This window comes from Haemophilus paraphrohaemolyticus, from assembly GCF_002015045.1.
GTDB lineage: Bacteria > Pseudomonadota > Gammaproteobacteria > Enterobacterales > Pasteurellaceae > Haemophilus_A > Haemophilus_A paraphrohaemolyticus.
The window spans coordinates 1-57,671 of sequence record NZ_MUXX01000008.1 but is presented as its reverse complement, the minus strand read 5'-3'; the positions used below and the strand labels follow the sequence as shown (position 1 = coordinate 57,671).

Sequence of the window (57,671 nt, the reverse complement as noted above, 5' to 3'; positions counted from 1 at the left end):
TAGCCGTTAAATAACGCAATCCAAACCACGGCTAAAGCAAAAATTACGCTTTTTACAAAACCATTGACTAGGTCGCTTACGTGAACAGAGTTTTGCATTACCGCCCAGAAGCTGCCTGAATCGACACCTTTCCAATCGACACCGACAAGAGAACCGCCCCAAATACCAATTGCGGTAAAAATCACGGCAAGGATTGGCATTGAAATGACCCCTGCCCAAAAACGCGGTGCGATAATTCGACGCAGTGGATCAACTGCCATCATCTCAAGGCTAGAAAGCTGCTCGGTCGCTTTCATTAAGCCAATTTCTGCGGTTAATGCCGAACCTGCTCGCCCTGCGAAAAGTAAGGCGGTGACGACTGGCCCAAGTTCACGTAATAGTGAAAGCGAAACCAATGTGCCTAAACTACTTTCTGCCGCGAAATCGACTAATACCACATAGCCTTGTAAGCCTAACACCATCCCGATAAATAAGCCCGAAAGCATAATAATCAGCAAGGATTGTACACCGACTACGTGCAGTTGCTTGATTAAAAGTGGGGTATGTTTGCGAAATTGTGGCTTACCAATCAATGCACCCCATAGCATAAAAGCAGCACGTCCGAATGCACGGATAAATTGGATAGTTGAAGCCCCAATTTGAGTAATAAAGCTAATCATTAAATAAATCCTCTACATAATCTTTGGCTGGATAATGAAAATGCACAGGACCATCGGCTTTCCCTGCTAAGAATTGCACCACTTGCGGATCTTGGCTTTGCATTAATTGTGTGGGCGTGCCGTGTGCAATCACAGTTTTGTTCGCCACAATATAGGCGTAATCGGCAATGCTTAGCACTTCGGTCACATCGTGCGAAACCACAATTGAGGTTAAATTTAGTGCTTGGTTGAGTTTTTTAATTAGCTCAACAATCACGCCCATACTGATTGGATCCTGCCCAGTGAAAGGCTCATCATACATAATTAAATCAGGATCTAATGCAATAGCACGCGCGAGTGCTGCACGGCGAGCCATACCGCCAGAGAGTTCTGATGGCATTAACTGCGCTGCACCGCGCAAGCCGACCGATTCCAATTTCATTAACACCAATTTTCGAATAAGCTCTTCGGGTAAATTGGTATGTTCACGAATAGGATACGCTACATTGTCGAAAGTGGATAAATCCGTAAATAACGCCCCCGATTGGAAAAGCATTCCCATTCGTTGGCGGATTTGATAAAGCGTTTTATTTGATGCGGTGCAAACATTTTGCCCATCAAATAAAATATTGCCCGATTCTGGCACTAGCTGCCCACCAATTAAGCGTAATAAGGTGGTTTTACCAATACCAGAAGGACCCATAATTGCTGTCACCTTACCTTTCTGCACTTGCAGATTGAGATTGTCGTAAATCACTCTCTCCCCTCGTTTAAAGGTGAGGTTGTTTACTTCAACCAGGTTTTCAGTGTGTTGCATTGAATTTAATACCTTTCTTAAATACAAAAATAAAAGTGGATTATACTCCACCCAACGAAATAAAGCCAAAATGCTTTTTATTTTTCAGATAGCGGTCAAATTTTTAGAAAATTTTGCAATGTTTAGAACTCTCTAAAAATTTTTCTGTCCTATCAGACACGAGCAAGGTGTGAGAGTTCATTTCGCCTTGTTTGTGGAATTCACTCTCGTAGTACGATATTTTCGTCCACCCTATGAATAAATTAGGAAATAACACAAATATGAAAACATTAAAAAAATCAATTATTGCAACATCAATTTTAGCTTTAGGTATGGCAACAATGCCAGCAAAAGCAGAAATCAATATTCCATTTATCTCAGCAGTGGCTGGTCAAACTACTAATCAATCTACCCCATCATTAGCAGATATGTTAGATAAAGTTCGCCCAGCAGTGGTAAGCATTTCTGTTGAAGGTAAAGCAAAAGACGAACAATCTCAAGGTCGCAACCGTATGCGTGATTTACCTGAAGAATTTCAATTTTTCTTTGGCGATATGTTTGGCGACCGTTTTGGCGGCGATGTAGCTCCTCGCCAATTCCGTGGCTTAGGTTCAGGTGTGATTATTAATGCAGAAAAAGGTTATGTCATTACGAACAATCACGTAATTAAAGATGCTGATAAAATCACCATCCAATTAGATGATGGTCGTGAGTTTAAAGCAAAATTGGTAGGCGCTGATCCGCAGTCTGATGTCGCTTTAGTGCAAATCGAAAATCCCAAAAATTTAACCGCATTAAAATTTGCTGACTCTGATAAATTACGTGTGGGTGATTTTAGCGTGGCAATCGGTAACCCATTCGGTTTAGGTCAAACCGTAACTTCAGGGATTATTTCTGCATTAGGTCGCTCAACAGGTAATGCAGATGAAGGCTACCAAAACTATATCCAAACCGACGCAGCAGTAAACCAAGGTAACTCTGGCGGTCCGTTAATCAACTTAAAAGGTGAATTGATTGGTATCAACACTGCAATTATCTCACCAAGTGGTGGTAACGCAGGTATTGCTTTTGCGATCCCATCTAATATGGCAAACAGCCTTGTGCAACAAATTATTGAATTTGGTGAAGTAAAACGTGGTATGCTTGGTATTAAAGGGGGGGAATTAAATGCAGACTTAGCCAAAGAATTTGGCATCGACGCACAACAAGGTGCGTTTATCAGCGAAGTCTTCCCGAAATCAGCAGCAGATAAAGCAGGATTAAAAGCAGGCGATGTAATTACCGAACTTAATGGTCAAAAATTACATAGCTTCAGCGAATTGCGTGCGAAAATCGCAACCGCAGGTGTAGGCAAAGATATTGAGCTAACCTATTTACGCGATGGCAAAATTGCAAAAACAAAAGTGACGCTTCAATCTGAAATTGGCAGCACAGGTTCTGTAACTGATTTATTGCCAGAATTGAAAGGGGCGGAATATAGTAATCAAGATGAAAAAGGCGTGAAAGGCGTTGCAATTACTAAAGTTGAAAAAGGATCATTAGCCGAAACACGCGGGCTGAAAAAAGGTGATTTAATCGTAGGGGTAAACCGTCATCGTGTTGAAAATATGAGTGAATTACGAAAAGTATTAGGCGAAAAACCATCGGTGGTTTACTTAAACATTGTGCGTGATGGCGCGAATTTCTTCTTGATGGTTCAGTAGTTTTTATCGGGGAAGGGAATATCTCTTCCCTAATTGCGAGAGCATTCTATCTAACAAGCGGTAAATTTTCCTTAAGAATTTACCGCTTTTTTTATTTTCCTAAAACTTCCCAATCACCAATGCCAAAATCCCTGCGGCAATTAACGGCCCAACAGGAATCCCACCGAAAAATGAAACGCCAATGACCGTGCCAATCATTAATCCCGTAACCAGAACCGGTTGGGTTGCCATTAAATCAACGCCTTTGCCGGCAATCCAAGCGACGAGTACGCCGACAGCAATCGAGGCAAACATTTTCCAATGCACAAAATAAGAGAGTTCGGGCAGTTGAATTTTGCCAGAAACAAGCGGGCTTAATACGCCAAGAGTGAGAATAATAATCCCGATTTTTAAACCATATTGGTCAATCCAAGGAATATATTTTGAAAGGAGTGTTTGTTGCATAATCAATAACACTGCCGCAGAAATGGTAATAGCATTATTGTGACTTACCACGCCTAAAATCAGCAATACAATGAGCAAGAGAGCAATCATATTAAATTGTAATGACATAATCATTCCAGATGTGAAAATAAGAGGATAAATTATAGCAATTTATCCAATTAGTGTGTTTTTTATTTCCGACGAAAACGATAAAATGAAGAGAAATTGATTGATTATTTTTGAGGAATGTTATGTCGAGTGTTGCCAGTCCAGATCTGATTAAAACGGTGATTTTGCTTGCCTCAAGTGTCACCATCGTACCACTTTTTAAACGCCTTGGGCTGGGTAGCGTGTTGGGCTATTTGGTGGCAGGTTGTTTGATTGGTCCATCTGTCTTTGGCATTATCCAAGATCCTGCGGCTGTCGTGCATTTAGCTGAATTAGGCGTGGTGATGTTCCTCTTTATTATTGGGCTAGAAATGCACCCCGAACGCCTTTGGGCGATGAGAAAAGCTATTTTTGGACGTGGTCTCTTGCAAGTGGGGCTTTGTGGCTGTTTGCTGACCTTTGCTGGCATTTATCTGCTTAATCTCTCCAAAGAAGTTGCCTTTATTGCGGGAATGGGCTTTACCCTCTCTTCTACTGCTATTGTTATGCAAACACTTGAAGACCGCGGTATTACTAGCACGCCGAAAGGGCAGCGTGTGATTTCTACCCTCATTTTTGAAGATTTAGCTATTGTGCCACTTTTAGCATCCGTTGCCTTTTTAGTGCCGAATTCAGCCAATGCGGAACACGCAACTGATTGGACTTCAATTGGCATTGCCCTTGCGGCAGTTGTAGGCTTAATTGTTTCGGGCAAATGGTTGATGAATCCGCTGTTCCGCTTAATTTCTAAAGCCCACGTGCGAGAAATGATGACCGCAGGGGCGTTGCTCGTTGTGCTTGGTGCTGCACTAGCAATGGAGCTTGGTGGGCTTTCAATGGCAATGGGGGCATTCGTTGCAGGTGTAATGTTGTCAGAATCATCATTCCGTCGCCAATTAGAAGCAGATATTGAGCCATTCCGTGGCTTATTGCTCGGGCTTTTCTTTATGGGGGTGGGTATGTCGCTTGATTTAAGCCTTGTATTCAACCACCTCTTTTTATTACTCGGTATCGTCTGCCTCTACATTTTAGGCAAAGGCTTAGCGGTTTATTTCGTTGCACGTTTAACGCGCTTAAAACATCGCGAAGCCTTTGGGCGTATGGCATTGCTTGCACACGGAGGCGAGTTTGCGTTCGTGCTCTTTTCTGCGGCAACTTCTGCTAGCGTAATGTCAGCTCACGAAAATGCGACTTTTACGGCAGCGGTGATTCTCTCTATGCTCTTCTCACCCTTGATCACTCAGTTTGCTCGCAAGGTAGCCCAACGAGCAGAAAATAGACAGAATATTGCACAAGATACCAGCGATCTTGACCCGATTGTGGATTTAGAAGACACCGTGTTGGTGCTTGGATTTGGTCGTTTTAGCCAAATTGTCTGCCAAACTTTATTACTTCGTGGTATCAATGTTGCTGTGATTGACCGCAATATTGAAAATATCCGAGCTGCCGCAAAATTCGGTTTTAAAGTGTACTACGGTGATGGTATTCGATTAGATGTGCTCCACGCCGCAGGCATTGAAAAAGCCAAATGCGTGGTCATCGGGATCAACGATACCGACCGCATTGAAGCAATTGTAAGCCAATTAAAAGAGGCTTACCCAAAATTACCCATTTTAACCCGAACTTACGACCGCCAAACGACGGTAAGCCTTATTAAGCAAGATGTGGATTTTATCGTACGTGAAACGTTTGAATCTGCCTTGACTCTAAGCCGTGCGACCTTGATGAAACTCGGCATTAACCAAGTAGAAGCGGATGAAGTGATTGCTGAAGTTCGTTCACTTGACCAAGATCGTTTAAATGAAGAGGTTCTGCACGGCTTTTCCTCCGAAATTGTGAAAAAATATTGGACACCAAAACCCTTCATCAAACCGCATTGTGATGCTAAAGCCTTGAATGAAGAGGCGGCAGAGATTTTGGAAGAAGAGAAAAAGGAAATTCGCAAAGAAGAGGAAAAATAATACCGCTTGTAACCACAGGCATTTTCTCAAATAGATAAAGAGGCTGATATTTGTAGTAAATATCAGCCTCTTTATTAATGATGTTTAGATTTTTTTTACATTTACTGCAGATAAACCACGATCTGATTTTTGTACTTCGTATTGCACTTTTGCACCTTCTTCTAACGTGCGGTAACCGCCGTTGTTTTCGATTGCTGAGAAGTGTACAAAAATATCTTCACCGCCTTGTTCTGGTGCGATAAAGCCGAAACCTTTGGTTGCATTGAACCATTTTACTGTGCCGATTAATGCTGACATAGTGTTTTCCTTCTAAAAATAAATCAAAATTGCTAAAGAGAGATGATGGACAACTAAAACACTCTCATTTTTGAGAAGAAAAGCGATCACATTAAGTCGCAAAAGCCTGTTGATTAGACCATTTATTCACTAAGAAAGCAAATGTTATTTTTGAGATAGGAAAGAGCGTGGAAAATAATCTGAACTTTTCCGTTAAAATGATTGACCTATTTACACGAAAAATTAGGTAAATCTATGGACGAAGCGGGTTAAATAAAATATAGTTACTACCTTAAGTCTTATGCTATCTAACCCCTTATTTTCAGTTAAAAACGGAAGAAATTATGTCTGAACAAGAAGTACAAGCAGCAGTTGAAACCAGTGAAAAAGCCGCAAATACGAATAAAGTAAATCCACCTGTTAAAGAAGTTATTGCCTATTTAGCAGAAAAATTCCCGCTTTGTTTTAGTGTGGAAGGTGAAGCCAAACCAATTAAAATTGGTTTATTTGAAGATTTGGCTGCAGCATTAGCTGACGATGAAACCGTAAGCAAAACACAGCTTCGTCAAGCATTACGCGGTTATACAATGAGTTGGCGCTATCTTGCAGCGTGTAAACCAAATGCAGTGCGTGTAGGTTTACAAGGCGAAGAAGCGGGTATCGTTGATGAACAACAAGCAGAACACGCAGCACAAACTTTAGCACAATCTCGTGAAGCGGTGGCAGCTCGTAAAGCAGAACAGCGTAAAGCACAACGTAAAGAGTTCTTCAAAAAACAGCGAGATGAGCAAAATAAAACGGCTCGTAAATTTACGCCAAAAGCGAAGAAACCAGCCTCTAATGCACCTGCAGCATCAGCAGAAAGTTTAGCTGCATTAGCAACAAAATTTGGTCGATAATTTTCTTATTTCCCTCTCCCCTTGTGGGAGAGAATTATTATTTAAATAGCATCTTTATAGCATATCAGGACAAGCATGAAACTCAATAAAGTAAGCCGTTTGATGGCGTTATTCACAATGGGACTTTTTGTGAATAGTAGCTTTGCGGTTGAACCTCAAATTAAAGAAAATGCGTTAGTGATTCCAAAAGCTAACGATCAGCATAGCATTTCTACCAAACGTGTTACCGCTCGTTTAACCCAATCTCATTACGAAAAATTCAAATTAGACGATGAATTTGCTAGCAAGATTTTTAATCGTTATATCGACTTTTTAGATCCTGCACACAATACTTTCTTGCAATCAGATGTTGAAGAGATGCGTGCAAAATATGGAACGAAGTTAGATGATCAGCTTTATGCAGGCGAATTGAGTGCTGCTTTTGATATGTATGATTTAATGACTAAACGTCGTTATGAACGCTATAAATATGCTCTCTCTTTATTGGATAAAGAACCTGATTTAAAAGCTAACGATCAAATTGAAGTTGAGCGTGATAAAGCGCCCTTCCCGAAAACAACGGCAGAGGCAGATAAACTTTGGGAAGAACGTGTCAAAAATGACATTATCAATCTCTATCTCAAAGAGAAAAAATGGCCTGAAATCAAAAAAACTTTGGTGAAACGCTATGATTTAGCGATCAAACGTCTCACGCAAATTAAGGCTGATGATATTTTACAAACTTATTTGAATGCATTTGCGCGTGAAATCGATCCTCATACGAGCTATTTATCACCTCGTGCGGCTAAAGCGTTCCAAGAGAGTATGAACCTCTCACTTGAGGGCATTGGGGCAACGCTTTCAATGGAAGATGATATTACTTCTATCCGTTCACTTGTACCCGGTGCACCTGCTGCTCGCAGTAAAAAAATCTCAGTGGGTGATAAAATCGTGGGTGTGGGTCAAGGCGAAAAAGGAGAGATTGAAGATGTTATTGGCTGGCGATTAGATGATGTGGTTGATAAGATCAAAGGTAAAAAAGGCTCGGTGGTTCGTTTAGAAATTGAACCAGAGAAAGGGGGTAAAACCAAAATTATCTCTTTAACTCGCGATAAAGTGCGTATTGAAGACAGCGCAGCGAAACTAAGTGTGGATAAAGTTGATGGTAAAAATATTGCTGTGATTAAAATTCCTTCTTTCTATATTGGCTTAACCAGCGATGTGCGTAAATTATTGGCACAAATGAAAGAGAAAAAAGCGGACGCTCTCATCATTGATTTACGCGAAAATGGCGGTGGTTCTTTAACGGAAGTAATTGAATTATCTGGTTTATTTATTAAAGAAGGACCTGTTGTGCAGGTGCGTGATGCTTTCAATCGCATTAAGGTGCACGAAGATCCTGAGGCGGATAAATCGATCTATGATGGCAAGTTGATGGTGATGATCAACCGCCATAGTGCTTCAGCTTCAGAAATTTTTGCAGCAGCGATGCAAGATTACAACCGTGCAATCATTGTAGGGCAACAAACTTTCGGCAAAGGGACGGTGCAACAGAGCCGCTCATTGAATTTTGTATATGATTTGGATAAAGATCCGTTAGGTTATATTCAATATACCATCCAAAAATTCTATCGCATTAACGGTGGCAGTACGCAATTAAAAGGGGTAGATGCGGATATTAAATTCCCTGAAATCATCAATGCAGCGAAAACGGGTGAAAGCTTTGAAGATAACGCCTTGCCTTGGGATAAAATTCCTGCCGCAAGTTATCAAGAAGCAGGGCACGCTCGGGATGCGGTTGAGACTTTAACCCAAAAACACGAGGAACGTGTAGCGAAAAATCCAGAATTTATCGTGGTGAATGAAGATATTGCGATTCGTAAAGAGCGTGATGAGCGTAAATTTATGTCGCTTAATTTAGCTGAACGCCAAAAAGAGAATAAAGAGGACGAAGATCGCCGTTTGAAAAACTTAAACGAACGCTTTAAACGTGAAGGTAAAAAAACGCTCAAAGATATTGATGCATTACCAAAAGATTACGAAGCGCCTGATTTCTATTTAAAAGAAACCGAGCAAATGATGGTCGATTGGTTAGAAATTGATAAAAAAGCGTAACTTCTTTATAATACGTAGATCTTACTAAGCCGCTTCGGTAAAGCCAATAAGCGGCTTAATTTTTAGGTTAGAGATTTCATAATGAAAAAATTTAAATTATTTCCATTAGCAATAAGCCTTTCAGCAATTGCAATGGCAGAAATGCCAACGGTAGAGCAGGCAACTTTACCGATTCAACAAACGGCTCAGCAACATAGTTTACAGATGCGACAAGATAAAATCTTACCTCTGCTAAGTTTTGAAGCTCAGCAAGCGCGAGCAACAGCGTTGGCAAAAGATGCAAATTATGCAGTAGAACAGGAGCAAATTCGCCAAGAACAAGTACGTAAACTTGCTGAAGCGGAAACACGTGTGAAGCAAGAAGTGGGCAATAATGCCTTATTATTAAGCTCAACAACGGCTAAAGTTTATTTAGATAACGATTTCGCACCAATGTGGTCGGATGCAACAGCAACGCGTACTTTTTTAAAAGAGTATGCTCTTTTTGCTGCAAGTGGTGTATCAAATAAAGCAGCGGGTACATTACAACAAATTTTAAATCAGCCAGAAGAGTTTTTAGCTCGTGATATTTTACTTACCGATGCTTTTTTAGATTATCTCTACTACAACAAAAATGTCGCACGTAATGCAAATAACTGGCTCTACAACTTAGGTTCATACCGCACTTCAACACCAAGTGTGGAAAATATTTCAAGTTGGGTGAACGCCGTGAAAAATGGCAATGCAATGCAATTTATGAATAATCTACTGCCTCGTAACCATTTATATCAAGAAACGACAGCCCGCTTATTGGCAATGTCGCCAAATGGTGCTGTTGCAAGCGGCGAGGAAAAAGTGACAAAAGGGAAATCTGCAAAAGGCGGAGAAAAATCGACCGCTTCAAACGCAACGACTTTCTATAAATTAGCATTGAATGCTCAGCGTCTGCGTATTATCCCAAGTTTTAATAATGGCATTTTCGTGAATATTCCAAGCTATCAGCTTTACTATTTCCTCGATGGCAAACTTGTGCTGCAATCGAAAGTAATTGTCGGTCGAGAAGATCGCCGTACGCCTGTGATGTATAGCAAATTAAGCAATGTGGTGGTAAATCCACCTTGGAATGTACCGCCAACGATTTTAAGCAAAGACATTATTCCTGCGTTGGCGAAAAATCCAGGCATTGCCGATGCACGCAACTACGAAATCTTAGATGGCAGTGGTAACAAAGTGAATCCATATAGCGTGAACTGGTCAAAATATCTCAACACGAAAAGCATTCCATATCGTATCCGCCAAAAAGCGGGCGATGATAGTGCGTTAGGTCGTTATAAATTCAATATGCCAAGTTCAGATGCGATTTACTTACATGATACGCCAAACCGTGGTTTATTCGGAAAAACAGATCGTGCGTTAAGTTCGGGCTGTGTGCGTGTGGCAAAAGCCGATGAATTAGCGACCGTATTATTGCGTGAAGCGGGTTGGTCTGCCGATAAACAGCAAAAAGTGCTAGACAGCCAAAAAACAACATCTGCAAGAATTAACTCTGAAAACCCTGTATATCTCTACTACGTTACTACGTGGGTAGAAGGTGGGAAAGTGTTTACCTTGCCAGATATTTACAAGCTCGATCAAAATCAGCCAAAGCCAAATCTTAACTGGCAAGCGGTTAAAAATGTGATCTAATTCGCAAAAATGAAAAATTCCGAGAAGAATTAACCGCTTCTCGGAACTTTTGTTTTTATAATGATCTCAAATTTAATAATTTATGTTTAATAAAATTAAGTTATCTCTTTGATTTCAGACAATTTAATTTTATTCAACTCAATGAATGAGGTGATTCATGAATCCAATTAATCTTCAACGCCGCAAATGGCTTTCGCTAGGCGGTATTGTATTAGGGGCTAGTTTACTCCCCCAACAGGTGTTGGCAAGCCTGTCTACGGTGAAGCCGCTTGCACTACGTTTTCGCAATATTAACACGGGCGACACCTACGCCGTCAAATTCAACGGCAATAATTTAGTTGCAAATGATCTAAAACAGCTCAACTATCTAATGCGTGATCGTCGTACGGGAGAAGTAAGACGCATTGATCCTAATCTTTTTGTGAAACTCAACCAACTCCAGCAACGCCTTGGCTTACGTAATGCAGAAGTGGTAGTGATTAGTGGTTATCGTTCAGCTAAAACTAATGCAAAATTAAAACGCGAGCATCACGGCGTGGCAAGCAACAGCTTCCATATTCGCGGGCAGGCAGTTGATATTCAATTCTCCGGTGTACCATTAGTTAAAGTGAAGCAAGCGGCGGAAAGTTTAAGTAATGGCGGTGTAGGTTATTATCCTCGCAGTAATTTTGTGCATGTTGATACAGGTCCTGTACGTACGTGGCTTGGGGTTTAGATTTAGATATAACAATATAATCATCTTAATTTGCCAATATATTTTATGCCAAACACAATTTTTATTTACGCAAAACAACTCACTCAAATCCAGATTAACGAATTTAGCCAACAGATTTCAGCAGAATGTGTTGGACAAGCGGCCTATTTAGACTACCAAGTTGCATTTTTTAAAACAGAATCGACCGCTTGTAAATACACAGAAATCGCTCGCCAATTGAATATCGATCTTGCCGATTTAACAGAGATACCTAATTTCAATCAACAAGGTTTATTGCTTATGGATATGGATTCGACCGCAATCAAAACTGAGTGTATTGATGAGATTGCAAAATTGGCAGGCACAGGCGAAGTGGTTTCTGCGATTACTGCTAGTGCGATGCGTGGTGAGTTAGATTTTGAGCAGAGTTTACGTAAACGCGTGGGCACGCTTGAAAATGCCCCAGAAAGTATTTTGCAAAAAGTGCGAGAAAATCTACCGCTTATGGATGGCTTTGAGCTGTTGGTGCAAATGCTCAAACAACAAGGTTGGAAGATTGCCATTGCTTCTGGCGGTTTTGATTATTTTGCGGATTACCTCAAAGAGACTTACAGCTTGGATTATGCCGTCTCAAACCAGTTGGAAATTATTGATGGCAAACTCACAGGCAAAGTGCTTGGTGAAGTAGTAGATGCACAATATAAAAAAGAGACACTTGAAATGTTGGGCAAAAAATACCAAATTCCAGCCAGCCAATGGGTTGCAGTGGGAGATGGAGCGAACGATTTACTGATGCTCAAAACTGCGACTTTAGGCGTCGCGCTACACGCTAAACCAAAAGTGCAAGAACAAGCGAAATTTATGGTAAACTCTGCAGATTTAACAGCGATTTTGCTGTTGTTAAACGCAAAAACTATTTTTGATAAATTAAGAGGAAAGTAAAATGCCATCTTTTGACATTGTTTCAGAAATTACTCTACACGAAGTGCGTAATGCGGTAGAAAATGCAAATCGCGTATTAAGCACACGCTACGATTTCCGCGGTGTAGAGGCGGTTATCGAATTAAATGAGAAAAACGAAACCATCAAAATTACTACTGAATCGGATTTCCAATTAGATCAACTGATTGAGATCTTAATTGGCTCTTGCGTAAAACGTGGTATCGAACACAACTCACTTGATATTCCATCAGAAAGCGAGCATCACGGCAAACTTTACAGCAAAGAGATTAAGCTAAAACAAGGGATTGAAAGCGAAATGGCGAAAAAAATCACGAAACTAATCAAAGATGCAAAAATTAAAGTGCAGGCACAGATTCAAGGCGATCAGGTGCGTGTTACGGGTAAATCTCGTGATGACCTTCAATCTGTCATTCAACTGGTGAAAGGTGCTGAATTAGGACAACCGTTCCAATTCAATAACTTCCGAGATTAATAAACAAGCGGTGAAATTTTCTCTCAAATTTGCAAAATAGCAGAGAAATCTTACCGCTTTTTTCAAACTGGAGGAAAATAAAATGATTGATGAGAAAAAAAGCTGGTTTAAAAAAACATTAGAAAAATATGACCAATTTTGCGAAGAACTTGGCGTTAATCGTGGTGCTTGTCGAGGTTGTGTGCCTGTTGCGAAATTTGATCCTGAGCCAGAAAATCGAATGAAAAAGGAGAAAAAAGAGAGTAATAATTCATAAAAAATAAATATTTGATTGATTATTACTTTATGAAAGAAAAGTTGAAAGGCTACGGAAATAGGTATTTTCGTAGCCTTTATTTTTAGTAATAAGAATGCTCACCGCGTTGGTGTTCGGTCACATCTTTCACTCCTACCAGCTCTTCTGGGAACATTGCAAGCAGTTGTTTTTCGATGCCTTCTTTTAAGGTCACATCTACCATTGAGCAACCATTACAGCCACCACCGAATTGAAGGATAGCGATTTTATCATCAGTCACTTCAATCAGAGTAATTTTACCACCATGGCTTGCAAGCTGAGGGTTGATTTGGGTTTGAATCACATAGTCTAAACGCTCAATAAACGGTGCATCGTCTGCGACTTTACGCATTTTGGCATTCGGTGCTTTTAGGGTCAGTTGTGAGCCCATTGGGTCAGTGATGTAGTCGATTTCTGCTTCATCTAAGAAAGGTAAGCTGATTTCATCCACAAAGGCGGAAAAGCCGTTGTAGTCAAATTGGCTATCGGTTTCTTCTACTGCATTGGGTGGGCAGTAAGATACGCCACATTCTGCACCCGGTGTACCTGGGTTTACCACGAAAATACGGATATTTGTGCCTTCTTCTTGTTGTTCTAATAAACGGCGGAAGTGGGCTTGGGCATCTTCAGAAATAGTGATGTGAGTAAGCTGTTCTTGTTCCATTTTTTCTCTCTATTTGGCTAAATATTTGACTAAATTTGTTGGGTATTTTACGCCTAATTCTGTTTTTAGGCTAGATAAGCGGTCGATTTCTTCGATAGTTTTACATTTTTCTTGTTGTGCTTTCTATCTTATTAAGACAGTATAACTCTTTGTGGGTATTTGTTAAAATGTTCTTGCCTAAATGTTGATAAAGTTCAAACTTTTCAAGAGTAAAATGTAAAAAAGTCGGGATTTTATGGAAAGTTTTTGCCATTTTAGGTAGAATAGGGTGTTTTATTTTACATCTTTGCAAGCAATTTTTGCGAGATGTGAAAACGATTTGAGAACTTTTTGTAGCTTTTGGTCATAAGTGGGGGATCGTTTATGACTAAATTCGTTACAACTCAATAAGCGATTGTGAATCTTCGCAATCATTTTTTTAAACCCAAGAAGAAGTAGTGCAAATAATATGATTACAATCAAAAAAGGCTTGGATTTACCTATTGCAGGTGCTCCAGCACAAGTAATCCATAACGGCAATACCGTGACGGAAGTTGCGATCCTTGGCGAAGAATATGTAGGTATGCGTCCTTCAATGAAAGTGCGTGAAGGCGATGTAGTGAAGAAAGGTCAGGTACTTTTTGAAGATAAAAAGAACGCTGGCGTGGTGTTCACTGCCCCTGCAAGTGGTACTGTGGTTGCAATCAATCGTGGTGAAAAGCGTGTTCTTCAGTCAGTAGTGATCAAAGTTGAGGGTGATGAGCAAGTTACCTTTACTCGCTATGAAGTGGCTCAATTAGCTTCTTTAACCGCTGAGCAAGTAAAACAAAATTTAGTGGAATCTGGCTTATGGACTGCGTTACGCACTCGTCCATTTAGCAAGGTGCCTGCATTAGATGCTGTGCCATCTTCTATTTTCGTGAATGCGATGGACACAAGCCCATTAGCGGCAGATCCAACCGTGATTATTAACGAATATAAAGCAGATTTTGAGCACGGTTTAACTATTTTAACTAAATTAGGCAAAATCAATTTAGTGAAAAAAGCGGGCTCAAATGTGCCTTCTGTAAACGGTGTAAATATTCACGAGTTTGCTGGTGTTCACCCTGCAGGTCTTGTGGGTACGCATATCCACTTTATTGATCCAGTTGGCATCAATAAACAAGTGTGGCACTTAAACTATGAAGATGTGATTGCTATCGGTAAATTATTCACAACAGGCGAATTATTTACAGATTGCGTAATTGCTCTTGCAGGTCCGCAGGTGAAAAAACCTCGTTTAATCCGTACTTGTATTGGTGCGAACCTTTCACAATTAACTGCAAATGAATTAAATGCAGGTAACAATCGTGTGATTTCAGGTTCTGTACTTTATGGTGCGAAAGCAGCGGGTGCTCATGATTATTTAGGTCGTTATGCGTTACAAGTGTCTGTAATTGCAGAAGATACAACAAAAGAATTTATGGGCTGGATTTCTCCACAAGCAAACAAATTCTCAATTACGCGTACGGTGTTAGGTCACTTCGGTCGTAAGTTATTTAACTTCACCACGGCTGAAAATGGTGGTCACCGTGCAATGGTACCAATTGGTAACTATGAGCGTGTAATGCCGTTAGATATTCTTCCATCACACTTGCTTCGTGATTTAGAAGTGGGTGATACAGACTCAGCACAATTATTAGGTGCATTAGAGTTAGATGAAGAAGATTTGGCGTTATGTACTTTCGTCTGTCCAGGTAAAACCGATTACGGTTTCTTCTTGCGTCAAGCATTAGACAAGATTGAGAAGGAAGGTTAGAAATGGGTTTGAAAAATCTTTTTGAAAAAATGGAACCTGCGTTTCTTCCTGGTGGTAAATATGCAAAATTATACCCTTTATTTGAATCGGTATTTACTTTGTTCTATACACCAGGTACAGCAACGCAAAAAACGACTCACGTACGTGATGCTTTAGATTCAAAACGTATGATGATTATCGTTTGGTTAGCATTGTTCCCAGCGTTATTCTACGGTATGTATAACGTGGGACATCAATCAATTCAAGCGATTACCAGTTTAGGCAACTTGCAACAAGTAATTGCAAACGACTGGCATTATGCTTTAGCACAAGCGGTCGGTATTGACTTAACTTCTGCAGCAGGTTGGGGAAGTAAAATGGCACTAGGTGCGATTTTCTTCTTACCTATCTATATTGTAGCATTCGCAGTGGGTATGTTCTGGGAATTATTATTTGCTATCGTGCGTGGTCACGAAGTAAATGAAGGTTTCTTCGTAACAACCATTTTATTCGCGTTAATCGTTCCACCAACATTACCATTATGGCAAGCTGCTCTTGGTATCACTTTCGGTTTAGTAGTCGCAAAAGAAGTCTTCGGCGGTGTAGGTAAAAACTTTATGAACCCAGCGTTAGCAGGTCGTGCGTTTTTATTCTTCGCGTATCCAGCACAAATTTCGGGTGACTTAGTTTGGACAGCTGCGGATGGTTTCTCAGGTGCAACTGCACTTTCACAATGGGCACAAGGCGGTGAAGCAGCACTTAAACACGTTGCAACAGGTGAGCCAATTACTTGGATGGATGCGTTCTTAGGCAACTTACCTGGTTCAATGGGTGAGGTTTCAACTCTTGCGTTAATTGTTGGTGCTGCAATTATCGTGTTCGCACGCATTGCTTCATGGCGTATCATTGCTGGTGTAATGATCGGTATGGCTGCGACTGCAACGATGTTTAACATCATCGGTTCAGACACTAACCCAATGTTCTCAATGCCATGGCATTGGCACTTCGTGTTAGGTGGCTTTGCAATCGGTATGTTCTTTATGGCAACCGACCCAGTATCTGCATCATTTACCAATAAAGGTAAGTGGTGGTATGGTATTTTAATCGGTTTCATGGCAGTGCTTGTTCGCGTGGTAAACCCTGCGTATCCAGAAGGTATGATGTTAGCAATCTTATTCGCTAACTTATTCGCACCAATCTTCGACTACTTAGTGGTTCAAGGTAACATTAAACGCAGAAAAGCGAGAACTGCCGTAAAAACGGGGGAAACTGCATAATGGCTAAATTTAATAAAGATAGCGTTGGCGGTACTTTAACCGTCGTTGTATTGTTGAGCTTAGTGTGTTCTCTTATCGTAGCGGGTGCAGCGGTGTTGTTAAAACCAACCCAAGAGATCCAAAAACAGCTTGATAAACAGAAAAACATCTTACAAGCGGCTGGTTTAATGCAAGAAAATACCAATGTGCAAGACACTTACGCAAAATTCATTGAGCCAAAAATTGTGGATTTAGCAACAGGTGACTATGTTGATGGTATCACTAACTTTGATGCAAAAGCAGCAGCAAAAGATCCTGCTCAAAGTATTCAAATTGCACAAGCAGATGACAGAGCAAATATTAAAGTGCGTGCAAAATATGCTGAAGTTTATCTTGTAAAAGATGAAAACGGCAAAGTTGTCCAAGCGGTATTGCCAATGTATGGTAACGGCTTATGGTCAATTATGTACGGCTTAGTGGCGGTGCAATCTGATGCCAATACCATTAACGGTATTACCTACTATGAACAAGGTGAAACCGCTGGTCTTGGTGGTGAGATTGCAAACCCTGTTTGGCAAAAACACTTTGTAGGCAAAAAATTATTTGACGAACAAGGCAATGTCGCTTTAACCGTTGGTAAAGGGGCATCAGCAAATAAAGAGCACGGTATTGATGGTCTTTCGGGTGCAACCTTAACTTCAAAGGGTGTTGATGGTTCATTTAAATACTGGTTCGGTCAAAATGGTTTTGGTCCATTCTTAGCGAAATTTAAAGCAACAGCAGGAGCTAACTAATGGCAGGCAGCAACCTTAAAAATCTATTGTTATCTCCAATCGTAGATAACAACCCAATTGCATTACAAATTTTAGGTATCTGTTCTGCATTGGCGGTAACTACACAGTTAAAAACTGCGGTGGTAATGGCGATTGCGGTAAGTTTAGTAACCGCTTTCTCGAGTATGTTCATATCAATGATCCGTAACTACATTCCAAATAGTATCCGTATCATTGTACAAATGGCGATTATTGCATCATTAGTAATCTTGGTTGACCAAATTTTACGTGCTTATGCTTATGAACTTTCAAAACAGTTATCAGTATTCGTTGGTTTGATCATTACTAACTGTATCGTAATGGGACGTGCGGAAGCATTCGCAATGAAATCTGGTCCAGTTGAAAGTTTCGTTGACGGTATCGGTAATGGTTTAGGTTATGGTGCGATGTTAGTTATCGTTGCATTCTTACGTGAGCTAATTGGTTCAGGTAAACTTTTCGGTGTGACTATCTTTCAAACTATTCAAGATGGTGGTTGGTATCAAGCAAACGGTTTATTCTTACTAGCACCAAGTGCATTCTTTATCATTGGTTTCGTGATCTGGGCAATCAGAACATGGAAACCAGAACAAGTGGAGAAATAAGATGCAAGAATTACTTAGTATTTTTGTAAAATCTGTATTCATTGAGAATATGGCACTTTCTTTCTTCCTTGGTATGTGTACATTCCTTGCGGTGTCTAAGAAAGTTTCGACCGCTTTTGGTTTAGGTATTGCGGTAATCGTTGTATTAGGTATTTCTGTACCTGCAAACCAATTAGTTTACGAACACGTTTTAAAAGATGGTGCATTAGTAGAAGGCGTAGATTTAACATTCTTAAACTTCATCACTTTCATCGGTGTAATTGCAGGTATCGTGCAAATCCTTGAGATGGTATTAGATAAATACTTCCCTGCACTTTATAGTGCCTTAGGTATTTTCTTACCGTTGATTACTGTAAACTGTGCGATCTTCGGTGGTGTATCATTCATGGTTCAACGTGAATATAACTTTGGCGAATCTATCGTGTATGGTATTGGTGCAGGTACAGGTTGGATGTTAGCGATCGTTGCGCTTGCCGGTTTAACTGAGAAAATGAAATACTCAGATGTGCCAGCAGGTTTACGCGGTTTAGGTATTACCTTTATCACTGCAGGTTTAATGGCATTAGGCTTTATGTCATTCTCAGGCATTCAATTATAAGGAGTATATCGTGGATAGTAATTTTATTTTCGGTATCGTGGTATTTACTGCCCTTGTATTAGTGCTTGCAGTATTTATCCTTTTAGCAAAATCGAAGTTAGTGGATTCTGGTGACATCACTATTACTATTAACGACGATCCTGAAAAATCAATCACGCTTCCAGCGGGCGGAAAATTACTCGGTGCTTTAGCGAGTAAAGGGATATTCGTATCATCGGCTTGTGGTGGTGGTGGCTCATGTGGTCAATGTATCGTGAAAGTAAAATCAGGCGGTGGCGAAATCCTTCCAACTGAACTTTCTCACATCACCAAACGTGAAGCGAAAGAAGGCTACCGTTTATCTTGTCAAGTTAACGTAAAAGGCAATATGGACGTGGAACTTCCAGAAGAAATCTTCGGCGTGAAAAAATGGCAATGTACGGTTATCTCTAACGATAACAAAGCAACCTTCATCAAAGAGCTTAAATTGGCGATTCCTGAAGGCGAAGAAGTGCCGTTCCGTGCAGGTGGTTATATTCAAATTGAAGCAGATCCGCATACAGTTAATTATAAAGACTTCGATATTCCAAAAGAGTATCACGAGGACTGGGACAAATATAACCTCTGGCGTTATGTCTCTAAAGTGGATGAGCATATTATTCGTGCTTACTCAATGGCTTCATACCCAGAAGAGAAAGGCATTATTATGCTTAACGTGCGTATCGCAACACCACCACCGAGCAACCCAGATGCGCCTCCAGGTCAAATGTCTTCATACATTTGGTCATTAAAAGAGGGCGATAAAGTGACTATTTCTGGTCCATTCGGTGAATTCTTCGCGAAAGAAACCGATGCAGAAATGGTATTTATCGGTGGTGGTGCAGGTATGGCACCAATGCGTTCACACATCTTCGACCAGTTAAAACGTTTACACTCAAAACGTAAAATGTCATTCTGGTATGGTGCACGTTCTAAACGTGAAATCTTCTATCAAGAAGACTTCGACCAACTCCAAGCTGAAAACGATAATTTCGTATGGCATGTGGCGTTGTCAGATGCATTACCTGAAGATAACTGGACAGGTTACACAGGCTTTATCCATAACGTGCTTTATGAAAACTACTTAAAAGATCACGAAGCACCAGAAGATTGTGAATACTATATGTGTGGACCACCAATTATGAATGCATCGGTAATTAAGATGCTGAAAGATTTAGGTGTAGAAGACGAAAACATCTTATTAGATGACTTCGGTGGTTAATCTCACTTAATCAATAAAAGCGGTTCGATTTGTAAAATATTTTGCAAATCGCACCGCTTGTTACATATAAGCAATGACAGAGATATTAGATACAACTGCACTTGAAAAGGCTTTTACTTCCTTAGAAGAAACTTTAAGAAGTCTTGAAAATCAAGAATGGTTTAACGCTCAACAGCCGATCATACAAGACACCTTGATCGCGGGGGCGATTCAAAAATTTGAATTTGTCTATGAATTAGACATAAAAATGCTTAAACGGCAATTAAGACGTATTGCCTCAAATGATTTAGATATTGATAGTGTTGAATTTCGCGATGTGCTACGCCTCTCTCTGCAATATGGCTTAATTGAACGAATGGAAGACTGGCTAGATTACCGTAAAATGCGAAATATCACTTCTCATACTTATGATGAAAGCAAGGCACAACAAGTTTATAATGGCATTTTTGATTTTTTAGAAAGTAGCCGTTTTTTACTTAAACAATTACAACAACGTAATCAAGATGATTGATCTTAGTGTGAACCAGTTAGCGATTGTGCAAGAAATCCTAGCAAAGCAACTACCTACTACCAAGGTATGGGTGTTTGGTTCCCGCACCAAAGGAACTGCGAAGCCCTATTCTGACTTAGATTTGGTTTTGCTTACGGAAGTACCGCTTACTATTCGTCAGCAGAGAGAATTGGAAGAAGCCTTTTCAGATTCGGATTTACCGTTTAAAGTGGATCTGATTGATTGGGCAAGTTGTAGTGACAATTTTAAACAGATCATTTTAACTCGTTACGAAGATTTTCCTTTGCTAGATAAATCTTTATCAACCAAAGCAGTAGAATAATGAAACTTAAATCCCTTTTATTTCTTGCAATCGGCTCACTTTTTTTGACCGCTTGCGAAAAAGAGCCTGAACAAATTTCTTTTGAAGGTAAAACGATGGGAACGACCTACCATGTCAAATATATTGATGATGGTAAGGTGCAGCTTCCAAGAGCAGAAGAAGTGCAAAAGCAGCTTGATGGCTTGCTCAAAACGGTAAATGACGAAATGTCCACTTACCAAAAAGATTCGGAGATCAGTCAGTTTAATCACAATACTGAAACTAACCAACCTTTTGCGATTTCTAAAGATTTTGCCAAAGTGGTGCAAGAAGCGATTCGCTTGAATAAAGTGACTAATGGTGCATTAGATGTGACCGTGGGTCCGCTTGTGAATTTATGGGGCTTTGGACCAGATAAACGCTTAAATAAAGTACCTAGCGAAGCACAAATTGCGGAACGTGCAGCCGTAGTGGGGATTGATAAGTTTAGCCTTGATATGACGGGCGATAAGCCAACGCTTACTAAAAGCGTAAAAGGGCTTTACCTTGATCTTTCTTCTATTGCGAAAGGTTTTGGGGTAGATAAACTCGCTGAATGCTTAGAACAACTCGGTGTAAGTAACTATTTAGTCGAAATTGGCGGCGAATTGCGCGGCAAGGGCAACAATCTACAAGGTCAGCCGTGGCGAATTGCAATTGAACAACCAAACTTTGCTCAAGGTGAATCGGTGCAAATTATTGCCCCATTACATAATTTAGGGATGGCAACCTCTGGCAACTACCGTAACTATTTCGAAGATGAAAATGGCAACCGTATGTCGCATATTATTGACCCAAGCAAATTAAGCCCTGTAAGCCACAATCTTGCCTCAATTACCGTGCTTGCACCAACCACCATGACTGCCGATGGCTTATCTACAGGCTTATTTGTCCTTGGTCCAGAAAAGGCATTATCAATCGCTGAAAAAGAGAAATTAGCGGTATTCTTGATTATCAAAAAAGGCGATAATTTTGAAACTCAAATGTCGAGCGAATTTAAAAAATTAATCGAACAGAAATAACCAAATAATACAAAACGGTTACTGAGCTTGTTGAAGTATTCGTTTTGTGTTTGATTTGTCCTAAATAAATTGGAGTGAATAATGGAAATAGTTTTAATTACTTTCGGCTTCTTCATCGCCGTGATTTTCGCGATGTCTATCGGCTTTATCATCAAAGGCAAAACCATTAAAGGTAGCTGCGGTGGTATTACTGCCCTTGGTATGAAAAAAATGTGTGATTGCGAAGAGCCTTGCGATAACCTCAAAGCGAAAATCGCAGATGGTAGTGCGGATCCTGAAGAAGTGGCGCGTTTTAACAAAGGTGAACCGCAGTTTTATGAAGTGAAATAATGTAAGAGATTATTGGGAATATCAAGGTGATGTTGAGATTGGCGGTAGTTGAGATGCAATACGCTATGCTTTTAATCGCAATTTGATTAGTGATGGAGCGTTATGGCTTGAAATCGTACAAGATTGCATTCTATCTGTTCATACTTATGATGAAGCGACCGCTGAAAAAATGCTTAGTAAAATTTATGATGTTTATTCTCCTTTATTCTTGCAATTATAAGAGAAGATAAAAACAAAATGGCAGAACAGTTTAGATTAGATGTTAAACAGCAAAAATCATTACTGATATTTTGCGTAAATATCCCGAAGTAGAGAAAGACATTATTTATGGTTCTTGTGCTAAAGGAAACTATCGCGAAAGCTCTGATATTGATTTAACTTTAAAAGGTACAAATCTAATCCAAACGATTTTAACTAAAATTTGGTTAGATCTTGATGAATCTAATGATCCATATTTGTTTGATCTATCCATCTATAGCCAATTAACAAATCCTGATAGATCGTATAGGTAAAATCTTTTATCAAAAATAACGTAAATGCTCGGTTTTCCGAGCATTTTCCATATAACCAAATGTGCTTCGCCTTAACCGAAGTTACGGGAGAACTATGTTAAATTCAAACACTTACAATCAATACTTTCCTCAACTTTCCCCTGAACAACTTGCCGAAAACGCTAAGAAAAAAGTGATTATCGGTATGTCGGGCGGTGTGGATTCCTCTGTTTCTGCGTTTATTCTTCAACAACAAGGCTACCAAGTCGAAGGCTTGTTTATGAAAAACTGGGAAGAGGATGACGATACAGATTATTGCACTGCAGCAGCGGATTTAGCCGATGCGCAAGCTGTAGCAGATAAACTTGGTATGAAGCTGCACAAAATCAATTTTGCAGCGGAATACTGGGATAATGTATTCGAGCATTTTTTAAGTGAATATAAAGCAGGTCGCACGCCGAATCCTGATATTTTGTGCAACAAAGAGATCAAATTCAAAGCTTTTTTAGAGTATGCGGCTGAAGATTTAGGGGCAAATTATATTGCCACCGGGCATTATGTTCGTCGTAGTGGGGACGATGTCAATGCACAATTATTACGCGGTTTAGATGAAAATAAAGACCAAAGTTACTTCCTCTATGCGTTAAACAAAAAGCAAATCGGGAAGAGTTTGTTCCCAGTGGGCGGAATTGAAAAGCCGATTGTACGTAAAATTGCCGAAGATCTTGGCTTAGCCACGGCGAAGAAAAAAGATTCTACGGGGATATGTTTTATCGGCGAACGCAAATTTAAAGACTTTTTAGCCCGTTTCCTGCCTGCTCAACCAGGTGAAATACGTACCGTGGGCGGAAAAGTGATTGGTCGCCACGATGGATTAATGTATCACACCCTCGGGCAGCGTAAAGGTTTAGGTATTGGTGGTGTGAAAGGTTTAAGCGAAGATCCGTTCTATGTGGTGGAAAAAGATTTAATCAATAATGTATTAGTAGTTGCACAAGGACACGATAATTCTGCCTTGCTTTCCACCGGCTTAATTGCCTCGCAACTGACTTGGGTGGATATGCAACCGTTGCGTGAAAACTTACGTTGCACGGTAAAAACGCGCTACCGCCAAGCGGATATTCCGTGTGAAATTCAACCGCTTGATGACAACACCATCAAAGTGATTTTTGATGAGCCACAAATCGCTGTAACCCCAGGTCAATCCGCTGTATTCTACTTAGGCGAAATTTGCTTAGGTGGAGGCATTATTGAAACGCAAATCAAATAGCGAAAAAAGTGAGACGAAAATGTTAGATATTGTTTTATATGAACCCGAAATTCCGCAAAATAGCGGGAATATTATCCGACTTTGTGCAAACTGTGGTTTCCGTTTACATATGATTGAGCCGCTTGGTTTTACGTGGGATGACAAAAAATTAAAACGTTCTGGATTGGATTATCACGAGTTTGTGGACATCAAAAAATATAAAAACTTTGAAGATTTCTTAGAAACGGCAAAACCAAAACGTTTATTTGCTCTTACCACAAAAGGTGAGCCAAATCATAGCGATGTGCAGTATGAACTAGGTGATTTTTTGATGTTCGGCCCTGAAAGTAGGGGGATTCCTAAAGCGATTTTGGATACGCTACCGATGTCTCAAAAAATTCGTATTCCGATGTGTAAAGATAGTCGCAGTATGAATTTATCGAACTCAGTTGCGGTGGTCGTTTATGAAGCGTGGCGACAATTCGGCTACGCCAACTCTGTGCCTCGTCAGAATATTTAGGTTGATAACCTATCACAATAATTCAATACATTTTTTCAAAAAGCGGTTAAAATTAGACCGCTTTTATTTTATCAATAAGGAATAAAAAATGACTAAACATTACGATTACGTTGCTATCGGTGGCGGTTCAGGCGGTATTGCTTCTATCAACCGTGCAGCAAGCTATGGTAAAAAATGTGCGATTATCGAAGCGAAACACTTAGGCGGAACTTGTGTAAACGTGGGCTGTGTGCCGAAAAAAGTGATGTTCTACGGTGCCCATATTGCGGATGCAATCAACCAATATGCACCAGATTATGGCTTTGATGTGGAAGTGAAAGGCTTTGACTATGCGAAATTGGTAGAAAGCCGCCAAGCGTATATCAGCCGAATTCACACATCATACAACAACGTATTATCAAAAAACAATGTAGAGGTGTTAAACGGTTTTGCGCGTTTTAAAGATGCGAAAACGATTGAAGTGACTTATGCAGATGGCTTAACTGAATTAGTCACCGCAGATCACATTTTAATCGCGACGGGCGGTCGTCCAAGTATTCCAGCTGTTGAAGGGGCTGAATATGGAATCACTTCAGATGGCGTGTTTGAATTAAATACGTTGCCAAAACGCGTAGCGGTTGTAGGAGCTGGTTACATTGCGGTAGAAATCGCAGGTGTGTTTAATAGCTTAGGAACAGAAACGCATTTGTTTGTCCGCCAACATGCACCATTACGTAATCAAGATCCTTATATTTTAGAAGCGTTGATGCAAGTGATGGAACAAGATAGTATTCATTTACATACACACGCACTGCCTGAGAAAGTGGTAAAAAATGCGGATGGTTCACTCACATTAAAACTTAAAGATGGTCGAGAAACGACAGTAGATAACCTTATTTGGGCAATCGGTCGTGAGCCTGCAACAGATGTGATCAACCTTGAAGTAACCGGTGTGAAAACAAACGAGCGTGGTCAAATTATCGTCGATAAATTCCAAAACACAAATGTAGAAGGTATTTACGCTGTGGGCGATATTATCGAAGGTGGTATTGAATTAACGCCAGTAGCAGTAGCGGCAGGTCGTCGTTTATCAGAACGTTTATTCAACAATAAACCGAACGAGCATTTAGATTACAACCTTGTACCAACGGTTGTATTCAGCCATCCACCAATCGGTACGGTCGGCTTAACCGAACCTCAAGCGATTGAACAATATGGTGAAGCAAATGTGAAAGTGTACAAATCTTCGTTCACAGCAATGTATACTGCAGTAACACAGCATCGCCAACCTTGCCGAATGAAGCTAGTGTGTGTTGGACCAGAAGAGAAAGTCGTCGGTTTACATGGTATCGGCTTTGGAGTTGATGAGATGATCCAAGGCTTTGCGGTAGCAATCAAGATGGGAGCAACCAAAGCAGACTTTGATAACACAGTGGCGATTCACCCAACAGGTTCAGAAGAATTTGTTACAATGCGTTAAAAAATATTATAAAATGAGTCGCTTTTGGCTCATTTTATTTTTTACAGTTTATAAGGATATAAAATGAAAAAAATGTTAGTTTTAGGCGGAGTGGGGATAGCCTTGCTTGTTGCTTGTGATCGTTCAATTGAATCAAGATTACAACAAAATACTTCAGATAATACGAAGCAATCTGCAACAACGAGTGCAGAAGAAAAAACAGTGCAGGCGGTAGAAAAAAACGAAGGAACTGCAAAACCTCAAAAAGATCTTTTGCCTGAAGAAATTAAGGGTATAAAAGAGATTGAACCACCAAAAGAGGTTATTCATAAAGAAATAATAAATGAGTCAAGCTCTGTTAATCAACCAGTATCAGAAAAAGCCCCCCAAATAACATCCGAAACTAATATTGCACCTGTAAAAAAAGCTTCTGAAATAAAAAAAGAAAATTCTAAGAAAGCAGCTCAACCAGAAATAAAACTTTCTGTTAAATCAGAAATAAAATCGGGTGCTAAAGTTGGTGCATTAGTGCAAAAAACTGAACTGACCAAAAATAGTCAAAATATAACTAAGCAATCTAAAAAAGATGCTATAAAAAAAGAAACTATAGTCAAAAACACCAAATTAAAAGATAAGAATCAATCTGATAAAAAAATAGCAGATAAACATATTGATACAACAGAAAATAAAGAAAATCATTCAGTCGAGGAAATATCTAAAAATAATCACACGGGTATTTATGAGAATGGTCAACTCGTCAGTAATTTTACTGAAGAAGAATTACGTTTAGGAGCTCAAAGACCCTTAACGAAAGATGAGATTCAATATTATAAAAGTCTCTGTCGTTATGCCTATATGTCTGAACAAGATGTTATCGATAACCGATGTGAATATAAGCAAGCAAATAGATAACGAAAATGGCTAAAAGAATTTAATCTTTTAGCCATTTTTATATCTGTATTTATTTAACCTTCACAGCTTGAGCAACTTAACAAGTTGCGGTTAAATACTTGTGCTGCACTCATTGAGTATTGGTAGTAAATTGATTTTAAACCTAACTCTTCTGCGGTTAAGTATAACTGGTTCAAGTCTTTTGCAGGTGTTGCAGGATGGACCATAATGTTAATACTTTGACCTTGGTCGATGTATTTTTGGCGTTGTGCTGCTTGTTGAATAACGCTTAACTGGCTGATCTCAGAGAAGGTTTTGAATACCTCTTTCTCTTCATCGGTTAATTGTGCTAAATGTTGCACAGAACCATCATTATGTAAGATAGATTCCCAAATTTCTTCGTTATCTAAGCCTTTTTCTTTGAGTAATTTCTCTAAGAATGGGTTTTTGTAAACAGTTTTGATCTTTGCTAAATCTTTCACATAGTAGTTTGATTTAAATGGCTCAACGGATGGTGATACGCTACCCAAAATAAAACTACTTGATTTGGTTGGCGCAATTGACATCAATGTGGTATTACGACGACCGTAGCCTTTTAAAATTTCAGGTTCACCAAAACGTTTCGCTAATTCTTGCGATGCTTTTAAGGTTTTTTCCTGTAATGTACGGAACACTTCATTGTTTTTTTGCATTGCTTGGAAACTGTCAAACGCAATGTTGTTCGCTTGCAAGTAGCTATGCCAACCTAATACCCCTAAGCCTAATGCACGATGGCGACGAGCAAACTTATTCGCACGATGTAAGAATGGAATTTCGTTACTTTTCTCAATAAATTCACTCATTACCATATCTAAGAAATAAGTTAATACTTCAGGTGCATCTGTGTCCTTCCACTCATCAAAATAGAGCAAATTCATAGAAGATAAGCAACAAACGAAACTCTCATCTGAGCTGGATGGCAACATAATTTCAGTACACAAGTTTGAGGCGTGTACCGTCATATTTTTATCTTTATAAACGTCTGGACGACCTGCATTTGCATTGTCTTTAAAGAATAAATATGGAATACCCGTTTCGGTTTTGCGTTGTAATAATTTAGCCCAAAGCTGGCGTTTATATGGATCGCCTGATTTCATTGATTCTAACCAATCGTGTCCTACACAAACGCCGTAGTACATCAATTGGATTGGGTTACCTTCAGTGTGAATGTCTAACCACTCATCAATATCGCCGTGTTCGATGTCGATATAGCCCGCAAATTGACCTTTACGTGATGTACCTTGTGAAATAACATCAATCACAGTATCAAATAGCTTGCTGAAGTTAAATGAACCGTCCGATTTACCATTATTTTTGATAGCAGAACCACGTGGACGAATATCACCAAAATAACCTGATGTACCGCCGCCGATTTTGCTCATCATCCCCACTTCTGCAGTGGTTTCCATAATTTCATGGATTGAGTCACCAATGTAGCTACCAAAACAAGAAATTGGCAAACCGCGATCTAAACCAAAGTTAGACCAAATTGGCGAAGAGAGTGAAAAATAGCCTCGAGCCATATAGTGATAGAATTTATCCGCATAGCCTTCAATGCCAAGTTTACGTTCAGCGTGTTCAGCAATATAACGAATACGGTCTAAAGCGGTTGTGCCCTCAAGCAAGTAACCACGTTGTAAGAATAAACGGCTATCTTCATTTAGCCATGCAAAATCGGGGCGAGAATTAGAATAAATCATCTGCGGTAATCTGTTTCATTTTTTTACTATAATCGGTGCTACGTTTGTTAAAGAAATCTGTTTCTTTCGTTGAAAGAATTTCAATATCAAACCACTCAGTTTCTTTTAACAACTCAGGATTGATGTCGTATGGAGGCTCTAAACCTAATGTTATCAATGAGTTGTTATAGCGGCTTTTAATATAATTAAGCACAGTTTCTTTGCTAATAAAGCTCAAACCACCGTCTTCAAAAATCCAATCTAAAATGCCTTTTTCAGCCTCAAATGCTTGATCAGATAAAGTTTTTAATTCAACAAAGAACTCGTCTGTAAATAATTCTGAATGCTCATCACGTAAAATTTCGTATAACGCAATCCCAAATTTACCGTGAATTTCTTCTTCTTTTGAAGTCGCTTCAACCGCATTTGAAATGCCTTTAAACAAGTTTTTATGTTTATTGAACGACATCATAATTAAGAACTGACCAAACAGAGAAATATGCTCAACAAAGAGTGAGAAAAGCACTAATGAAAGCACAAACTCGCCTTTGCCCGCGTCTTTATCTTTCATAAACGCTTCCATATAGCGTATACGGTTCATAAGCGGTTCAATCTCTTGAATTTGGCTAAACATCTCGTTTAAACCGAGTTTTTCGAGCAAGAATGAATAAGCATCTTTGTGGCGAACTTCTGATTCAGCAAAAGTACCGCCTACATCGTCCATTTCAGGTTTCGGGAAATAACGATAGAGCTCACCCCAGAAACGTTTTACATTCACTTCTACCTGTGAAATCGCCAGCATTGCGCGTGTTAAAACGCGGCGTTCATGGTCGGTAATAGTGGTGCGATAATCTTGAATATCGCCTGTAAAATTGAACTCAGTGTGTAACCAATATGAGTGGCGGATAGCATCTTTAAACTCAAGCAGTTCTGGATATTCGTATGGCTTGATGTTCAAGCGCTTTTCAAAAAGATTACGTCTTTTCATACTTTGCTCTATCTTTTGCATAATTTAATTGAGGGAGAAACTGGGCGCAGATTCTAGGGAATTTCTTTGGTAAGAACAAGTCTTGACAAATCACTATTTTTAATAGCTTATTGATTTATAAAGGAAAAAATCTTTTAGATAAATTCATTCTATATCTTGTGTTTGAGTTGGTGTAAAAGTACAAGATATTGTGTTGTTTAATCTTGTAGATATCTTGTGCGGATTTTCAAACTTTTATAGGAAATTAAGGCAAAATCATTTGATTTGTAGTATTATCTCGCCATTTTTCACATTTATTACAAGTGGTTATATTTCTAAAATCGTTTGCAAAGCTCTCAAAAAATTTAACCGCTTTTAACTAATAAAACTATGCAAAAAAATGTTTACTCAGGGCGATTTTCCGTTGCCCCTATGTTGGATTGGACCACGCGTCATTGCCGTTATTTTCATCGCCAATTTAGCCAACACGCTCTACTTTATACTGAAATGATTACTGCTCCAGCAATCCTTCACGCCAAATATGATCTGTTAGAATACGATCCTGCGGAAAACCCAGTGGCGTTGCAATTAGGCGGGAGCAATCCAAAACAGCTTGCACATTGTGCCAAATTAGTCGAAGAACGCGGTTACGCTGAAGTGAATTTAAACGTCGGCTGCCCTTCTGATCGCGTACAAAACGGGATGTTTGGTGCGTGCTTAATGGGTAAAGCAGATTTAGTCGCAGACTGCATCAAAGCAATGCAAGATGCGGTACAAATTCCCGTTACGGTTAAACATCGCATCGGCATTGATGATTTAGATAGCTATGAATTTCTCTGCGATTTCATCGAAAAAGTGCAAGCTTACTCGAATGATTTTATCGTACATGCCCGCAAAGCATGGCTTTCTGGCTTAAGCCCGAAAGAAAACCGAGAAATTCCACCGCTTGATTATGAACGCGTCTATCAACTCAAGCGAGATTTTCCACACCTCAACATTTCCATCAATGGTGGGATTAAGACAATTGAAGAAATTAAATATCATCTTCAATTCGTCGATGGCGTAATGGTAGGTCGTGAGGCTTATCAAAATCCTTCATTATTGGGCGAAATTGATTCGCAAATTTTTGGCGAAAATCGACCTCTTGTTACTGCCCGTGAAGCAGTTGAAAAAATGTTGCCTTATATTGAAAAGGAATTAGCGAAAGGCGTTTACCTCAATCACATCGTTCGCCATATGCTTGGTGCATTCCAAAACTGCAAAGGAGCAAGACAGTGGCGCCGCTATTTAAGCGAAAATGCGTGCAAAGCGGGAGCGAATGTCTCAGTAGTGGAAGAGGCGTTGAAGTTTGTAGAGAACACAACGTCCTAAAGAAAATTTTATTTTTTTTGTTGCATAAATTCCCTATGCTGCCTACTTTGAAATGGCACGATTTTCACCTCATCGCCTTCTTCTAAAAGTTGGTAGAATTGCGGGTAGTTAAAAATGCTGTTTTGGTCATTTTCAAGATATTGCTCTGCATACAAGCGGTTGATTTCTCGAATTTTTTCTTCTTTTGTACCGTTGCAGCTAGTGTAGTTTTCGATGTGATTATTTTCGTCTAAAATATAGACGTTAAAGCAGCCATTTTTGCCATCTTCAAAGAAGAATTGTAAGAAGCCTTCGCTGGCGAAATCGTTAATTTTACTTGGGTAAACCACCACGCGATTTTCGCCTTTTTTGCTTAAATGGCTTAATGTAGTAAGACGTTTTACTTTTTTGACCGCTTGTTCTGCCACAGGTTTAATTTTTACATTCTTATCGCTAAACACGAGCTGCCAAGTTCTGCCTGCCACTTTCACCGTATTAAACGTATTTGCATAAATCGATCCTGTTTGTACTGAAATGCAGCGATGCACCAGATCCGCGATGGTTTCCCGCAATTCGCTGCGGAACTGTTTGCTATAACAGAACACATTGACCGATTGCGGAGGTGCTGAATCGCGGTAGATTTTGTTGGAAAGCAACTTCAACGCATTCAAAACAGCTTGCTCGCCCTCAAAATGTTGGGTGCGGATTTCATTCCACATATTGCGGTAGATAATGCTCACGCTGCCCACCAAATTTTGCTCAAAAGCATTAAAACTGAATAAGTCGCTGGAGTGGAAATCACGGCGAATATCGGCAAAGTGTTGCGTTGGGTCGTTTGTCAGGTTAATTGCTAAAATAAGGCTACGAATTTCGTTTGGATGCAATAATTCATTTTCGCTGATTTTCGGAGCAGAAACGGGGAAAAAGAGTCGTAGATCGGTAATAAATTGACGAAGTTTCTGTAAATCAATGTGTCGGCTAACCACGTGTAATTTGGTGCTCACGGTAATCACGCCGTTGAAATATGCCCACGCCACCAGTTTATGCAAATTTTTGTTGTATTGAACAAAACGCTGTGAGGAGTCGTAGATGCTTTTAGGTGATTGGTTAATCAAATACCAACCCGCTTTCATTGCCGAACCTTCTTGGGCTTCAATAAAAGTAATATTTTGTTCCGATAAATCAAGCGTAATATGCGGATTTAGCAAGGTGACTTTACCAGGCAGCACTTCAAAAACCGAATAGAGCTTACGCATTAAAATATCGGTATCGTTCGTCATGATGCTTGGATCAATATGGAATTTACGGGCAAAATTGATTAAATTGCGATAACTTTGTAAAAGCTGTTCTATCAGCATTTTATCTTGTATGATTGCCTGTTTCATCTTCCAATTTGGGCGATCGTTTAATAATGCAATCTGTTGTGCATTCCAGCCCCAATGCTTAATTAAGGCTTGTAATTCACGCTCACGCCAGTTATAGAGTACTTTTCCTTCTTTAGCTTTGAGGTAAAAACATTGACGCAAGCGGTCTAATCTTGACAATTCTTTGCGATCTTTAAGGTAATCCGTTACTTGCTCAAGCATTGCCAAATAAGGGTCGAAGTGATAATGCTCCGTTTTGTTGCTCAATAGTTTTTGCTTAAATTGTTTTGAAATGAGTTTGGTTTCTGGGTAGGTTTGGGCGTAGCTTTCCAACAACAAAATTTTGATTGCCGACTTGTAAGGGCTTTCGATCCCTTTATAAAGCTGCCATAAACTCGCTCCAAAAAATTCGGAGGTAGAAAGTGAGGAAAAGTCGCCGAAATCGATCCATTCGCTCAGATCTATTTTTTTTGATTTAATCGCTTTTTTATAGGTATTATCAGGTAAATGCAACCAAAGTAGGCGTTTGCCTGCCAAGCGAACCGCTGAACGATAAAACTCATCAAGCAAGAAAAAATGTTGTGCTGAGCCACTGTGCTCTTCACTTACGCCGTAATTATGGTGATTATCTTTGAAGTGTTCCGGGTTCATCAAATAGAAATTGACTTCAATGCCTAACCCTTTCGCCCATTGGGTTAATTTGGCGAGTTTTTGCTCGATAAGTTGGTAAGCCTCTCGGCTCAACTCTTGAGAATAGCAAAGCCATAAATCTAAATCAGATTTAGTTGTTTGCACGATAGAGCCTGTACTTCCCATTGAATAAAGCCCATCAAAGGCGTAATCAGCAACTTCTTTGCGTTCGGTTTCAGAAATAAGAGTATTAAAAAAACGTTTCTGATAGGGGTTAAACGTAAATTTGGCGAGCCCATATGGAGCATTTTCCACATAGGCAGGAAGTTCGGGTAGGTTATAATGCAAAAGCAGAGGTAATAAATAGAAAACGTGCTTAAAGTGGGTATTATTTGATGCCAATGCACGCTGAATACGATGTTGATCTAACGCATCAATTTTCTCAATTGCTTGAGCCAGCATTGCATCAATATAATGAGAACGATCTGAATGCGTGGCGATTGACGTTAGATTTTTCACTTCAGAATCCCTTCTAGTGGATTTTAAGAACTAAGTTACAGGTTAGAATTTGGCATAACTCTAACAGTTTAAACAAAAAAGTAAAGATAAAGCCCATTGCTTCAAGCAAGAAGATTGATTTTGCCCAAACAACAGCTCGGATCACATAAACAATTCGTTAAAGTGGTTCAGAGAAAGTATAAAATTGTGTAAAATAGCCAAGTTTTTCTAGATTTTCATACAGTTTTGTTGAAAGTTTGAACGATTTGTTATATTTCCAAGCACTCAAAGGATAAAAGATGAAAAGAGTCGTTATTACAGGTTTAGGTATTATTTCTAGTATCGGTAACAACAAAGAAGAAGTTTTAGCTTCATTAAAAGAAGGTAAATCAGGGATTGAATTTGTGCCTGAATTTGCAGAAGTGGGAATGCGTAGCCAAGTAGCGGGTACAGTAAAATTAAATCCTGCCGAGTTAATCGATCGCAAAATTTATCGCTTTATGGGCGATGCGGCAGCTTATGCATACCTTTCAATGAAAGAAGCGATTGCAGATTCTGGCTTAATCGAAGAACAGGTTTCAAATGACCGCACAGGTTTAGTGATCGGTGCAGGTACAGGTTCTGCACATAGCCAATTAGTCGCATGTGATGCGGTGCGTGGTCCACGTGGTGTGAAAGCAGTGGGGCCTTATGCGGTAACCAAAACCATGGCTTCAAGTGTTTCAGCTTGTTTAGCGACTCCTTATAAAATCCGTGGTGTGAACTACTCAATCAGTTCCGCTTGTGCAACTTCGGCTCACTGTATCGGTCACGCGATGGAATTAATCCAATTAGGTAAACAAGATGTGGTTTTCGCAGGTGGTGCGGAAGAACTTTCTTGGGAATGTGCAACTGAATTCGACGCAATGGGTGCAGTTTCAACTAAATATAATGACACCCCAACCAAAGCAAGCCGTGCTTATGATGCAAACCGTGATGGTTTCGTGATTGCAGGCGGTGGTGCAGTTGTTGTGGTGGAAGAGTTAGAACATGCTTTAGCACGTGGTGCGAAAATTTACGCAGAAATCGTAGGCTATGGTGCAACTTCAGATGGTTACGATATGGTTGCTCCAAGCGGTGAAGGAGCTGAGCGTTGTATGAAACAAGCGATGGCAACTGTAAATGGTGAAATTGAATACATCAATGTACACGGTACTTCAACCCCAGTAGGCGATGTAAAAGAGTTAGGTGCAATCAAAAACGTATTTGGCGAAAAAACACCTGCGATTTCATCAACTAAATCAATGACGGGTCACTCATTAGGTGCTGCTGGCGCACACGAAGCAATCTACTCATTATTGATGTTAGACAACGGCTTCATTGCACCAAGCATCAACATTGAAACACTAGATGAACAAGCGCAAGGCTTAAACATCGTGACAGAACGCCAAGACAAAGCATTGACAACTGTAATGTCAAATAGCTTCGGTTTCGGTGGTACAAACGCTTGTTTAGTGTTCCAAAAATATAATGGTTAATTGGTAAATTATCCAAAGAAAATGCCCGCTTGTAGCGGGCATTTTGCATCTTATTCCATTTATCTATGAAAGAAAATCATCGTCCACGGCAATACATAGGCTTGGAGTATGGTAAGCAAGCCTAAGAAGGTGCGCTATCGCTGCCATGTACCACCCATGGCGCTATAGTTCTGTACCCAAGCTTCCATAATTCGTCCTGAAATGAGTTGAATTATGGAAATCTTAGAGGTTAATTTGTTAAAGATCTGTGAAATAGATCACAGAATTGAAACATTAAAGCGAGATAGGTTGAAAAATGGTCTATTTTTAGTTTAACACCCAAACACGCCCAAAGTGTTTTAATAAACCTGCAGTTTGAGCGGCTTTATTATTAGCGTTTTCAATACCTTGGTAGATATCAAAGTGATGACCTTTTATTGCACCGCCCACATCTAAAGCCACCATCAAACGCATTTCGTGCTTGCCTGTCCAATTGCCTTGGTCGTCAATTAATGGCATCTCTACTAATAACACACTGCCTGATGGCACAATGCTTTTGTCTGAGGCAACGGATGCGAGCGCAACTAATGGCACGCCTGCTGAACCTTTTACGTCATGAGTATCATCAAAGCGGAAGAAAACGTAAGATGGATTGCGCTCAAGTAAGCTTTGAGTACGGCTTGGGTTGCGTTTTGCCCAATCTTTGATGGCTTGAGCTGACATTTTTTCCTTTGGAATTTCTCCATCTTCAACTAACAGGCGCCCAACAGAGGCATATTTGAAACCATTTTGTCCTGCATAAGCCACATGGCTTAAATGTCCTTCGCCAAAATCGATAAAACCACTGCCTTGCACACCTAAGAAGAAGTTGTCTACCATGGAGTTAGAATAAGCGATCTCTAAGCCTCTGCCTGCTAATGCGCCATTGTAAATTTGGGCACGGGTAAAGCGTTTATTAGAGCTTGGTAAGCTGTATAACGGATGCTGAAACTCGCCTTGCGGTGTGCGTCGAGCTTGCAATACGGGGGCGTAATAGCCTGTAAATACGACGTTTTGATAGCCATCTTTACCACGCATTAAGTTAATATTGATGCCGTATTTGGCAAGGTCATTCACGTTCGCGCCTGCATCTACCCAGCGTTGCACTTTGCTATACACACCTGCGTAACTGCCTGTAATACGGCTTGAGTAGCTACGCACATAGTTGAGTTGTGAAATGAAGTCTCGCCCATTAACAATCGGCTGTTTATTTTCAACCGCTTGCACACGAGCAAAATTCATGTAAGAAGGCATTACTTGGCGATTTTGGTAAATTGCACCAAGTTTAGCATTTTCGGCATAAATGCTCGCAATTGAGCTTGTTTGAGAAGTCGGCTTTGATGAGCAACCGATAATTAAGAGAGAAAATAGCGTTGCGCCTGCCCATTTAGCATATGCTTTCCAATTCATCATAAATCCATCATTTGCGAAAATAAGGTACATAGCCTACCAAAATTTGGGCAAAAACGGTAGCAGATTTAGCAAAATTTTATCGGGCAAAATGCAGGGTTTTGGTGGTTTTATATTGAATTTGTTTTAGAAATAGTCAAACAAATGCTTTTTTGAAAATAAGGCTTGCTATTTTCACTATTCGGCGTATTATACACTCTATCAGACGCGGGGTGGAGCAGCTTGGTAGCTCGTCGGGCTCATAACCCGAAGGTCGTTGGTTCAAATCCGGCCCCCGCAACCAAATTCTTAACCCTTCGATTTATATCGAAGGGTTTTTTCTTATTTGCAAAGTAGTATTCAAAAATAACCGCTTGCAGCCATCTTTCTTTCTGCTTTAAACTGTTCTCAAATCATTTAATTATCCGCATCAACATTTATGCAAAATTCAACTTCCAATATTTTTACCGTGACTCAGCTTAACTATTCTGTCCGTCATTTGCTCGAAGTGGAGCTTGGGCAAGTTTGGCTTACGGGCGAAATTTCGAATTTCAGTCAGCCTGTTTCGGGGCATTGGTATCTCACGCTCAAAGATGAGAATGCTCAAGTGCGTTGTGCGATGTTTAAGATGAAAAATCTACGTGTGAATTTTCGCCCACAAAACGGAATGCAAGTGTTGGTAAGAGCGAGTGTTAGCCTTTATGAGCCACGCGGTGATTACCAACTAATTATTGAAAGTATGCAAATGGCGGGCGATGGTTTGCTTCAACAGCAGTTTGAAGGACTCAAAATGAAGTTGGCAGCACAAGGGCTCTTTGCTCAAGAGCATAAAAAGCCAATTCCCAAATTTGTAAAACGAGTGGGGATAATTACATCGCCAAGTGGAGCCGCATTGCAGGATATTTTACATATTTTGAACCGCCGTGATCCATCGCTTCAAGTTGTAATCTATCCAACACTAGTGCAAGGAAAAGAGGCAACGCAAGATATTATCGATACGATCAGACTAGCTAATCAACGTAAAGAATGTGATGTGTTGATTGTGGGGCGTGGTGGTGGTTCGCTTGAAGATCTTTGGTGCTTCAATGAAGAAGCGGTGGCTTATGCGATTTATCAATCTGAGTTGCCAATTATTAGTGCTGTTGGGCACGAAACCGATGTAACGATTGCCGATTTTGTAGCGGATTTACGCGCTCCAACCCCGTCTGCTGCAGCGGAATTAGTTAGCCGAGATCAGCAAGAAATTGTGCGACAACTACAACATCATTTAAACATGGTGAACTTGGCATTTGATCGTCTTTGGGCGGAAAAACTTTCTCGTTTTCAACACATTAACCTTCGCTTAAATGCCCAAAGCCCAGCAAAACAGCTTGAGTTGCTTCATTTCAAATTAACTCAGATTTTTGGCCGCTTGCAAGGGAGATTAGAGCAATCTTTGAAGCTAAAAGAGCAGAAAATTGCTCAGCTTTTTTTACGGGTACAAGCAAAGCATCCAAGTCGTCAATTAGAACTGCAAAAATTGCATTTAACACAGCAAGAAACGCGACTTTGCAAGCAAATAGAGCAACTTTTTAATGTAAAAAGACAGAAATTCTATTTTGCCAAACAGTGGTTAGATAACAGCACTTTACCGCATAACATTAGTCGCCAAAACCAGAACTTGCAGCAATTGTCGCATAGACTAACCTATTTAATCGAAAAGCAATTCACTAAACAGCAGCAAGGCTTCCATGCATTATGCACGAAGTTAGATGGATTAAGCCCGCTTAAAATTTTAGGGCGTGGTTATTCGATCACACAAAATGATCAACAGCACGTGATTACAAATACAAAACAGATCACCAAAGGTGATCGAATTACTACACAGCTTGTAAATGGACAAATTCTTAGCGAAGTGATCGCAATCAAGTAAGATTGTTTCTTTTTTGTTCGCTACTTAAATAGAAATAAATATTCTTTAAAAATCATATGGATAGCGAATTATCCATAGAGTTACTCACGAGGTTATCCACAGATCATGTGAATAACTTTATGAGAGAACTGCTGAAATTTAGAACGAACAAACCGTAAAGTAAAATAAACCGCTTGCATTTACTGGGAAGAATTTCTATAATTCATGCTATTACAAACCTTGTAATACCCTCAAAATTTAGCCAGTGTGACGAAATTGGTAGACGTAGCGGATTCAAAATCCGCCGCTGAATAAGCGTGTCGGTTCGAGTCCGACCACTGGCACCAATTCAACTTTTCTCAACATCTCACGAAATCCCAAAACCCTTTACGAATCCTTTATTTTTCTAGCTTTACAGCTTTTTTATTGTCTTTTTGCATCTCACATAATATCTATACAGCCCAGAATTTTAGGGAGATATTTAGGGGGGCAGATCAATTTACTGTGCCATCTATGATATTTCCATCTTTATATAAGCGAGTGATCGCTGTTTTTTATACACTTTTTATAGCCAATTTGCCAGTAAGTATACTTACTAGTGTTATCTCTTTACAGAGATAACACAAAACATCTTGCTAAAAAATTTTCTATAATAAGGAATGAAAAATGAACAAGTTTAAAATAACTGTTACTACAACATTACTAGGTTTATCATTAATGAGTGTATCTACTTACGCTAATGTATTGACTGCTGCACAAGTAAAAATAGAAGCAGCAAGGGCGAATCGCAATCTGCAGGCAGCGTATGAACTGCAAAAAGGTAATTATTCTAAAGCTATAGAATATGCTGAACCTGTAGCAAACGCACCTATTAACGAATTCAACCAAGAGATTATTTCAAGTTCTCAATTTGTCCTCGGCTATAGTTATTTAGCTAAGAAGAATAAAAAGAAAGCAATATTATGGTTTCAAAAATCTTGTAAAAATGGCAATTCTAATAGTTGCGAAATGTTAGAAGAAATTAAGAGATAGTAAAATGAATGATCTATTTATTAGTTCTGCAATTCTTATAGTCTTACTTTTAATTGCATTATTTGGACTAAAAGTAATGAATATAGAAAGAACAATTGGAAAAATTATTGTGCTTTTTTCATTAAGTGTTGGATATGCTTTTACCGTAGGCGATGTTCTTACATTTAATAATGAAAATATGCCTGTCTTAAATTGCATTCAGTTAGTATATTATTCTGCAATAAGTTTCTTTGTTTTCGGCTTTGCTGGATTATTTTTTAGCACAAAAGCGGGAATAAGTGAAAACGGTTTAGAATAAACATCATAGGCAAACATTGTTTGCCTTTATTTTTACTTTACATTTTTATCAGAAAATGTAGGCATCTTCTGTAATATTTCGTAGCGTGGTTTTAATAACTCCGCCACGATTTCAGGTAATTTTTCTTCTTGCTCCAATTTATTGGGTAATCCCAATGCTTGTGCCACCTCATCACTTTTCCACCGAGCTTCTTCAAAAAGCGTTTCTAATCCTTTATGTTCAAACAACACTTTTAGCATCATTTTTTCAGTGTAATTTGATACTGTTGGCGAATTTAACTTATACCCTTTTTGCACTGTTTCTACGTTTGACATATTATCGCTCCATAAAAAATACCTTTCGTCTTTTGACGAAAGGTATTTTAGGGGATTTAGCGACATTTTGTGTCGTTAAAAAGCTAGATATGCTCTTTTAACTTTACCACTGTGATATTATCCATTTCAGCAAAAGCATCTTGCATTGATATATTTTTCGGTAACATCAACATTTCTTGATTATCAACAACAATGCACTCATCAGTGTAATCCTTCAATTCTTGCAAGGCTTGCTGCGCTAATTTCGTTCGTGTTTCACCTTCATAAATGAAAGGGGTCGTTACTGCTGCAATAACAGTACAACCTTGTTGTTTAGCCAATTTTGCGATTGCAGGTGTTGCAACTGAACCTGTGTCTCCACCTAAACCAGCCACCAAGATTAACTTTTTACAGCCTTGTAGCTTTTCAATAATTTCTGCAAAATGAGGTTCGACAAGCACGATTGGCTTAGATTTAGGCTCACTCTTACATAATGCGTTAAAAAATCCTCCAAACATTGTTTTTTGTTTAACTTCAGACTTTTCTAATAACACGGTGGTTGTATCCAAATTTTCTAAGTTCTCTTGAACGCTACCTACAACACAATATTCCGCAGTAGGAAAATTCTCACGCAGACGAACAAGGCTATTCAATCCTCTTCCACCAATACACCAAATTTGGGTTGTTTTCATCATTTACTCCTGTATTTAAATAATAAATAGATTAGCATATTTAGGCGACAAATTCTGTCGCATTAAAGATATTCCCTTCCAATCTCATCAATCTCCTCCCCAAACTTCGCAATCCACCAATTCAGCATCTCACTTTCCACCACTGTTGCACGAACTAAATAAGTTTCGCCTTCGTCTGTGATTTCTTGATCTGTGGACAACGGCGTTTCGGTTAAATGGAAACCATAAGGCTTACCAATGCGAAAAGTCAGACTGATTTTCTTGCCGTTACCAAAGCCAAAATGTTGTTCAGTGAGATAATGTTTTAGGTTGAATTTTGGGCGTTCAAAAGTGAACGTGGTTGCAGTAGCATTGAGAAAACGATGCAGGGCAAGATGGAAAATATTGCCATCTTCATATTGCACCACTAAATAATGTGCTGCCCCTTGCTGCACAAGGGCGAGCGGTTTAACGTCTGCTTTGTGTTCTTTGCCAGTTTGATTGCGATAATGCACATTTAATAGGCGGTTGTTATAAAGTGCGGTGCTAATTTCTGTGAAAATCTTCGGTTCAATTTTAGCAGGCAAAAGGGGTTGGCTAGTTGGTGCAATGGCGACTTTATCAAGCCATTCCGCTCCCGATTTTTTGTGGCTGTCGTAAACCAGATTATATTCCGCTTGTTGGAAGAAACCCTCCATTGAGCTCATAATGCTAGCGGGGAGAATACCATTGAGATACTGCTTGGCAAGCATTAAAACAAGAGATTGCTGCTCGTTTAAAATCGGCAAATCAATCCCTTTTGCATTTGGTTTCCAGCGGTATCCATAAGGCCTATCACGTTCATCGCATTCAATGTCAAACTGCTCGCAAAGTTTTTTCATTTGGCGTTGAATGGTGCGAAGTTCACGTTTTATTCCGAGTTCGGAGAGTTTTTGATGAACTTGCTCGGCAGTGATTGCCCCTTTTTTAGGAATGAAACGTAAGATTTCGAGAGATAACTGAATAGTAGAATGAGGTTGTGGCATAATCTCGCCCTTTTTCGCATAAAATCAATAAACGTATTATAGCGAGATTATGCCATAGATGCCTTAGTCAGATTTTACGAAACAATGTTATTTTTTACCGCTTTGACAAATAAAAGTGGTGGGCGATGTTGTAAATCTTTAAACTCGTTATGCCATTCTGGTTTATCGGCAAGCATAGGTTCTTCTACTTGAGCGATGTCAAAGCCGGCTCGAATGAGCTGGTTAAAGATGGTTGCTATTGTACGATGATAAGTTTTAAAAGATTGTTGAAACCAGTTTCGGCTACGCTCTCCCTCATCACGATAATAATTTAGACGATATGCAACCTGTTGTTTTTGTTCATTTTTTTCCCAACGATAACCATCTCGATAGCAAGTTACAATAGGGTGCTCTTGTGAAAAAAGAAGTATGCCGTATGCGGTCATTTTTGCTGAGATTTTTGCAAGTAAATCTGAAAAATCATCGATATAGTGAAATGCAAAAGAACTCACAACAAGGTCAAACTGATTTTCAGTTATTTGATCGAGAAATTCCATCGGCGAACAATAGAGCTTAAAATTATGTCCCTCTTGCCAATTCTTAGACAGCATTTCTTTCGCTTTGTGAAGCATCAACTCAGATAAATCTAATCCAACAACCTGACTTGCACCTTGCTCTAAATAATAAGCAAGGTGCCCACCCATTCCACAACCAAGATCGAGAACCTTTTTGCCTTTCAATTCAGGTAACATTCCAAACATCGTAGGTTTTTCAACGACTTCATTCATACTGATAGGGTTATGGCGTAACTGCTGATAGCGTTCAAAAAAGATGGGGGTATCGTAAATACTTTTTTTCAAATTTGCCTCCGTAAATATGCTCAATACATATTGGAAAATGAGCAACAAAAAAACACCGCTTGCATTTGCTTACGGTGTTTAATTGATTGAGAATTACAGCTTATGTGCATGATGAATCAACACAAACTTCTCCCAAAGCTCTTCTTGGGTTTCTTGATGATTGCTATCAGTAATAATGCAGTTGGTAATCGGACAGACTTTCTGGCAAGTAGGCTTTTCATAATGCCCAACGCATTCTGTACAAAGCAACGGATCGATAACATAAATCTCATCACCCACCGAAATTGCCTCATTCGGGCATTCAGGTAAACACATATCACAGTTGGTACATTTTGCGGTAATCAACAACGCCATTGTCTGCCATCCTCTCGTTCAAAAAAGAGGCGAATATTAGCCTTTTTGTTGAGCTAAGTAAAGCACTGTTGCAGCAACGCGTGAATGTACATTTAATTTCCGAAGTAAATTACGGATATGCACTTTCACCGTTTCTTCAGAAATAAAAAGCTGAGCGGCAATTTGTTTGTTCGACATTCCTGTTGCAATCCATTGTAAAACATCTAATTCGCGATCGGTAAGTTGTGAAAGTGGATCGCTTTCTGGTTGACGAAGCAAATGCTGATGCACGGTTTCGCTTAATGCCATTTCACCACGTGCAGCTTTTTGGATATTTTCAATCAACTCTGCGGTGTCGCTATCTTTCAATAAATAGCCATCTACACCCGCATCCATTAGTGCTAAAATATCAGATTGTTCGTCCGACACAGTAAGCACCACCACGCGAGCATCTACATCGTGAGCACGCAATGAACGCAAAGTATCCAAGCCTGAAATGCCTTTCATATTCAGATCCAAAATAATCAAATCTGGCTGCAGGTCTAACGCTTTAGCAATACCCTCTGAGCCATTGCTCGCTTCCCCAACTACTACAAAATCCGTTTCGAGCTCAAGAATTTGACGCATTCCTTTACGCATTAAAGGGTGATCATCAATTAAAAGAATTTTATAAGGTTCAGTCATTTCTTGCCTCATATTTATTACACACTAATTAAGATGACTATTTTCTCACTCTCACCACCCAAAACAAGTTACCCATTTTAGGTAGAGTGCACTCTTTTTGATCTAGGCTAAAAAATCGCCATCTTCTTACCAATAAAAATTGCAAAACTTTGTAAGTTTTTAACCGCTTGTTCCGCTATAATAGCCCAAATTTTGATTAAAAGAATGAATTTATGACTACTCAAACAACCTATTTTGCCACTGCAGCACGTGGCTTTGAAGAGATGCTCAAAACTGAGCTAGAACAAATTTGTGGCGCAAGCTGTAAAGTCGCTCAAGGCGGCGTGCATTTTACTACTACTCAAAAAGGCGTGTATCAAGCCTTACTTCATAGCCGTTTAGCTTCTCGCATTTTACTGCCGTTAGTTACCACAAAAATCTTTAGCGATTTAGATTTATATGCTTCTGTGGTTGGCTACAACTGGGCGGAACTTTTCGATCCTCGTGATACATTTTTCATCGATTTCAACGGCACAAACCGTGAAATTCGCAACACTCAATTCGGTGCGATGCGTGTGAAAGATGGCATCGTAGACTACTTCGAACGCAAAGGCTTTGAACGCCCTGCTGTGGATAAAATTGCCCCAGATGTACGTATTCATGTCTATCTAAACCGTGATGATTTAGTCATTTCGCTTGATTTAAGTGGCGAAGCCTTGCATATGCGTGGTTATCGTTCAGACACAGGCAAAGCACCATTGCGTGAAACTTTAGCTGCAGCAATTGTATTACGCTCTGGCTGGCAACAAGGTACGCCATTGGTTGATCCGATGTGTGGTTCAGGCACGTTACTGATTGAAGCGGCTCAAATGCAGGCAAATATTGCCCCGCAGATTCAGCGTAAGCATTGGGGGTTTCACGCCTGGAAAGGGCATGATATGGCACTTTGGAACGAAGTTTGGAATGAAGCAAAATCAGCCGAAAAAGCACTGACAAGCGGTCAGTTTTTTGGTTTTGATCTCGATTATCGCGTGCTGCAAAAAGCTAAACAAAATGCGATCAATGCAGGCGTTGGCGAAGCAATTCGCTGGCAACAAGGTGATATTGCTGCCCTTAAAAATCCTTGCCCAGAGCAAACAGGTACGGTGATTTGTAACCCGCCTTATGGTGAGCGTTTAGGTACAACACCTGCACTAATTGCCCTTTATTCAGTGTTTGGTCAGCGTTTAAAACAGCAATTTACAGGCTGGAATGCTTCGATTTTCAGTGGTGAACCTGAATTACTCAATTGCTTACGTTTGCGTTCAGCTCGTCAATTTAAAGCGAAAAATGGACCGCTTGATTGCGTGCAAAAAAACTACTCCATCACGCAACGTATTGAAAACATAGAACAAAACGAACTGGAATTTAAACCAGAGCAGCAAGTGGCGACAGATTTCGCAAATCGCCTTGCCAAAAACATCAAGAAAATTGAAAAATGGGCGAAGCAACAAGGCTTAGATGCTTATCGATTATATGATGCCGACTTGCCAGAATATAATTTAGCAGTGGACAGATATGGCGATCACATTGTGGTGCAAGAATATGCAGCACCAAAAAATATTGATGAACAAAAAGCTCGACAACGCTTGTTGGATGCGGTGTCCGCAACACTTTATGTAACAGGTGTAGAAACCAATAAATTGGTGCTCAAAGTGCGTCAAAAACAGAAAGGCACGAACCAATACGAAAAATTGGCAAATAAAGGCGACTATTTCTACGTAAATGAATATGGGGCAAAATTGTGGGTGAATCTTACCGATTACCTTGATACAGGTTTGTTTTTAGATCACCGCTTAACGCGTAAAATGGTGGGTGAAATGGCAAAGGGCAAAACCTTCCTCAATCTATTTGCTTACACGGGCTCAGCAACCGTTCACGCCGCATTACAAGGGGCAAAAGCGACCACAACGGTGGATATGTCAAACACTTATCTTAATTGGGCAGAACAGAATTTAGAACTTAACGAAATTCCATTAAGAAATCATCGCTTATTCCAAGCCGATTGCTTGCAATGGTTAGCTGAATGTCGTGAACGTTTTGAAGTGATTTTTGTTGATCCGCCAACATTCTCTAACTCAAAACGAATGAATGAAAGCTGGGATGTGCAACGTGACCATATCAAACTAATGAGCCAACTCAAACGCATTCTTACCCAAGACGGCACGATTATTTTCTCAAACAATAAACGTGGCTTTAAAATGGATATGGAAGGCTTAGCAGAGTTAGGCTTAAAAGCGGAAAATATCTCGAAAAAAACCTTGCCATTAGATTTTGAACGCAATCCGCATATTCATAATTGTTGGGTGGTAACGCATATTTAATGCAAAGATGATGAAGCTTAAAAGAGGCTTAAATCAATAAGATTTAAGCCTCTTTTATATGATGAGCAAGATTTAAGTTAGTTAACTGTCCCACACTGCAAACAATACAAATAACGATATTGTGGATCGTTAAATTTTGCAAAAGTTTGAGTAAAATCGTCCGCTTGTTTGGCGATCGGAAGGTTTAACCATTTGGCAAAGCTGACTTGCATTTTGCTGTTGAAACTGCGTGAAAGTTCGGCAAAAAGAGATTCATCACGGTCACTAAACCATTGTGGTATCAATTTTTCGTAAGCGGGTGTGTCTTCTGGGTGTTGTTGCTTCAGCAACTCGCTCATTGCATATAATGCATCATCAAAATCACCAAGTTGGTCTACTAATCCTTTCTCTTTGGCAACAGCACCTAACCAAACTTGCCCTTGAGCGATTTTATCTACATCGGATTTGGCAATGTTGCGCCCACGGCTGACCAAATCTAAAAACTCTCGGTAGCCTTGTTCTACGCTCATTTGAATCAGCGTTTTCTGCTCTTTAGATAACGGTTTTAAACTGCTGATTTCCGCTAATGGTGAGGTAGCGATACCATCTTCTCGTATGCCTAAATTTTTCGCGGTTTTTTCTAAATTGAACATCACGCCGAAGATGCCAATTGAGCCTGTGAGCGTGTTTTTGTCGGCTAAAATTTTATCGCTCGTCGCGGCAATCCAATAGCCGCCTGATGCAGCCATTCCGCCCATAGAGCTTACTACAGGGATACCTGATTTTTGGATCGCCTCCACTTCTTGGCGAATCAGTTCCGAAGCTAAGGCACTGCCACCAGGGCTATTGATACGGAGCACTAATCCTCGCACGCTTTTATCTTGCTTCACTTTTTGCAGTTGAGCAATGATGGTGTCTGCCCCCGCTGTGTTTTCTAGGCTTTCACCCATTGTGATTTCGCCCTCAATATTGACTACAGCGATTTTGTTTTCACCTTTGCGATTAAAACGATCAATCAGACCGCTTGCGTAATCTTGGTAATCAATGGATTTGAATCCTTTTTCGTCGTCTGCTCCGAATTTATCCGCGAGTGCTTGGCGAATTTCCGCTTGATTGTTGATATGGGTCACGAATTGTTGCTTTAAAGCAAAATCAGCTTCATTACCTTGTGTTTGTTTTCGCATCTCAATCAGTTTATCTAATGGCGGGACGATATTTTCGGCAGAAATTTTTCGATTTTCTGCCAATTTTTCTTTTACATTTTGCCACATTGGATACAACCAGGCGGTCGCATTTTGCTTGGCTTCTACTGACATTTCATCGCGAATAAGTGGTTCAACTGCAGATTTATAAGTGCCTACACGGAAGATATATGGCGTTGCTTCAATTTTGTCGAATAACGATTTGAAATAGAGTGTGCTATATTTTAAGCCTTCCAACTCCACCGCACCAGCGTTGTTGAGGTAAATTTGATCGGCAAAGCTCGCCAAATAATATTGTTTTTGGCTGAAACTGTGACCAATTGCAATCACGGGTTTGCCTGATGCTTGGAAATCTTCGATCAGCTTGCCAAGATAATCAAGTGAAGGATAATCCCCACCTTCGAATTTAGCTAAATCTAATACCAGTCCTGTAATTTTTTCATCAACTTTTGCTTGATGAATGGCATTCGCAACGTCAAAAGTCGAGTATTTTTGCGGTTGCTCGTTGCCCATTTCGGCTTCTAACAAGCGGTAGAAATCGGGGTATTCTTCGCGATTATCTGCCAAATAACCATTTAAATTGAGCACTAATGCACCGTGGTCAAAGGTTGCCATGGCTTCAGTTTCAGCCTTACCGTTAAATGAACTGAGCAATGACACAAAAGCAAAGCTGATCATTACGAACAGTAGGAAGAAGAGTGTTACCATGCCTTCACGAATACAACGGAACACACGGTAGAGTGCTTTGAGTAGCTTTAACATAGGGATCTCAGAGTAAAAAAATGAGTGACTAAATTAGCACAAAATCAAAGATTATTTAATAAAATCGGGGTAAAATAAGCCAAATTATTCATACAAGGAGTTTTTTATGGCAATTTTAGTGACTGGTGGTGCAGGTTATATCGGCTCGCATACTATTGTTGAATTATTGAATACAAACCGAGAAGTGGTGGTGTTAGATAATTTAAGCAATTCATCTGAAATTTCACTTGAGCGTGTTGAAAAAATCACGGGCAAAAAAGTGCCTTTTTACAAAGGTGATGTGTTAGACCGTGGTATTTTACGCAAAATTTTTGCAGAAAATAAAATCGAATCGGTGATCCATTTTGCGGGCTTAAAAGCAGTGGGCGAAAGCGTGCGTGAGCCATTACGTTACTATCAAAATAATGTAACTGGTTCTATTGTTTTAGTTGAAGAGATGCTTAAAGCAGGCGTGAATACGATTGTATTCAGCTCATCAGCAACGGTGTATGGCGATCCGCAAATTATCCCAATTGTAGAATCTTGCCCTGTAGGCGGTACAACTAACCCATACGGTACGTCAAAATATATGGTAGAACGTATTTTAGAAGATACGGCAAAAGCATTCCCACAATTGAGTGCTGTTATTTTGCGCTACTTCAACCCAGTCGGAGCTCATGCAAGCGGCTTAATTGGAGAAGATCCAAACGGCATTCCAAACAATTTGCTACCGTACATTAGCCAAGTGGCAGTCGGCAAATTGAAAGAGCTTTCAGTATTTGGTAGCGATTACGATACCCACGATGGCACAGGCGTGCGTGACTATATTCACGTAGTAGATTTAGCATTAGGTCACTTAAAAGCGTTAGAAAAACACCAAGATGATGCAGGCTGTCACATCTATAACCTTGGCACGGGCGTAGGCTACTCTGTGTTAGATATGGTGAAAGCATTCGAAAAAGCGAACAATATTGAAGTGCCATACAAATTAGTAGCTCGTCGTCCCGGGGATATTGCAACTTGCTATTCAAATCCGAAAAAAGCATGGGAAGAGCTTGGTTGGAAAACCCAACACGGCTTAGATGAAATGATGCGTGATACGTGGAATTGGCAAAAAAATAACCCGAATGGATATAAAGGTTAATATAGTAGGGTTAATATATTGTAAGGGCGTGTTGAACACGCCCGATTTAATTTTACAAAATAGAAGAAAAAAATGACCGCTTCCCCATCTTATCAACCATCTATCTGGCAACAAATTTTCACAAAGAATATGTTGCTTTGCCTCTACACAGGTTTTTGTTCGGGCTTGCCACTTTTTGTGCTGATTCAGCTTTTGCCCGCGTGGTTTACCTCGATGAGTTTAGACATCAAAACCATTGCGGCTTTTACGCTCACATCTCTGCCTTACACTTGGAAATTTCTTTGGGCTGCCTTATTAGATCGCTATTTTCCTTCTTTTTTAGGGCGTCGTCGTAGTTGGATTTTTCTCTCACAAATCGGGTTATTTCTGATTTTAATCAGCTACGGCTTTTTTGATCCTGTGCAAGATATTGGCATCATCACACTTCTCTCGATTGTGTTGGCATTTCTCTCAGCAACACAAGATATTGTGATTGATGCCTTTCGCCGCGAGCTTTTAAGTGACAACGAACTCGGTTTGGGCAACTCCATTCACGTGAATGCTTATCGCATTGCGGGGCTCATTCCTGGCGGATTATCGCTATTTTTAGCAGATCATTACCCTTGGCAAATAGTGTTTATCATCACTGGAAGTTTTATATTGCCTTGTTTGTTGATTACCCTGATTGCCAAAGAACCGCAACATTCGCCCATAGATAAAAGCAAACCCTTTTACACCGCTTTTGTGGATCCTTTTGTGGAGTTTTTCACTCGTAAAGGCGTGATGGGAGCCTTGGGGTTAATTCTCTTTATTTTTCTTTATAAACTGGGCGACTCGCTTGCCACTTCGCTCCAAACCAAATTTATTTTGGATATGGGGTTTACCAAATCACATATCGCAGCGGTGGTTAAAACGACCTCACTTTGGTGCAGTATCGGAGGCGGTATTGTGGGCGGCATAGCTATGCTTAAACTTGGCGTAAACCGTTCTTTGTGGCTGTTTGGTAGCGTGCAATTGGTTACTATCTTAGGCTTTGCTTATCTTGCAAGCTTTGGACATTTTGAAACCGCTTCTATCAGCACAAATGAGCTTTTAAAATTGGGGCTTGTGATGGCGGGCGAATACTTAGGTGTAGGCTTAGGTACTGCCGCTTTCGTTGCTTTTATGGCTCGTGAAACTAATCCTCTTTATACTGCAATGCAATTGGCTATTTTTACAAGCCTTGCCGCCCTACCAAGTAAATTCTTAGGGGCTTATACGGGACATCTGGTGGAAGCTTTTGGCTACTATCACTTTTTCTGGATCTGTTTCTGTGTCGCAATTCTAGGAATGTTGATGTTATTTAAGGTTGCACCTTGGAACTCAGAAGAAAATGCAAAAACAAGCGGTTAAATTTTAAGAAAAATTTGCAATAGAAAAGCCAGTCATTTCTGTGTAAAATGCTGGCTTTATTTCCATTTATAGTAGAAAAAATAGAGAAGAGAAGTATGGCAGAGAAACGTTATGATGCGGATGAAATTACGGTTTTAAAAGATCTTGAACCTGTCCAGATGCGTCCAGGAATGTACACTGATACCACTCGCCCAAACCACTTAGGGCAAGAGGTTATCGATAACAGCGTGGATGAAGCGCTGGCGGGCTATGCTTCTCAAATTGATGTTATTTTGCACAAAGATAATTCGCTTGAAGTGATTGATAACGGGCGTGGTATGCCAGTGGATATTCACTCAACCGAAAAAATTTCAGGTGTAGAGTTAATTTTAACCAAGCTACACGCAGGTGGTAAGTTTTCGAATAAGAATTACACTTTCTCTGGTGGTCTACACGGGGTGGGAATTTCAGTGGTGAACGCCCTTTCACAACGTGTGGAAATTGCGATTAAACGTAATGGTGAAGTGTATACGATTGCGTTTGAAAATGGTGTAAAAGTAGAAGATTTGAAAGTAGTCGGTAGTTGCCCAAAACGACAAACGGGCACGGCGGTTCGCTTTTATCCAAACCCAAAATATTTTGATTCGCCGAATTTTTCGGTCAGCCGTTTACGCCATTTGCTTAAAGCCAAAGCGGTGCTTTGCCCGAAACTCACGATCAATTTTAAAGACCATATCAATAAAACCGAAGAAACTTGGTATTATGAAGATGGGCTTTCAGACTATTTAAATGAAGCTTTAGATGGTTATGAATGTCTGCCAAATCCGCCGTTTATTGGCGATGTGGTAGATGAAACAGAAGCGGTAAGTTGGGCATTAACTTGGCTGCCAGAAGGCGAATTATTGGCAGAAAGTTACGTAAATTTAATCCCGACTTCTCAAGGTGGTACACACGTCAATGGTCTGCGTAACGGTTTGTTAAAAGCGATGACAGAATTTTGCGAAATCCATAATTTATTGCCGAAAAGCGTGAAATTAACCGCAGACGATGTTTGGAACCGTTGTGCTTACGTACTTTCGCTCAAAATTCAAGAGCCGCAATTTGCAGGGCAGACGAAAGAGCGTCTATCTTCTCGCCAAGCCTCAAGCTATGTAGAAAGCACACTTAAAGATGCGTTTAGTTTATGGCTAAATCAAAATGTGCAAGTGGGGAAACAGATTGCTGAAATGGCAATTAGCTCAGCTCAGGCTCGTTTGCGTGCAGCAAAAAAAGTGGTGCGTAAAAAATTAGTGAATGGACCTGCTTTACCAGGAAAATTGGCGGATTGTATCTCTCAAGATTTAAGCCAAACTGAACTTTTCCTTGTGGAAGGGGACTCTGCGGGCGGTTCTGCAAAATCGGCTCGCGATAAAGATTACCAAGCAATTTTGCCATTACGCGGGAAAATTTTGAATACGTGGGAGGTCTCATCCGATCAAGTATTGGCTTCGCAAGAAGTGCATAATATTGCAATTGCCATCGGGATGGATCCAGATAGTGATAATTTAGACGAGCTACGTTACGGAAAAATTTGTATTCTTGCTGATGCGGACTCGGACGGCTTACATATTGCAACTTTACTTTGTGCTTTATTTTTACGCCATTTTCCAAGTTTAGTGGAAAATGGACACGTTTATGTCGCAATGCCGCCGCTTTACCGCATTGATATTGGTAAAGATGAGGTTCATTATGCCTTAGATGAAGCCGAAAAAGAGGCGATTTTAACCCGTCTTGCTAAGAAAAAAGGCAAACCAAATGTACAACGTTTTAAAGGATTAGGTGAAATGAATCCAAGCCAACTGCGTGAAACCACGATGGATCCAAGCACTCGTCGTTTAATTCAACTTACGCTTTCAGAAGAAGGCGAAACAGAAGCAGAAACTCTACAAAGCACGATTGAAGCGATGGATATGTTGCTTGCCAAAAAAAGAGCAGAAGATCGCAAACAATGGCTGCAAAATCGTGGGGATGAAGCGGAGTTAGAGGTATAATTTTCTTTATATATCGTTAAATCACAAGCGGTCAAAAAAGTTCACTCTCTTACCGATTAAATCCTAGTCAATTTTAGGAAAAATCGGTATAATCCAGAGCCTTAAATTGTGATGTAGATCACATTTCTGAATATCCTTTCCCTCTCGGATTCAAATCAGAGAGGGATTTTCATTCATCAACAAAAAGTAATTTCAATGCAACAATTAGATACAAACAAACTACGTAATATTGCGATTATCGCACACGTAGACCACGGTAAAACCACCCTCGTTGATAAACTTCTTAAACTTTCAGGCACACTAGATACTTCGCGTGGCGACACAGAAGAGCGTGTAATGGATTCAAACGATCTTGAAAAAGAGCGTGGTATTACTATTCTCGCGAAAAACACTGCAATTAACTGGAACGACTATCGTATTAACATCGTAGATACCCCAGGGCACGCGGACTTCGGTGGTGAAGTTGAGCGTGTACTTTCAATGGTGGATTCAGTATTATTAGTCGTAGATGCGTTCGATGGCCCGATGCCACAAACGCGTTTCGTAACCCAAAAAGCCTTTGCGCACGGCTTAAAACCAATCGTAGTTATCAATAAAGTAGACCGCCCAGGTGCTCGCCCTGACTGGGTAGTGGATCAAGTATTCGATTTATTTGTAAACCTAGGTGCAACTGACGAGCAATTAGACTTCCCAATCATTTATGCTTCAGCATTAAATGGTGTTGCGGGTTTAGATCACGAAGATTTAGCACCAAACATGGATCCACTATTTGAAGCGATTGTAGAACACGTTTCTCCGCCAGATGTTCATTTAGAAGAACCTTTCCAAATGCAAATTTCGCAATTAGATTACAGCAAATATTTAGGTGTAATCGGTATCGGTCGTATCAAACGTGGCACGGTAAAACCGAACCAACCTGTAACCATCATTGATGCAGATGGTAACACTCGCAATGGTCGTGTCGGTCAAGTATTAGGTCACTTAGGCTTACAACGTTATGAAGCAGAAGAAGCTTATGCGGGCGACATTATTGCTATCACAGGTTTAGGCGAACTCAATATCTCTGATACATTATGTGATATTAACAATGTTGAAGCATTACCCGCATTAACTGTAGATGAGCCAACAGTAACGATGTTCTTCTGCGTAAATACCTCGCCATTCTGTGGTCAAGAAGGTAAATATGTGACTTCGCGCCAAATCTTAGAACGCTTGAAGAAAGAGTTAGTACACAATGTGGCATTACGTGTTGAAGAAACCGATGACTCAGATGTATTCAGTGTGTCTGGTCGTGGTGAATTACACTTATCTGTATTGATCGAAAATATGCGTCGTGAAGGCTACGAATTAGCAGTATCTCGTCCAAAAGTAATCTTCAAAGAGATTGATGGTCGCAAACAAGAGCCATACGAGCAAGTGACTATCGATATCGAAGAACAACACCAAGGCGCAGTAATGGAAGCATTAGGTATCCGTAAAGGTGAAGTGCGTGATATGGTGCCAGATGGTAAAGGTCGTACCCGTTTAGAGTATATCATCCCAAGCCGTGGTTTAATCGGTTTCCGTAATGACTTTATGACAATGACATCAGGTACTGGTTTACTTTACTCAAGCTTCAGCCACTATGACGATGTGAAACCAGGAGAAATTGGTCAGCGTATCAACGGTGTATTAATTTCAAACGGCACAGGTAAAGCATTGGCATACTCACTTTACGCCTTACAAGATCGCGGCAAATTGATGGTAGAACACGGTGCAGAAATCTACGAAGGTCAAGTTATCGGTATTCACAGTCGTTCAAACGACTTAACCGTAAACCCATTGGAAGGTAAAAAACTAACTAATATGCGTGCTTCAGGTAAAGATGATGCCTTAACGCTCACTACTCCTGTGAAAATGACACTTGAGCAAGCATTAGAATTTATCGATGATGACGAGTTAGTGGAAGTAACGCCAACTTCTGTACGTATTCGTAAAAAACTCCTGACTGAAGTAGAACGTAAACGTGCAAGCCGTACAACCACGAGCACAAGTACGCGTTAATTTGCAAAGTTTAGGTCGAATTTGACCGCTTAAATAATTTAGCCCCTGTATACTTTTAGGTTACAGGGGCTTTTCTATGTATTTTAGCGATTAGAATCCAAACTTCATACCTACTAAAGCTTGTTTGTCTTTATCACTATGTTTTCCTGATCGGCGAGCAAGGCAGGCCCAAAGTTTGAAGTTTTCTTTTATGTTTAAATCCATTCCAACGCTTGTTTCAGCCGTTTTTATACTCAAAAATCACGCGTGGGGTGAGTTTGGTTATTAGCTCATAGCTAATTACTCCTATGTGTTTGGCAACTTCTTCAATGAGTAAGTCTTTGCCCCAGAAGATTGCTTCATCGCCTACTTTGTCTTGGCTATTTGCACCAAGATCGACCGTAAGCATATCCATTGAAACGCGTCCGACAATTGGTACTTTACGGCCGTTAATCAGTACAGGCGTACCTTCAGGGGCGTTGCGAGGGTAGCCATCGCCATAGCCCATTGCAATTACGCCAAGTTTAGTGTCTTTAGAGCTAACCCAAGTGCCGCCATAGCCAACAGGTTCGCCCGCTTTGTGAGTGCGGACGGCAATGAGAGAAGAGGAAAGTGTCATCACAGGTTGGAAGCCAAGATGAGTGATGGGTTCGTAATGGGGGGAAATACCATGCATAATAATGCCTGGGCGTACCCATTCGTAATGTGCTTGCTTCCAATAGAGAATACCGCTAGAAGCGGAAATACTGCGAGCATGTTTGGGGTAAGCTTGAGTGGCTTGTTCAAAGGTAGAGATTTGTTTTTCGGTGTAGCCGCAATCTAATTCATCGGCACGGCTGAAATGGCTGACAAAGCTGATATTTTCAACCAACGGGCATTTTTTAAGGCGTTGATAAAATTCATCTACTTGCTCAGGATGCACACCTAGTCGGTGCATTCCTGTATCGATTTTTAACCAAGCATTGATCGGAAAATAGATCTTAGTTTTGCGTTTCCAAAAGCCTTTTTGTTGCTCCTCTTCCCATTCTTTGGCAACTTGCTCTAGCAATTCGAGCTGTTCATAGCAGTGAATTACGCTGTCAAAGCGGCGCGAAAGCGTTTTGAGCAACTCTTCACGATCAAAAAAACCTTCCACTAACAGAATTTTGCCTGTATAGCCTGTTTCTTGAATTTCAAGTGCCTCACGCAGCCGTGCAACACCAAAGCCATCCACTTGGTCGGCTAGAATATGAGCTGCAGGAAGAAGCCCTTGGCCATAGGCATTGGCTTTGATCATAGCAAGTAATTTTTGATTAGGCGCGAAAGATTTGATGAGTTGAATGTTGTGGCGAAGTGCCGCACTATTGATGGTTGCAATGGCTGGTTTCATTTTGTTTTTATCACTTCAAAAATAAAAGCATTATACGCCTGAACTTCATTTCTGGACAAGGGATTGCGAAAATTAGATAATTCAAGTAGTCATTTTCAATCTCTATCTTTAACGGATTACCGCAATGCTAGCCCTTCTTCATACGCTTAAAGAGCAAAAAATCATTTCAGAAATCAATTATCAATTTGCTAAATTGATTGATCGTAAACAGCAAGGTTACAACTACTCGTCATTACAACAGAATTTGGCGGTGTTTTTAGCTGCTCTCGTTTCGTTTAATGTGATGCAAGGGCATAGTGCGGTGCGACTAAGTTCAAATGCGGTAAAAAATCCGTTTGGCTTGCGAGAGTATCATCCAGAGCAAGCGATTTGGTTAGCAGAGATTTTGCAAAAAATTGAACAAAGTTCACCGCTTGAATGGCAAGAAATTTTGGCAGATCACATTGCGTTTAGCCATGATGCAACTCAAGTTGCTCCAATGCTGTTTCAAGGCGAGTTAATCTATTTTTATCGCTATTGGCAAGCAGAGCAGCAAATTGCATGTTACTTGCAACAAGCGGTTGAAACGGAGACAGAAAATGCAAATGTGGAAGAAGATCGTGCGATTTTGGCACGCTTGTTTGGTTCGGCTCAAGCAGATGAAACTGATTGGCAAAAAGTGGCGGTTGCAACAGCATTGCGTAAACGTTTTTGCGTGATTTCTGGTGGCCCAGGTACGGGAAAAACTAGAACGGTAGCTCGCTTGTTGGCGGCATTACAGTTAAAGCAACAAGCAGAAAATAAAGGCTTGCTAAATATTGCGTTGGTTGCTCCAACGGGAAAAGCAGCTGCTCGCTTAAAAGAGTCAATTATTGCGAACTGGGATGAGCTAGATTTACCGTGGGTAATGAAAGAAAAACTGGAAATTAATGCTTTGACAATTCACCGGTTGTTGGGAATACGTCCTCAATGCGATCAGCCGATTTATCATCAGAAAAATCCACTGCATTTGGATCTCTTGGTGGTGGATGAGGCTTCAATGATCGATCTATTTTTAATGGAAAAATTGATGAGTGCACTTAAGCCAAGTACACGCTTGATTATGTTAGGCGATAAAGATCAGCTTGCTTCGGTTGAGGCTGGGGCGATTATGGCGCAACTTGGCTATTTTATTACACAAGGTTACAGCCAAGTTCATACCGATTATGTGGCTTCGGTAACGGGTTATCAATTAACGGCTCAATCTGATGGCTTAGCGATTCGTGATTCGCTTTGTCATTTACGTAAAAGTTTCCGTTTTGATGAAAATTCGGGCATTGGCTTATTGGCAAAAGAAGTAAATGCACAACAAGCGGTAAAATCTTGGCAAACTATTGCAAATGGTCGGCATGAGGAGTTGGAATATGTGGCGTATCCAGCTGTTACTGAATTTGCTGAGAAAAGTCAGTGGGTACAACATTGTGCCGATTTAGTTGTGCAAAAAGCGGTGACGTTATATCGCGATTATTTGCAAAAAGCGAGGGCAAGAGAGTGCAAGCCTGAGGTTGTTTCGGTTGAAGAGATTTTCAATGCGTTTCAAAAAGTTCGATTTTTGGCAGCGTTGCGTGTGAGTGAGTTGGGGGTAAATCGGTTAAATCAGAGGGTTGCAGAGGCGTTGCAAAATGCGAAGCTAGTGAAATTTGGGCATTCGCGAGAGAGTTATGTTGGAAAGCCTATTCTGATTACCGAAAATGCACCGCAGCATCATATATATAGTGGCGATATTGGTATTATTCTGCCTGATGAAAGTGGTGCATTGCGGGTTTATTTTGATACGAAAGTAAATGGCGATTATTTGAGTTTGTCGATTAGCCGTGTGCCAGCGTATGAACCTGCTTATGTGATGACGGTGCATAAATCACAAGGTTCAGAATTTGAACATACTTTATTTGTGATGCCATTGGCGAGTTCACCAGTATTAACGAAAGAATTGGTGTATACTGCAATTACGCGTGCGAAAGAAAAATTCACGCTATTTGGCGATGAAAAAACGTGGATGCCAAGCATAAAAGCGAAAGTACAACGCCAAAGTGGATTGCAAGAGCAGTTAATCGACATTTTTAGCTAGTGTTTTGTTCGAATTGTATTAAATGTGTTCGTTTAATAAGATTTTTAAAATTTTTTGCAAAAAGTACTTGCACGAGTTTTATTTTTCTCTATAATGCACCCCACACAACGACGCACTGTTGTGAACGATTTAAATTGATATGCAGTGCGTCGTTTCTTTTT

The 57,671-nt window shown here is 40.1% G+C and carries 53 protein-coding genes and 2 tRNA genes (1 of these 55 running past the window's edge); 38 read left to right on the top strand and 17 right to left on the bottom strand.

Features of this window, described 5'->3' with window-relative positions; all coding sequences use genetic code 11:
• Together mlaE and mlaF are read right to left on the bottom strand one after the other, a co-directional pair.
• Positions 1 to 659, bottom strand: the 5' portion of a protein-coding gene (mlaE, locus tag B0184_RS05580) for a lipid asymmetry maintenance ABC transporter permease subunit MlaE (protein ID WP_005709639.1). It extends 118 nt beyond the left edge of the window; only the first 659 of its 777 coding nucleotides appear in the window; the start codon lies at positions 657 to 659; its stop codon lies beyond the left edge, outside the window.
• Positions 652 to 1,455: a phospholipid ABC transporter ATP-binding protein MlaF gene (gene mlaF, locus B0184_RS05575; protein WP_005709604.1), complete on the bottom strand. Its 804-nt coding sequence runs from the start codon at positions 1,453 to 1,455 to the stop codon at positions 652 to 654. The genes mlaE and mlaF overlap by 8 nt, the downstream gene beginning before the upstream one ends.
• Positions 1,456 to 1,715: 260 nt before the next feature.
• Here mlaF and B0184_RS05570 point away from each other — a divergent pair, with 260 nt between their 5' ends.
• A complete protein-coding gene (locus tag B0184_RS05570; protein ID WP_005709595.1) occupies positions 1,716 to 3,137 on the top strand; it encodes a DegQ family serine endoprotease in 1,422 nt (473 codons plus the stop codon).
• A 99-nt stretch (positions 3,138 to 3,236) separates the two neighbouring features.
• Here B0184_RS05570 and B0184_RS05565 read toward each other — a convergent pair whose 3' ends face one another.
• Positions 3,237 to 3,689: a DUF441 domain-containing protein gene (locus B0184_RS05565; RefSeq protein ID WP_005709660.1), complete on the bottom strand. Its 453-nt coding sequence runs from the start codon at positions 3,687 to 3,689 to the stop codon at positions 3,237 to 3,239.
• Positions 3,690 to 3,811: 122 nt separating this feature from the next.
• Here B0184_RS05565 and B0184_RS05560 point away from each other — a divergent pair, with 122 nt between their 5' ends.
• Positions 3,812 to 5,668: a monovalent cation:proton antiporter-2 (CPA2) family protein gene (locus tag B0184_RS05560; RefSeq protein ID WP_005709664.1), complete on the top strand. Its 1,857-nt coding sequence runs from the start codon at positions 3,812 to 3,814 to the stop codon at positions 5,666 to 5,668.
• Between the two features lie 84 nt (positions 5,669 to 5,752).
• Here the strand turns inward: B0184_RS05560 and B0184_RS05555 are convergent, their stop codons facing one another.
• The gene (locus B0184_RS05555) at positions 5,753 to 5,965 is read right to left on the bottom strand and encodes a cold-shock protein (protein WP_005709600.1); all 213 of its coding nucleotides are present in this window, start codon (positions 5,963 to 5,965) and stop codon (positions 5,753 to 5,755) included.
• A 323-nt stretch (positions 5,966 to 6,288) separates the two neighbouring features.
• On the opposite strand from B0184_RS05555, the gene proQ reads away from it, so the two are divergent.
• The 7 genes from proQ to B0184_RS10530 all read left to right on the top strand — a co-directional run bounded on the left by proQ (position 6,289) and on the right by B0184_RS10530 (position 12,987).
• Positions 6,289 to 6,843 (top strand): RNA chaperone ProQ, encoded by a 555-nt coding sequence (proQ, locus tag B0184_RS05550; RefSeq protein WP_005709674.1) that lies wholly within the window; start codon positions 6,289 to 6,291, stop codon positions 6,841 to 6,843.
• 75 nt (positions 6,844 to 6,918) lie between these two features.
• The gene (gene prc / locus B0184_RS05545; RefSeq protein ID WP_005709648.1) at positions 6,919 to 8,937 is read left to right on the top strand and encodes a carboxy terminal-processing peptidase; all 2,019 of its coding nucleotides are present in this window, start codon (positions 6,919 to 6,921) and stop codon (positions 8,935 to 8,937) included.
• Positions 8,938 to 9,018: 81 nt separating this feature from the next.
• Complete coding sequence (locus B0184_RS05540; protein ID WP_005709650.1) at positions 9,019 to 10,602, top strand: L,D-transpeptidase family protein; 1,584 nt, start codon at positions 9,019 to 9,021, stop codon at positions 10,600 to 10,602.
• A gap of 157 nt (positions 10,603 to 10,759) precedes the next feature.
• Positions 10,760 to 11,317 carry a peptidoglycan L,D-endopeptidase MepK gene (mepK, locus tag B0184_RS05535; protein ID WP_005709635.1) on the top strand — a complete coding sequence of 186 codons (558 nt, stop codon included), beginning with the start codon at positions 10,760 to 10,762 and terminating at the stop codon, positions 11,315 to 11,317.
• Positions 11,318 to 11,362: 45 nt separating this feature from the next.
• Positions 11,363 to 12,238, top strand: a complete 876-nt coding sequence (gene serB, locus B0184_RS05530) for a phosphoserine phosphatase SerB (RefSeq protein ID WP_005709676.1) — start codon at positions 11,363 to 11,365, stop codon at positions 12,236 to 12,238.
• A 1-nt stretch (position 12,239) separates the two neighbouring features.
• Positions 12,240 to 12,731, top strand: a complete 492-nt coding sequence (locus tag B0184_RS05525) for a YajQ family cyclic di-GMP-binding protein (RefSeq protein WP_005709625.1) — start codon at positions 12,240 to 12,242, stop codon at positions 12,729 to 12,731.
• Between the two features lie 82 nt (positions 12,732 to 12,813).
• Positions 12,814 to 12,987, top strand: a complete 174-nt coding sequence (locus B0184_RS10530; RefSeq protein WP_005709593.1) for a DUF5363 domain-containing protein — start codon at positions 12,814 to 12,816, stop codon at positions 12,985 to 12,987.
• A gap of 82 nt (positions 12,988 to 13,069) precedes the next feature.
• On the opposite strand, the gene nfuA is transcribed toward B0184_RS10530, so the two are convergent.
• Positions 13,070 to 13,669: a Fe-S biogenesis protein NfuA gene (gene nfuA, locus B0184_RS05520; protein WP_005709608.1), complete on the bottom strand. Its 600-nt coding sequence runs from the start codon at positions 13,667 to 13,669 to the stop codon at positions 13,070 to 13,072.
• Positions 13,670 to 14,117: 448 nt separating this feature from the next.
• Here nfuA and B0184_RS05515 point away from each other — a divergent pair, with 448 nt between their 5' ends.
• The 16 genes from B0184_RS05515 to B0184_RS05440 all read left to right on the top strand — a co-directional run bounded on the left by B0184_RS05515 (position 14,118) and on the right by B0184_RS05440 (position 26,749).
• Positions 14,118 to 15,446 carry a Na(+)-translocating NADH-quinone reductase subunit A gene (locus B0184_RS05515; RefSeq protein ID WP_005709662.1) on the top strand — a complete coding sequence of 443 codons (1,329 nt, stop codon included), beginning with the start codon at positions 14,118 to 14,120 and terminating at the stop codon, positions 15,444 to 15,446.
• Positions 15,447 to 15,448: 2 nt separating this feature from the next.
• Positions 15,449 to 16,702 (top strand): NADH:ubiquinone reductase (Na(+)-transporting) subunit B, encoded by a 1,254-nt coding sequence (locus tag B0184_RS05510; RefSeq protein WP_005709603.1) that lies wholly within the window; start codon positions 15,449 to 15,451, stop codon positions 16,700 to 16,702.
• The gene (locus B0184_RS05505; RefSeq protein ID WP_005709670.1) at positions 16,702 to 17,475 is read left to right on the top strand and encodes a Na(+)-translocating NADH-quinone reductase subunit C; all 774 of its coding nucleotides are present in this window, start codon (positions 16,702 to 16,704) and stop codon (positions 17,473 to 17,475) included. The genes B0184_RS05510 and B0184_RS05505 overlap by 1 nt, the downstream gene beginning before the upstream one ends.
• Complete coding sequence (locus tag B0184_RS05500; RefSeq protein ID WP_005709633.1) at positions 17,475 to 18,098, top strand: NADH:ubiquinone reductase (Na(+)-transporting) subunit D; 624 nt, start codon at positions 17,475 to 17,477, stop codon at positions 18,096 to 18,098. The genes B0184_RS05505 and B0184_RS05500 overlap by 1 nt, the downstream gene beginning before the upstream one ends.
• A 1-nt stretch (position 18,099) precedes the next feature.
• Positions 18,100 to 18,696 (top strand): NADH:ubiquinone reductase (Na(+)-transporting) subunit E, encoded by a 597-nt coding sequence (nqrE, locus tag B0184_RS05495; protein ID WP_005709658.1) that lies wholly within the window; start codon positions 18,100 to 18,102, stop codon positions 18,694 to 18,696.
• Positions 18,697 to 18,706: 10 nt separating this feature from the next.
• Positions 18,707 to 19,936 carry an NADH:ubiquinone reductase (Na(+)-transporting) subunit F gene (gene nqrF, locus B0184_RS05490; RefSeq protein ID WP_005709621.1) on the top strand — a complete coding sequence of 410 codons (1,230 nt, stop codon included), beginning with the start codon at positions 18,707 to 18,709 and terminating at the stop codon, positions 19,934 to 19,936.
• 73 nt (positions 19,937 to 20,009) lie between these two features.
• A complete protein-coding gene (locus B0184_RS05485; RefSeq protein ID WP_005709682.1) occupies positions 20,010 to 20,447 on the top strand; it encodes a nucleotidyltransferase substrate binding protein in 438 nt (145 codons plus the stop codon).
• Positions 20,440 to 20,769: a nucleotidyltransferase family protein gene (locus B0184_RS05480; RefSeq protein WP_005709641.1), complete on the top strand. Its 330-nt coding sequence runs from the start codon at positions 20,440 to 20,442 to the stop codon at positions 20,767 to 20,769. Before B0184_RS05485 ends, B0184_RS05480 begins: the two co-directional genes overlap by 8 nt.
• Entirely contained in the window at positions 20,769 to 21,809 is a 1,041-nt protein-coding gene (locus B0184_RS05475) for an FAD:protein FMN transferase (RefSeq protein ID WP_005709597.1), read from the top strand. The genes B0184_RS05480 and B0184_RS05475 overlap by 1 nt, the downstream gene beginning before the upstream one ends.
• 81 nt (positions 21,810 to 21,890) lie before the next feature.
• Positions 21,891 to 22,139, top strand: coding sequence for a (Na+)-NQR maturation NqrM (gene nqrM / locus B0184_RS05470; RefSeq protein WP_005709601.1), 249 nt, complete (start codon positions 21,891 to 21,893; stop codon positions 22,137 to 22,139).
• A 58-nt stretch (positions 22,140 to 22,197) separates the two neighbouring features.
• A complete protein-coding gene (locus B0184_RS10865) occupies positions 22,198 to 22,359 on the top strand; it encodes a nucleotidyltransferase substrate binding protein (protein ID WP_078177646.1) in 162 nt (53 codons plus the stop codon).
• A gap of 70 nt (positions 22,360 to 22,429) precedes the next feature.
• A complete protein-coding gene (locus B0184_RS05460; RefSeq protein ID WP_232609937.1) occupies positions 22,430 to 22,651 on the top strand; it encodes a nucleotidyltransferase domain-containing protein in 222 nt (73 codons plus the stop codon).
• Positions 22,652 to 22,745: 94 nt separating this feature from the next.
• Positions 22,746 to 23,900, top strand: coding sequence for a tRNA 2-thiouridine(34) synthase MnmA (gene mnmA / locus B0184_RS05455; RefSeq protein ID WP_005709599.1), 1,155 nt, complete (start codon positions 22,746 to 22,748; stop codon positions 23,898 to 23,900).
• A 19-nt stretch (positions 23,901 to 23,919) separates the two neighbouring features.
• Positions 23,920 to 24,399 (top strand): tRNA (uridine(34)/cytosine(34)/5-carboxymethylaminomethyluridine(34)-2'-O)-methyltransferase TrmL, encoded by a 480-nt coding sequence (gene trmL, locus B0184_RS05450; protein ID WP_005709618.1) that lies wholly within the window; start codon positions 23,920 to 23,922, stop codon positions 24,397 to 24,399.
• An 88-nt stretch (positions 24,400 to 24,487) separates the two neighbouring features.
• The gene (gene gorA / locus B0184_RS05445; protein ID WP_005709629.1) at positions 24,488 to 25,858 is read left to right on the top strand and encodes a glutathione-disulfide reductase; all 1,371 of its coding nucleotides are present in this window, start codon (positions 24,488 to 24,490) and stop codon (positions 25,856 to 25,858) included.
• Between the two features lie 63 nt (positions 25,859 to 25,921).
• Positions 25,922 to 26,749, top strand: coding sequence for a hypothetical protein (locus B0184_RS05440; protein ID WP_005709602.1), 828 nt, complete (start codon positions 25,922 to 25,924; stop codon positions 26,747 to 26,749).
• A 53-nt stretch (positions 26,750 to 26,802) separates the two neighbouring features.
• Here B0184_RS05440 and B0184_RS05435 read toward each other — a convergent pair whose 3' ends face one another.
• Positions 26,803 to 28,467 carry a ribonucleoside-diphosphate reductase subunit alpha gene (locus B0184_RS05435; RefSeq protein ID WP_005709652.1) on the bottom strand — a complete coding sequence of 555 codons (1,665 nt, stop codon included), beginning with the start codon at positions 28,465 to 28,467 and terminating at the stop codon, positions 26,803 to 26,805.
• Positions 28,454 to 29,434 carry a ribonucleotide-diphosphate reductase subunit beta gene (locus B0184_RS05430; RefSeq protein ID WP_005709668.1) on the bottom strand — a complete coding sequence of 327 codons (981 nt, stop codon included), beginning with the start codon at positions 29,432 to 29,434 and terminating at the stop codon, positions 28,454 to 28,456. The genes B0184_RS05435 and B0184_RS05430 overlap by 14 nt, the downstream gene beginning before the upstream one ends.
• A 369-nt stretch (positions 29,435 to 29,803) precedes the next feature.
• On the opposite strand from B0184_RS05430, the gene dusA reads away from it, so the two are divergent.
• Positions 29,804 to 30,784, top strand: a complete 981-nt coding sequence (gene dusA / locus B0184_RS05425; protein ID WP_005709591.1) for a tRNA dihydrouridine(20/20a) synthase DusA — start codon at positions 29,804 to 29,806, stop codon at positions 30,782 to 30,784.
• An 8-nt stretch (positions 30,785 to 30,792) separates the two neighbouring features.
• On the opposite strand, the gene B0184_RS05420 is transcribed toward dusA, so the two are convergent.
• A complete protein-coding gene (locus B0184_RS05420; RefSeq protein WP_050855476.1) occupies positions 30,793 to 33,219 on the bottom strand; it encodes a class I adenylate cyclase in 2,427 nt (808 codons plus the stop codon).
• Between the two features lie 335 nt (positions 33,220 to 33,554).
• Between B0184_RS05420 and fabB the strand changes: the two genes are divergently transcribed.
• Entirely contained in the window at positions 33,555 to 34,772 is a 1,218-nt protein-coding gene (gene fabB / locus B0184_RS05415; protein ID WP_005709644.1) for a beta-ketoacyl-ACP synthase I, read from the top strand.
• A 306-nt stretch (positions 34,773 to 35,078) separates the two neighbouring features.
• On the opposite strand, the gene mltA is transcribed toward fabB, so the two are convergent.
• Positions 35,079 to 36,200, bottom strand: a complete 1,122-nt coding sequence (gene mltA, locus B0184_RS05410; protein ID WP_005709680.1) for a murein transglycosylase A — start codon at positions 36,198 to 36,200, stop codon at positions 35,079 to 35,081.
• A gap of 206 nt (positions 36,201 to 36,406) precedes the next feature.
• Here mltA and B0184_RS05405 point away from each other — a divergent pair.
• The 5 genes from B0184_RS05405 to B0184_RS05385 all read left to right on the top strand — a co-directional run bounded on the left by B0184_RS05405 (position 36,407) and on the right by B0184_RS05385 (position 39,400).
• Positions 36,407 to 36,483 (top strand) — tRNA-Met (locus B0184_RS05405).
• Positions 36,484 to 36,618: 135 nt separating this feature from the next.
• Positions 36,619 to 38,091: an exodeoxyribonuclease VII large subunit gene (gene xseA, locus B0184_RS05400; protein ID WP_005709589.1), complete on the top strand. Its 1,473-nt coding sequence runs from the start codon at positions 36,619 to 36,621 to the stop codon at positions 38,089 to 38,091.
• A gap of 240 nt (positions 38,092 to 38,331) precedes the next feature.
• Positions 38,332 to 38,417: transfer RNA gene (locus B0184_RS05395), tRNA-Leu, on the top strand.
• A 319-nt stretch (positions 38,418 to 38,736) separates the two neighbouring features.
• Positions 38,737 to 39,102, top strand: coding sequence for an SEL1-like repeat protein (locus tag B0184_RS05390; RefSeq protein WP_039851595.1), 366 nt, complete (start codon positions 38,737 to 38,739; stop codon positions 39,100 to 39,102).
• Positions 39,103 to 39,106: 4 nt separating this feature from the next.
• Positions 39,107 to 39,400 carry a hypothetical protein gene (locus B0184_RS05385; protein ID WP_005709623.1) on the top strand — a complete coding sequence of 98 codons (294 nt, stop codon included), beginning with the start codon at positions 39,107 to 39,109 and terminating at the stop codon, positions 39,398 to 39,400.
• A 32-nt stretch (positions 39,401 to 39,432) separates the two neighbouring features.
• Here the strand turns inward: B0184_RS05385 and B0184_RS05380 are convergent, their stop codons facing one another.
• The 6 genes from B0184_RS05380 to B0184_RS05355 form a co-directional block, all read right to left on the bottom strand.
• Positions 39,433 to 39,714: a hypothetical protein gene (locus B0184_RS05380; RefSeq protein WP_005709646.1), complete on the bottom strand. Its 282-nt coding sequence runs from the start codon at positions 39,712 to 39,714 to the stop codon at positions 39,433 to 39,435.
• 83 nt (positions 39,715 to 39,797) lie between these two features.
• Positions 39,798 to 40,388 carry an FtsZ/tubulin family protein gene (locus B0184_RS05375; protein WP_078177645.1) on the bottom strand — a complete coding sequence of 197 codons (591 nt, stop codon included), beginning with the start codon at positions 40,386 to 40,388 and terminating at the stop codon, positions 39,798 to 39,800.
• A gap of 59 nt (positions 40,389 to 40,447) precedes the next feature.
• Positions 40,448 to 41,389: a helix-turn-helix transcriptional regulator gene (locus B0184_RS05370; RefSeq protein WP_005709637.1), complete on the bottom strand. Its 942-nt coding sequence runs from the start codon at positions 41,387 to 41,389 to the stop codon at positions 40,448 to 40,450.
• 74 nt (positions 41,390 to 41,463) lie between these two features.
• The gene (locus B0184_RS05365; RefSeq protein WP_005709678.1) at positions 41,464 to 42,228 is read right to left on the bottom strand and encodes a class I SAM-dependent methyltransferase; all 765 of its coding nucleotides are present in this window, start codon (positions 42,226 to 42,228) and stop codon (positions 41,464 to 41,466) included.
• 93 nt (positions 42,229 to 42,321) lie between these two features.
• Positions 42,322 to 42,582: a YfhL family 4Fe-4S dicluster ferredoxin gene (locus B0184_RS05360; RefSeq protein WP_005709687.1), complete on the bottom strand. Its 261-nt coding sequence runs from the start codon at positions 42,580 to 42,582 to the stop codon at positions 42,322 to 42,324.
• 36 nt (positions 42,583 to 42,618) lie between these two features.
• Complete coding sequence (locus tag B0184_RS05355; RefSeq protein WP_005709693.1) at positions 42,619 to 43,245, bottom strand: response regulator; 627 nt, start codon at positions 43,243 to 43,245, stop codon at positions 42,619 to 42,621.
• 212 nt (positions 43,246 to 43,457) lie between these two features.
• Between B0184_RS05355 and rlmKL the strand changes: the two genes are divergently transcribed.
• Positions 43,458 to 45,587 (top strand): bifunctional 23S rRNA (guanine(2069)-N(7))-methyltransferase RlmK/23S rRNA (guanine(2445)-N(2))-methyltransferase RlmL, encoded by a 2,130-nt coding sequence (gene rlmKL, locus B0184_RS05350; RefSeq protein ID WP_005709616.1) that lies wholly within the window; start codon positions 43,458 to 43,460, stop codon positions 45,585 to 45,587.
• A gap of 77 nt (positions 45,588 to 45,664) precedes the next feature.
• Here rlmKL and sppA read toward each other — a convergent pair whose 3' ends face one another.
• Complete coding sequence (sppA, locus tag B0184_RS05345; RefSeq protein ID WP_005709654.1) at positions 45,665 to 47,530, bottom strand: signal peptide peptidase SppA; 1,866 nt, start codon at positions 47,528 to 47,530, stop codon at positions 45,665 to 45,667.
• A gap of 106 nt (positions 47,531 to 47,636) precedes the next feature.
• Between sppA and galE the strand changes: the two genes are divergently transcribed.
• From galE to typA, 4 genes are all read left to right on the top strand, one after another.
• Entirely contained in the window at positions 47,637 to 48,653 is a 1,017-nt protein-coding gene (galE, locus tag B0184_RS05340) for a UDP-glucose 4-epimerase GalE (RefSeq protein WP_005709631.1), read from the top strand.
• Positions 48,654 to 48,725: 72 nt separating this feature from the next.
• Positions 48,726 to 50,024 carry an AmpG family muropeptide MFS transporter gene (locus B0184_RS05335; RefSeq protein ID WP_005709697.1) on the top strand — a complete coding sequence of 433 codons (1,299 nt, stop codon included), beginning with the start codon at positions 48,726 to 48,728 and terminating at the stop codon, positions 50,022 to 50,024.
• Positions 50,025 to 50,119: 95 nt separating this feature from the next.
• Positions 50,120 to 52,033 carry a DNA topoisomerase IV subunit B gene (gene parE / locus B0184_RS05330; protein ID WP_005709611.1) on the top strand — a complete coding sequence of 638 codons (1,914 nt, stop codon included), beginning with the start codon at positions 50,120 to 50,122 and terminating at the stop codon, positions 52,031 to 52,033.
• Between the two features lie 195 nt (positions 52,034 to 52,228).
• A complete protein-coding gene (gene typA / locus B0184_RS05325) occupies positions 52,229 to 54,076 on the top strand; it encodes a translational GTPase TypA (protein WP_005709642.1) in 1,848 nt (615 codons plus the stop codon).
• 217 nt (positions 54,077 to 54,293) lie between these two features.
• On the opposite strand, the gene alr is transcribed toward typA, so the two are convergent.
• Positions 54,294 to 55,424, bottom strand: coding sequence for an alanine racemase (gene alr / locus B0184_RS05320; RefSeq protein ID WP_005709672.1), 1,131 nt, complete (start codon positions 55,422 to 55,424; stop codon positions 54,294 to 54,296).
• Between the two features lie 124 nt (positions 55,425 to 55,548).
• On the opposite strand from alr, the gene recD reads away from it, so the two are divergent.
• A complete protein-coding gene (recD, locus tag B0184_RS05315) occupies positions 55,549 to 57,510 on the top strand; it encodes an exodeoxyribonuclease V subunit alpha (protein ID WP_005709614.1) in 1,962 nt (653 codons plus the stop codon).
• Positions 57,511 to 57,671 lie beyond the last annotated feature (161 nt).

Excerpts from the sequence above, each read along its gene's own strand:
- B0184_RS05335 (WP_005709697.1), top strand. The coding sequence starts at position 48,726 with ATGACCGCTTCCCCATCTTATCAACCATCTATCTGGCAACAAATTTTC.
- B0184_RS05505 (WP_005709670.1), top strand. The coding sequence starts at position 16,702 with ATGGCTAAATTTAATAAAGATAGCGTTGGCGGTACTTTAACCGTCGTT.
- nqrM (WP_005709601.1), top strand. The coding sequence starts at position 21,891 with ATGGAAATAGTTTTAATTACTTTCGGCTTCTTCATCGCCGTGATTTTC.
- proQ (WP_005709674.1), top strand. The coding sequence starts at position 6,289 with ATGTCTGAACAAGAAGTACAAGCAGCAGTTGAAACCAGTGAAAAAGCC.
- typA (WP_005709642.1), top strand. The coding sequence starts at position 52,229 with ATGCAACAATTAGATACAAACAAACTACGTAATATTGCGATTATCGCA.
- B0184_RS05370 (WP_005709637.1), bottom strand. The coding sequence starts at position 41,389 with ATGCCACAACCTCATTCTACTATTCAGTTATCTCTCGAAATCTTACGT.
- B0184_RS05555 (WP_005709600.1), bottom strand. The coding sequence starts at position 5,965 with ATGTCAGCATTAATCGGCACAGTAAAATGGTTCAATGCAACCAAAGGT.
- mltA (WP_005709680.1), bottom strand. The coding sequence starts at position 36,200 with ATGAATTGGAAAGCATATGCTAAATGGGCAGGCGCAACGCTATTTTCT.
- mepK (WP_005709635.1), top strand. The coding sequence starts at position 10,760 with ATGAATCCAATTAATCTTCAACGCCGCAAATGGCTTTCGCTAGGCGGT.
- B0184_RS05440 (WP_005709602.1), top strand. The coding sequence starts at position 25,922 with ATGAAAAAAATGTTAGTTTTAGGCGGAGTGGGGATAGCCTTGCTTGTT.
- nfuA (WP_005709608.1), bottom strand. The coding sequence starts at position 13,669 with ATGGAACAAGAACAGCTTACTCACATCACTATTTCTGAAGATGCCCAA.
- B0184_RS05385 (WP_005709623.1), top strand. The coding sequence starts at position 39,107 with ATGAATGATCTATTTATTAGTTCTGCAATTCTTATAGTCTTACTTTTA.
- nqrE (WP_005709658.1), top strand. The coding sequence starts at position 18,100 with ATGCAAGAATTACTTAGTATTTTTGTAAAATCTGTATTCATTGAGAAT.
- B0184_RS05430 (WP_005709668.1), bottom strand. The coding sequence starts at position 29,434 with ATGAAAAGACGTAATCTTTTTGAAAAGCGCTTGAACATCAAGCCATAC.
- B0184_RS05420 (WP_050855476.1), bottom strand. The coding sequence starts at position 33,219 with ATGCTGGCTCAAGCAATTGAGAAAATTGATGCGTTAGATCAACATCGT.
- B0184_RS05360 (WP_005709687.1), bottom strand. The coding sequence starts at position 42,582 with ATGGCGTTGTTGATTACCGCAAAATGTACCAACTGTGATATGTGTTTA.
- B0184_RS05560 (WP_005709664.1), top strand. The coding sequence starts at position 3,812 with ATGTCGAGTGTTGCCAGTCCAGATCTGATTAAAACGGTGATTTTGCTT.
- sppA (WP_005709654.1), bottom strand. The coding sequence starts at position 47,530 with ATGTTAAAGCTACTCAAAGCACTCTACCGTGTGTTCCGTTGTATTCGT.
- recD (WP_005709614.1), top strand. The coding sequence starts at position 55,549 with ATGCTAGCCCTTCTTCATACGCTTAAAGAGCAAAAAATCATTTCAGAA.
- mlaF (WP_005709604.1), bottom strand. The coding sequence starts at position 1,455 with ATGCAACACACTGAAAACCTGGTTGAAGTAAACAACCTCACCTTTAAA.
- B0184_RS10530 (WP_005709593.1), top strand. The coding sequence starts at position 12,814 with ATGATTGATGAGAAAAAAAGCTGGTTTAAAAAAACATTAGAAAAATAT.
- B0184_RS05500 (WP_005709633.1), top strand. The coding sequence starts at position 17,475 with ATGGCAGGCAGCAACCTTAAAAATCTATTGTTATCTCCAATCGTAGAT.
- prc (WP_005709648.1), top strand. The coding sequence starts at position 6,919 with ATGAAACTCAATAAAGTAAGCCGTTTGATGGCGTTATTCACAATGGGA.
- B0184_RS05540 (WP_005709650.1), top strand. The coding sequence starts at position 9,019 with ATGAAAAAATTTAAATTATTTCCATTAGCAATAAGCCTTTCAGCAATT.
- fabB (WP_005709644.1), top strand. The coding sequence starts at position 33,555 with ATGAAAAGAGTCGTTATTACAGGTTTAGGTATTATTTCTAGTATCGGT.
- alr (WP_005709672.1), bottom strand. The coding sequence starts at position 55,424 with ATGAAACCAGCCATTGCAACCATCAATAGTGCGGCACTTCGCCACAAC.
- gorA (WP_005709629.1), top strand. The coding sequence starts at position 24,488 with ATGACTAAACATTACGATTACGTTGCTATCGGTGGCGGTTCAGGCGGT.
- B0184_RS05475 (WP_005709597.1), top strand. The coding sequence starts at position 20,769 with ATGAAACTTAAATCCCTTTTATTTCTTGCAATCGGCTCACTTTTTTTG.
- rlmKL (WP_005709616.1), top strand. The coding sequence starts at position 43,458 with ATGACTACTCAAACAACCTATTTTGCCACTGCAGCACGTGGCTTTGAA.
- B0184_RS05435 (WP_005709652.1), bottom strand. The coding sequence starts at position 28,467 with ATGATTTATTCTAATTCTCGCCCCGATTTTGCATGGCTAAATGAAGAT.
- B0184_RS05375 (WP_078177645.1), bottom strand. The coding sequence starts at position 40,388 with ATGATGAAAACAACCCAAATTTGGTGTATTGGTGGAAGAGGATTGAAT.
- parE (WP_005709611.1), top strand. The coding sequence starts at position 50,120 with ATGGCAGAGAAACGTTATGATGCGGATGAAATTACGGTTTTAAAAGAT.
- mnmA (WP_005709599.1), top strand. The coding sequence starts at position 22,746 with ATGTTAAATTCAAACACTTACAATCAATACTTTCCTCAACTTTCCCCT.
- B0184_RS05355 (WP_005709693.1), bottom strand. The coding sequence starts at position 43,245 with ATGACTGAACCTTATAAAATTCTTTTAATTGATGATCACCCTTTAATG.
- B0184_RS05390 (WP_039851595.1), top strand. The coding sequence starts at position 38,737 with ATGAACAAGTTTAAAATAACTGTTACTACAACATTACTAGGTTTATCA.
- B0184_RS05380 (WP_005709646.1), bottom strand. The coding sequence starts at position 39,714 with ATGTCAAACGTAGAAACAGTGCAAAAAGGGTATAAGTTAAATTCGCCA.
- B0184_RS05515 (WP_005709662.1), top strand. The coding sequence starts at position 14,118 with ATGATTACAATCAAAAAAGGCTTGGATTTACCTATTGCAGGTGCTCCA.
- trmL (WP_005709618.1), top strand. The coding sequence starts at position 23,920 with ATGTTAGATATTGTTTTATATGAACCCGAAATTCCGCAAAATAGCGGG.
- B0184_RS05510 (WP_005709603.1), top strand. The coding sequence starts at position 15,449 with ATGGGTTTGAAAAATCTTTTTGAAAAAATGGAACCTGCGTTTCTTCCT.
- B0184_RS05485 (WP_005709682.1), top strand. The coding sequence starts at position 20,010 with ATGACAGAGATATTAGATACAACTGCACTTGAAAAGGCTTTTACTTCC.
- galE (WP_005709631.1), top strand. The coding sequence starts at position 47,637 with ATGGCAATTTTAGTGACTGGTGGTGCAGGTTATATCGGCTCGCATACT.
- B0184_RS05525 (WP_005709625.1), top strand. The coding sequence starts at position 12,240 with ATGCCATCTTTTGACATTGTTTCAGAAATTACTCTACACGAAGTGCGT.
- B0184_RS05480 (WP_005709641.1), top strand. The coding sequence starts at position 20,440 with ATGATTGATCTTAGTGTGAACCAGTTAGCGATTGTGCAAGAAATCCTA.
- serB (WP_005709676.1), top strand. The coding sequence starts at position 11,363 with ATGCCAAACACAATTTTTATTTACGCAAAACAACTCACTCAAATCCAG.
- xseA (WP_005709589.1), top strand. The coding sequence starts at position 36,619 with ATGCAAAATTCAACTTCCAATATTTTTACCGTGACTCAGCTTAACTAT.
- B0184_RS05565 (WP_005709660.1), bottom strand. The coding sequence starts at position 3,689 with ATGTCATTACAATTTAATATGATTGCTCTCTTGCTCATTGTATTGCTG.
- B0184_RS05570 (WP_005709595.1), top strand. The coding sequence starts at position 1,716 with ATGAAAACATTAAAAAAATCAATTATTGCAACATCAATTTTAGCTTTA.
- dusA (WP_005709591.1), top strand. The coding sequence starts at position 29,804 with ATGCAAAAAAATGTTTACTCAGGGCGATTTTCCGTTGCCCCTATGTTG.